The following is a 41,926-nucleotide window of genomic DNA, read 5'->3' as shown; positions in this document are numbered from 1 at the left end:
CCTCGCGCACCGCAAAGAATAGCTTTCGGGACTTCTGAAGGTACTTTGCAGAGCTATGCGCGCTCACCCTTGAAGGGGGGAAATGAGGGTCGTAAACCTCACCCTGCACGAGGTGAAGATTGTTGACGGCGGTAACAACGTCGTTGCGGTCTTCCCTAGTGACGGGGTGGCTCGGGTTTCCCAGCACGATGTGCTGGTGGACGAGATCAACTCGATCCCGGTCGTTAAGACCGAGTTCGGGGAGGTTCTTGGCCTGCCTGAGCCTGCCGAGGACACCGTCTTCATCGTGAGTCGCATCACGGTGGAGGTGGCGCGCGCCCGGGGTCTCAACACGGACGACCTGCTCATTACGAGTGGGGCTGTCCGCGACGACCAGGGGCGAATCGTCGGTTGCCGCGCGCTTGCGCGGCTCTGATGCCTCGGTATCACACTGAACGGGCAGTAAACCCGGACATGATGAATTTTGGTGGATACCAAAATTCATCCGCCTGTATCTAGGCTAAAGTCGTTGAACGTGTGTGAAGTAGCTCGCTACTTATAAGCATTACGTCACTGACATGATTCACCCAGTTTCCCCGCACTGGTTTCTCAAAGCGGGGAATATTCCTTGGATACTTGTGTTTGCTAATAAAGTATTTTTGATAAACATAAGTAGTTAAGGTGCTAAAGATAACAAAGAGCATCTGGGCGTTTAAGTAGAGATGCTCTTATGGTTCAATCTCAAACTTATACTGACCTTACTAGCTCCTCTTCTTCCTCCCTATTTCTGAGGCATATCAAATCGCACGAAGGTTTATGTCGGGTCGCTCTCAACAAGAAAACACTTGAGCATGCTAACCTGGGAATTAATCTTGATGATATTCCTGTTTCTGGCGGCTTCCGAGGGGGCGGGACGCAACGTACTGCTTGCAGCGTTGTATGATGGACTCAGGGCACACCGTCCGCGCGATGTTGACTTTATCAAGTTTTACAAGCGGCTGACAGCGACTCTTCGTATGATGCGTACGATACTCTTGAATCATTAGCAGAAGTATTATCTCCAGATGATTACTCGCATGGTTATGGTGTTAGCGTCATAGAGACGTCGGAGCAATACATGAGTCAGCAAGATTTTACAATGAATCAATTGCTCGCTTGCAAAGAGAACACCGATCAGTGGAGTCTTTATACTACTAGACAAGCGGTGTTTGATACAGCAAATAATATCATTCGCCCGACACTATACGAATTTAACGAGGATAGAGGATATCAATTAAGTTCTAAATTAGTACTTAAGGCACTGCGATTATTATCGCAGATGGAGGTTGACGGTCTATCGGATGCGAGGATTTGCGGTATTGGCTTGAAAGACTTAAGTAATTTTTATCGCGACCCAGCGTATGATTACTTCATGCAGCTGCTTCAACTTGATAAGGCGCTCGAAAATGGGTGCGATGTAGCGGAACAATATATGCGAAACCTGCGTGAATTTGACTTATGCCCGTACGACAGCAGCTTGGATGTCACCGTTGAGGAATTGTACGAAGGGCTGCTGCAAACAGTTTATGATTTCGACATGTCGGACGGCGCACGCTGCGCACTTGATAGAGGACATCGTATGGCGCGACTAACTCATAAGGTTGGCGACTATGCACCCTGAGCGTGTAGATAAAATGATATAATACAATCATGAAACACGCGTTTAAACCGCAACGAATTTTGTGGGTTGATTTGGAAATGACAGGACTTGACCCAGTACGCGACGAAATTCTGGAAGCAGCAGCAATCGTAACTGATTGGGATTTTCATGAGGTTGCGACGTTTGAAGGTATTGTGCGGCATGAGCCGACAAAATTAAAGCGATTGCTTGATCGCAATGCAGCGTTCTGGGACGCGAACCCTAAGGCGCGGTGCGGGCTTGAGGCGCAAAATGATAGCGGCAAAGCACTCGCAGCGGTTGAGCAGGATTTGCTGGTATTCTGTGATGAACATTTTGCGAATGAACCAAAGATTTTGCTTGGCGGTAATTCAATACACCAGGATCGGCGATTTATTGACCAATGGTGGCCGGCAGTGTCAAGGCGATTGCACTACCGGATGCTTGATGTAAGCGCATGGAAAGTGGTGTTTGAGGGAAAATTTGGGAAGAAGTTTGCGAAGCCAGAAGAGCATCGAGCGCTTGACGATATTCGCGGTAGCATTCAGGAATTGCAATATTACTTAAAGAAAGTGAAGATGTAGGCGATGGAAACAACGGCACTTAGTGATCTGTGGCGCGATATAGAGACGACCGAACCAAACGATCGGCGAAAGCTAGCAAAAGAGCTGGGATTGCCGGATTTGCAAGCGCGCGTGTTAGTACAGGATCGGCAGTTATCTCAGGCGATTGAGGGCGACGATTGGCTGCTGATTCAATTGGAACTGCCAGAAGTGAAACGGCGCGACGTCGTATTACGCAATCTGACGCTGCTGCTTGGCGCATCGCAGATTGTGACAATTCACGCGGGTGCACTTGATGCGGAGATTACTGAGCGGGTACAGACGCGCCATCGCGAGTCATTGACACCATCGTTGATTGCGTCAATCATTTTGCAGTACACGGTAGAGCAGTTTACGCCAATCTTGAATAAAATTGATGATGTAACCGATCAGCTAGAAGATACGATGATTCGTACGCCGCAGCATAAGCAGGTACAGCAACTATTTATGTATAAGCGGCAGTTGGCGGACTTGCGTAAAGTAGTATTGTCACTGATGAATACGCTTAACGGTTTGAGCAGCGGGCGTTATGAGCTGTTTGAGGAGCGCTATGAATTGTACGCGCGCGATAGCTACGACTACGCTTGGCGTACGCACGAGCTGATTGATACGATGCGCGATCTGCTAACGAGCGCACTTGATATGTATTTATCGGTGGTGTCAAATCGCATGAACGATGTCATGAAACGCCTGACACTAGTAACAACGATTTTTATGCCGATTTCGTTTTTGACTGGACTTGGCGGCATGAATTTTTCGCAGCTGCCATTTCATGACGATACAGCGTTTGTGATCATCATGGTATTGATTGTTGTTATGCCGCTTTTGATGGTGTGGTATTTCGTATGGAAAAAATGGCTATGACACATAAAGACTTAGAGGCGTTTTTGCTAAGTTTGCCAGATGCATGGCTTGATTACCCGTTTGGTGAATCGCCGGCGGTATATAAGGTTGGGCATAATGATGCACCAGGGCAGCGTGAAAAGATGTTTGCGCTCATTGCCGAGGGCTCTCAGCCGCTGCGCGTGAGTCTAAAATGTGACCCGCAGTTGTCGTTACGTTTACAGCAGAAATACGAAACAGTGCAGCCGGGGCATCATCTAAACAAAAAACACTGGATTACAATAATTTGCAGCGGGCAATTGAGCGACGACGAGATTAAAGATTTGGCGCGGTTGAGCTATCGGTTAGTCGCCGGGTAGCTATTGTTTTGATGCGCTAAATTTATCGTATGCGGCAAGGATAGTATTAATATTTTTTATAGACGCATCGCAGAATTCAGTGATGTCTTTATTTTTTGTAGCGCGCTTTAGTTTATTTATTTGCGTTTTAAGCAATGATAATTCATAAGTCATCTGTGTCGTGTATGTGCGGTCTAAAATTCCTTTTTGATGGGCGTCGTTGAGTTTTTTCTCAATCGATTCTAGATATTTTTTCTCTGAAGCACTATTCGCCGTTTTTATTTTTTTACTTTTCATAATAGTCTCAAGCTGAGCTTTCATGGATGTTAGCGTGGACGATAATGAAGCATTTGCTTCAGCAATCTCTATTTGCACAAGTTTTGTAGTTTCGGCTTTCGCGACAGTTCCAAGCGTATCAACGCGCTGCGATATAGGCAGAAGCATCTCATTGGAATTTGGGCCTTGACTACTTGTGATAACAATAAATATGACGACAACCGCTGTAAGTACAGCGCCAATCAGCCCAAAAACAGCAAACCGGTTGACGGTGCGCTCCTCAAGCGGGGCGATTCGGTTGAGATAGTCGACGGTTGTGTAATCATCGGGCGTTGCCGCTGGAGCTGGGGAATTGAGATTATTAAATGCTGGATTGGAAAATTGTGTTTGGCTTGAGCCCGGGCTTGGGATCGGATTTTGCGCCGACTGCGGTTGGTATGGTGCTTGCAATGGCTGTGGACGGTATGGAGTTTGTGCTGGCTGCGGTATTTGCTGTGCCGACTGTGGTCGTGGCTGAAGTGATTGCAACTGTGGATAGCCTGCCCGAGACCGAGGTGTCATTTCCGGTATTGGCTGTGGCGCTGAGTTGCTCGGTGCGGCGTGTAGATTCTGATTCGAATTTTGGCTTGGCGCCGGATTAACCGGCGGCAGCGACGAAGACCCCTGCGGCTGTTGAGGGTTTTGCAGTGAACGATAGGGGTCTTGCGGATTCATATAATCCCATTTAACCATAATCGATAACAGAGGTAAAGAGTGATATAATAAATTCTATGGATGCCAAAGAGGAGGTGCGCGCGCGGCTGAACATTGAAGATGTGATCGGCGAGTATGTACAGCTGAAACGGGCAGGGCGCAGCTTTAAGGGACTAAGTCCATTTACAAGCGAAAAGACGCCAAGTTTTTTCGTTAGTCCCGACAAAAATATTTGGCATGATTTTAGCAGCAACAAGGGCGGCGATGTGTTCGCGTTTGTGATGGAAGCTGAGGGTATGGACTTTCGTCAAGCTCTGGAGTTTTTAGCGAAAAAAGCGGGCGTTGAGCTGAGCGACTACGAACCAGCGCACGCTAAAGAACACGCAGCGCGTAAGAAACGCTTGCTTATAGCAAATCAATTAGCGGCACGGTTTTATCAACAGTGTTTACTGCATAATCAACACGCGATGGAATATGTATTTCGCGTGCGCAGCCTATCTAAACAGGTTGTGGCAGATTTCCAAATTGGTTACGCGCCCGATAGCGGCGAAGCGCTCGTACGCGCTCTGGATAAAAAAGGGTTTTCGCGGCGCGAGCTTAATGATGCCGGCCTGCTCAATCGCTTCGGCGGCGATATGTTCCGCGGACGTATGATGGTACCGCTAATGGACTCAAGCGGTCAGGTGATTGGATTTACCGGGCGAATTATCGGTGATGTACCGAACGCGCCAAAATATTTGAACACGCCGCAGACGTTGCTTTATGATAAGGGACGGCATATTTTTGCGCTCAGCCAGGCAAAGCAGGCGATTCGTCAGGCAGGATTTATTGTGATGGTTGAGGGGAATCTTGACGTCGTAAGTAGCCATCAAGCGGGTATCAAAAATGTCGTAGCAACTGCCGGTACAGCAATGACCGAGCAGCACATTCGCGCCGTGAAGCGCCTAACGGGAGATGTGCGACTAGCGTATGATGGCGACAAAGCGGGTGTAGCAGCGACGGAGCGTGCGATTACGCTGGCGTCGCAGGCGGGTGTCGAACTAACGATTATTAGTTTACCGGAGCAGTATAAAGACCCTGATGAGCTTATTCAGGCAGACGTAAGCTCGTGGCAGCGAGCAATTGACACGGCGGAACCGGCAGTTGACTGGATACTGCGGCAGTATGCATCGCGGTTAGATTTAGATACGGCGGCAGGTAAACGTAATTTTACTACGGCAGCACTTGGCGTAATCCGCCTTTTAGGCGACCCGGTGGAGCAAGAATACTATTTAACACGGACGGCAGAGTTGGCGCAAACGAGCGTTGAAACAGTGCGCGCAAAATTTGCAGGCGGTAAAACGCGCGAAAAACCGCTTAAACCAGTTGCGCAGTCGGCGCAAACGGCAAACAATGACGCATATGTCAAGGAGGATAACGCGCTTGCATTGGCGTGCTGCGATCTACGCTGTCGGGATATGCTGCGCCGTATTGATGCCACGCATTGGCATGAGGCGTCTCGGCGTGCGCTTGCTCTATATTTACAGTCGCATGATGAGCTCATTCAAGTAACGCCGAAGGAGTTGCAAGAATATGACATCTATGTAAAAATAGTACTATTACGCGCTGAAGAGCGGTATGGGGTCTGGAGCGGTGAGGATCGCCAGCTTGCGATGAGACAATTGCTACAGCAGATAGAACATGAACACGCGAAACAAACACAGGACAGATTACTCGCGCAGTTGCGAGACGCCGAAGCAGCCGGCGATGAATCGGCGGCGGAGCGTTTGCGAACTGCGCTCAACAATATAATCAAGGAGAAAGTACGTGGCAAACGATGACGATCAAGCGCAAGCAAAAAAAACAATGTCCGCAGCACCAGCGGATGATTTTACAAACCAGGATTTTGACGGGCCGGCCGCCGATGACTTGATGGACGAAGATACGCCGGAGGATATCCTGAACGCGCACCAGTATTTTGATGATATCTCGGATGATTCGGTGCGCTTGCACCTGCGGGAAATTGGTAAAATTCCATTGCTTAGCGCCGAAGAAGAACTGGCGCTTGCTCAGCGCGTGAAAGATGGCGACAAAAAGGCGAAGGATAAAATGGCGGAAGCAAATATGCGCCTTGTTGTATCAATTGCAAAGCGCTATAGCGGACGCGGGCTTGATTTTCTTGATTTGATCCAAGAAGGGCACACGGGATTATTGCGTGCTGTTGAAAAGTTTGATCCGGATAAGGGATTCAAGTTTAGCACCTATGCTACCTGGTGGATTCGCCAAGCGATTACGCGCGCCATTGCCGACCAGGCGCGTACGATTCGCATTCCTGTCCATATGGTTGAGACGATTAACAAGCTGTTGCGCACGCAGCGCCGCATGACGCAAGATTTGAACCGCGAACCAACAATTGAGGAGCTCGCTAAAGAGCTTGATATGGAGCCGGATAAGGTTGAATACGTCATGAAGATCAAGCAAGATATTTCTAGCCTTGATGCGGGCGTTGGGCGTGACGGCGAAGAAGATGGCGAGTCGGTGCTGGGCGATTTTATTGAAGACGAAGACACGATTAGTCCGGAAGAAGCGGCATCAAACGAGCTATTGAAAGAACAAGTGCAAGATTTGCTTAGCACGCTGAGCGACCGTGAACAAAAGATTATTCGTATGCGCTTTGGGTTAGACGGCGGCAAAAGCCACACGCTTGAGGAAGTTGGGCAAGAATTTGCGGTGACGCGCGAGCGCATTCGCCAAATTGAAGCAAAAGCTCTTGCTAAACTACGCAAGCACAAAGATGCGAAAAAATTATTTGAATATTTGCGCTAGGGGCATTGCGTCCGCTGCTATTTAACAATTCGGAGCGCCCCTCAACAAAAAGAGCGCTCCGTTTTTGTAATTTATTTTGTATCTGAAGCCTGTTAGTACAACGTAGACGACGTATTAGCAGGTGCAAGCGACGGATCGCTAAGTATGGCAATGATAAAAATAATCCCCGCAATAAAGCCAATTACAACCTCAATAATTCCCCAAACTAAACTCACCGTGCCGATTGTAGTAGACATACCGGCTTCGCGTGATTTATTACGCGACAGGATGCCGAGAATGAGTCCGCCAAGACCGATGCCGAGCACGTTAAGAATGATACCGATGATACCGAGGTTCTGCCCCGGATTTTCGTATGCGTACCCCGGCTGCGCATAGGGTTGTTGATATGGCTGACCAGTGCTTGGCGTTTGATACTGCTGGTAGGGCTGTCCTGCCGGTGGAACGTAGGCTGGCTGTGGCGGCACAGGTGAAGCTGGTTGCGGTGGGGTTTGCGGCGCGGTTTGTTGTGTTTCGTTACTCATAATGATTCTCCTTCATATCGTATTATACTTAATTATAGCGTACTAGCGGTTAAAAATGGATAATGGCGCAAATTTTGTCAAGCTGCTGGTGTAAACTATCAATTGTGCTGTCGTTATGAACATAGTAATCAGCGATAGCGATTGGGCCGCCCTTTTCAAGATTCTCAATCTCTGCCCAGTCGCGCGAACTTGCTTCTTCAACAGTAAGCGGACGGACGGGGCGCGTTGTCAGACGATGGTGGCGCAGGCGCTTTGGCGCAACGATTGCCACAACGGTGAGGGCGCTGGAAAATTCGCGTTTTAAGGTTTTATACTCCGTCCACGTATATAATCCATCAGCGACGATGTGCCGTTGCCCGGCGTTAATGAGATTGTGAATTTCGCGAATGATGTGTTTTACGACGAAATCTTTACCTTCGCGTGCGCGAATATCTTCACGGAAAGCGCGTTCGTTAGCTTCGCTCCAGTCAATGCCGGCTTCCTTCATGGCGCTTAAGATAACGCCGCCAAAGTACACGCGCGGGTAGCCTTTGTTGATAACGTAGCTTGCGGCTTCGGACTTGCCGCTACCCGTTAGTCCAACGAACGCGATAATTTTGATGTTTGCAGGAATTTCACTCATAGCTTTATCATATCAGATATAATAGATTTATGACGAAACGCTTAGTAATTATTGACGGCAAAAGCGTATTTTATCGCGGTTACTATGCGATGCCGAATCTGTCAACGGCGGACGGTACGCCGACGGGCGGCGTGTACGGATTTGCGGCGCTGAGCCTTGAGCTGATTCGACAGATCCAGCCCGATTACGTATGCGTGGCATGGGATAAGCCGAAAACAAATATTCGTAAGCGTCTCGAAATCTACCCCGAGTACAAAGCCGGGCGTAAGCCGGCGCCACCAGATTTTTACGCGCAAATTCCGATTTTGCATGAACTGCTTGATGCGTTTGGCTGGCCGCTCTACGAATTTGACGATTACGAAGCGGATGATATTATGGCAACGCTTGATCGCCAGGCAGAGGCGCGCGGCAATATTGAGACCTATTTAATTACAAGCGACTTAGATGCGCTGCAGATTTTGGACGATAATACGTTTTTGTATGCATTAAAAAAAGGCGTGTCAAACATTGATAAATTCGATGTGGCAGAATTTGAAGCGCGCTACAGTATTCGAATTGATCAATTTCTTGACTTAAAGAGCCTAAAAGGCGACGCCAGCGACAATATCCCTGGTGTCGCAGGCGTTGGCGAAAAGACGGCGACACAGCTATTGCAGCAATTTGATACACTCGACGGCATTTACGAGCATCTTGATGACGTGAAGGAAAGTGTGCGCAAGAAATTAATTGCAGGCAAAGATTCGGCGTATATGAGTAAGCGGCTTGCAGCGTTAATGTTTGATGCACCGGTGGCACTGGATCTGCCAGCGATGGATATCGCGCGACTTGATACAGCAAAGTTGAAAGCGATGTTAGTGAAATTGGAATTCCGCAGTTTGCTGCGAAAATTGCCAGATGCTATGAAAGATAAAGATAATGCGCCAACAATGCCTGCACTCGACACAAATGATATTGAAGAAATCGAACCAGGCACAGCGCAGGCGGTTTTGATAATGGCGCCGGAATTAGTAGTCTGGGCTGACGGCGATAACGTATGGCTTAGCCACGAGCGTACTAAAGCTGCGTGTCTCACTCGCGTTGATGCGGCGAAAATCCTTGTTCACGTACCGATGATTGGGCATGATGTAAAAATGTTTTTAAAGCAATTGCTTGCCGATGGAATCACAACGTTACCAAAAGTACAACATGATACAGCACAAGGTTCGTTTCTCCTGAATCCGTTGCGAAAATCACGTCGACTGGAAGATCTCGTTGGGCTAGAGTCAATTGATAGCCCTCAAAGCGCAGTTCGCGCGATCTGGGCGTTGTACGATGAACAGCGGCAAGCATTTGAAGCGTTGCCTGACTTGTCGCGCGTAGCGCATGAGATGGACTTTCCGCTCATTGCAATCCTGGCGCGCATGGAGCATCAAGGGATTCGTTTAGATGCGGGTGTGCTTGATGCGATGAATACAAAATTAACTCGCGAAATTGCAGACATACAAGCGCAGGTGCATGATATGGTCGGCTACGAATTTAATGTTTCCAGTCCAATGCAGTTGTCTGAGGCATTGTTTACAAAATTACAACTGCCAACTGTCGGGATTAAAAAAGGACGCACGGGATATAGTACTGGGCAAAAAGAATTAGATAAATTGCGCGGGCAGCATCCAATTGTTGAGCTGGTTGAACGCTACCGCGAGCTAGCAAAATTACAGAATACGTATGTTACGACGTTGCCGCAGCAGGCTGACGAGCGCGGCTATGTGCATACAACATTTAACCAAGATGTTGTGGCGACGGGGCGTCTGAGCAGTACCGACCCGAATCTGCAGAATATTCCAATCCGTACGGCGCTTGGACGACACATTCGCGATGCATTTGTGCCGGCAGACGGAAATATGTTCGTAAACGCCGATTATTCACAGTTTGAACTGCGTCTTGCGGCGGTGATGGCGGGCGAGCAGAGCATGATAGACGATTTCAATAGCGATACTGACATTCACGCCAAAACTGCTGCCGAAGTGTACGGTGTACCGCTTGATGACGTGACGCCCGCGCAGCGCCGGCGCGCTAAAGTAGTAAACTTCGGTGTGCTATACGGTATGGGGCAGCATGGGCTAGCGGCAGCGGCGCACATGAGTTACGCTGAGGCGCAGCATTTTATCGACGAGTACTACCGTATGCATCCGAATCTGAAAGCATATATGGAAAATACGATTCAAAAGGCGCACGACGACGGTTTTGTTGAGACGCTGTTTGGGCGCCGCCGCTGGACGCCCGATGTGAAGTCGAGTAATTTTGCTGTACGTAATGCGGCAGAGCGTGCTGCTGCAAATATGCCAATTCAGGGCACGGAAGCTGATCTAATGAAACTTGCGATGATAAAAGTACAACAGTTACTTGACCGCGATTACCCCAAGGCGCGGCAAATCCTGCAAATTCACGATAGTATCTTAGTCGAATGTCCGCGCACTGAGACGAAAGCAATTGCGGCACTTCTGGTTGATGCGATGGAGCAGGTCTATCCCAAACTTGGCGTTCGCTTGCGGGTTGATGTGAAAATTGGCGTGCATTGGGGTGATGTGTAGCACTTGCGCAGCGATAATTGCGGTACAATAACTTAGCAAAACATCTAGTAAAGTAGATTGACGTATGCATAAGCAATAACACCAACTAATTTATTACAAGAGAAGGCGTCTCTATACCTATCATGCAAAGTTTAGCAGTGAGCTAGCTAGTGGTTCATCTGATACTAAGTATAGTACGTAAGAGCATAAGAAGTGCTGAATACGTTATGGGCTAAGGTTGTTGGGGCAAATAGCTGAGCCTTGAACTATGGCGTAACGCAAAGTAGGTGCTCTAAGATATGATCTTCAGAATAAGAACTATTTCTGCAAGATTGGACGCTGCGTATCAGCGTATATCTGTCGGAGTTTCTTCTTTATATTAGACCTTAGGTACAGTCAACTAAAATGGAACAAGCGTAAACTTTAGATATGTTAATGGATCTTTAAATAACTCTGAATGGTTGGCTCTTATACCATCCATTCTTTACATAAGTCTTGTAGCTGGTTGAGGATTCGCTAAACTAAAACGGAACAGCCCTTTCGTAGAGTACTAGTTTATTATTTTCTAACCTATATCCTACTATTTATGGGCTGGTACGGTTTAGTTTAACAAATCCCTTTGAGAGTGGTTGTTATGGGTTAGTTGAATGAATCCTAAGCACTGCACTTATTGTGTCAAGCTTTATAACTTTGTTACAATTAAAAATATAAAGGTGGTAACAACATGACGACACGCTACATATCTCCGGGTACAATAGAAGACTTAGCAGAAAAAGTTAGGAAGGATGCGGGACTTAACGACAGCGAACCGGGGGCTGTCGATGCGGTCAAGCTAGCTCAGTTCTTTGGTTGTGAAGTCGAAGAAGTGACGTTTAACCCACAAACTATCTCTGCTCGTATAAAAAGAGATGTCGACTCTGCGCGATATATAATCCAAATTTCAAGAGATGATGAGCCAAAACGCCAGCGTTTTTCTATAGCCCATGAGGTTGCGCATCTTTTACTTCATGACGATGGAAAAGAATCATTTATTGAATGGCGCAAGAAACTTTCTGAGTATGGTGAAAACGATTTATACAAAGAGATACAAGCCAATATGCTTTCATCCGCTTTGTTGATGCCAAGAGCGCTCGTAGAGCGCGCATGGAAAGAAAGTCGCGACATTGAAGATCTGGCGAGCATATTTAATGTATCTAGATCGGCAGCATATTATAGGGTGGAGAATTTGGGATTGCTGAGCGGTGAGTAAGCGGACAGAGCAGTACGAAGACATCATCGAGCAAAGCCCAGATAAGCCATCTGTTAGCAATAGCGCGAAAGTTACTGCTACTGCAGAAGAACCTATATCTTCCGATCCTATCGCAGATAGTGCGAAAAAAGCGGATACGAACGGCGCAGATTTTCTTGGATCACTACTTCACGCAAAGACATTCTTTGATTACTTTGAATATGTCGCAAATAGAACGTACAAAGGTGAGAATCTAGAGCTAAAGATAGTAAAGCTAAAAACGGTGCATCCGTATTTTTATAATGCCTGCATTATTTTGGATATGGTAGTAGCTACTATATCTATTTCAATACTAATAGTAGTTGCGGCATGCGCATTATTTAAGATTGTTAGATAAATCACATCTGAAAAAAAGGGTACATTACCCTAACCCAAAACCCCCTAGTAAAATTAGTTCTAGCTATACAGTAAAACAACTAATCAAAGAAAAGGGTGTCTCTTGTATGTCGAACATATACCAAACTTTGCTAGCAATAAGAAGTGCTGAGTACATTAAACTAAAACTATGGATTTTTTGTTAGGAAAGGCGTATGATGTAAGTGTCATTTTAACATAAGACAAAAGAGGCGTCGGTATGTATAGCTCACTTGAGAACCCATTCAGCAACGATAGTATATCAGGGGAGGGCGATGATGCATATGCCGAAACAATGTCATCAACAGAACTATTGTCACGCAAGAAACAGGATAATTTAACGCTTGACTGTGCGTATGTATTACAGCAAAGAGGCACGCTTGATCGTCGTATTGAAGCTTTTAACGCGTATACCGCTGATCGTGAAACAACGGGTGAATCGCTTGGCTTCTCATTTGGTCGGTTCGTAGCAAAAGATAGCAGTATTGTTGAAGTACGAAACGATGGGAACAGAAAAGATGAGCCAGACGGCTCTGGCTGGTGTATTACCTATATCCGGGAAGGTGACGACGGATCGGTTCTTATTGGGGCGGATACTGTAATAAGCAAGCAGACAAATACTCTTCTGCCACCGCCATTAGGGGTGAGTGATGTTGCGTCAATCGAAACGCTAAACTGTAAAAGCGGTACGACGTATGAAGTTATATCGCTAAAAGATGAGCGTGGGTTTGTTGTTACTGATTCAAGTGGTAATTTGTATTTGCCGCTTGAATCAGTAATGTCGCGTATTAATGACTATAAGAATATTGATGCGGCGCTGAGTGATGTTTGTGCTGAACCGGAAGTAAGCCAGTGTATACCGATAAGCTGGCGGCACACAGTCTGATTGACTTTTTGCCTTAAGAATGTAAATATATTGATATGTATCGAGGATCGCGACCGAGAATTTTACCTGTGTTTGTCACGATTGTTGTAGTCGTAATCGTGATTGCTGTCGCTGTAACGCTTGTGCGCTCTATGCTACAGGGCGGCACGCCAAATGATAGTCAGCAATCTGATCAAGCACAAAAACAAACGCTACAGATGGCGGCGGTCAGTCAAGACGCAACACGCAGCGTGCGCTGGACGGTACGCGGGCCGATTGTTGCCGATGAGAAATTTAAAAGCTATCAAATTGTTATTACGCCAACTGCCCGAACCTATACGGTTTATAACGGTTATCTCGACAAGGTCGAAAGCCAAAAAACCTACGACAACAACGCGACGGCATACGAGCAATTTACGTACGCGCTTGATAAGGCGAATATTGGCGTCGTACGCGGCAAAGAGGACGACTCAGATATCCGTGGTGTATGCGCTACAAACGGTATCGTGTATAAATTTGAGACAGTTAACGGCGCGACCGCCGATCACACAGTGTGGGGCTCGACGTGTAAGGATTCGCCAGGTACGCTTGGCGCCGATCCATTGAAGGTTCATGCGCTTTTTGTGAACCAAATTCCTGAATTCAAGCCGAGTTTTAACAACATTTATTAAAGAAAGGCGGGCATGCGCGGCGTTATTTTCGACTGTTTCGGAGTGTTGTGCGGTAGCAGTTTTGAGGTACTGGCGGCAAAATGCCAGCCGGAGCGCGTGAAGGAACTGCGCGACCTTAATACGCAGGCAGACTACGGATATATTTCGAACGCGGAGTATGCACGAGGTGTTGCGGCAGTGCTTGGTTGGACGGTTGATGATGTTAGCGCAACGTTTAAGCAGGCACGCGTGCGTAACGAGCCGCTTATCGCATACGTGAAGCAGCTGCATACTGACGGCGTACCGCTTGCACTTTTGAGCAACGTTAGCAGCGGTACGCTGGACGAGCTATTTGCGCCAGGTGAGCTTGATGGTATGTTTGATGCAAAAATTTTATCGTTTGCCGAAGGTCTAACAAAGCCGAATCCGGCGGTATTCACGCTTGCCGTAGAGCGGCTAGGCATGCCGGCGGGCGATTGTGTAATGGTTGACGATAAGCCAGAGAACTGTGATGGTGCCGAGGCGGCGGGGCTTGCATCAATCTTGCATACATCAAACACTCAGACGATGGCAGCAGTTCAAGCATGGCTTGAGGTAACGCATGCCTGAACTGCCCGAGGTTGAGACAATTCGTCGGGGACTCAATCGATTAATTGTCGGTAAGACGATCGCGCGGGCGCGTCATTATGACTCGTCGAAAAGTTTCCCGAACGATTCAACAACGGTCGCGCACTTCCTGTACGGGGCTCATATCACAGCGGTACGGCGGCGTGCAAAAGTTTTGCTCATTGACCTAGATACACGGTATACGCTTGTCGTCCATCTAAAAATGACAGGGCAGTTAGTGTTTGTCGGCGCAGAACGCTGGGGCGGTGGTCATCCGACAGATAGTTTGATTCACGAGCTGCCCGATCGTCATACGCGCGTTAGCATTGATTTTACCGATAACTCGCGGTTGTTCTTTAATGATTTGCGCAAATTCGGCTGGATGAAGCTATACCCGACGGCAGAGGTGCCAGATATACCGTTTATGCGCCGCGTTGGTCCGGAGCCGCTTGATGATTCCTGTAGCTCTGCGGTATTTATTCCACGCATTCGACGTCGCAATAACACAACCGTTAAAGCTGCAATTCTTGACCAGTCGGTTATTGCTGGCGTCGGTAATATTTACGCTGACGAATCACTGTGGCTGACGCGTATTCATCCGGCAGCACGCGTGCACGTGCTGAGCGATAGACAGCTTGCAGCACTGCTTACGCACATTAAAAACGTTCTGACACTTGGTATTGAAATGGGCGGCAGTACCGATAAAAATTATGTTGATGCCGAAGGGAATAGGGGCAACTATTTGCAATTCGCGCATGTTTTTCGTCGCGAGAACCAACCTTGCCGGCGCCATCCTGACCTTACTATCCAAAAAATTCGCGTCGCAGGGCGCGGTACGCATATATGCCCAGCATGCCAAGTGCTTCCGTTGGAGTGAATAAGCAGTAAAGAAGGGTCAATACGTTTAGCAGCTTAGCTAGTACGCTGTACGAACGAGGTACAGCGGCGGTATAATAAACAAGTGATTTATCTGATAACGGGCACAAATGAATACCGCGTGCGGCAAGAGATCGCGGCGCTTGCGAAGCGGCTTGGTGTGCGAGCGGAGACGATTGATGTAGATCTGCTTAATCTAAACAGTTTGGCGGATATTGTGCGTGGAACGAGTTTATTCCACGAAACGCGGCTCGTTGTACTAAGGCAGCTATCTGAATATAAGGAGTTATGGGCGAAGCTTGGAGACTGGGCGCGTGATGTTAGTGCTGATACGACGCTTGTGCTAGTTGAGACAAAACCCGATAAACGCACAAAGGCATACAAAACACTTGCGCGCGCGGGTGAAGTCATCGCCGCCGAGCCATTAACGGAACGTACGCGCTCAGAGGCGGAAACGTGGCTGCGAGATGTGGCGCGTATGCAGGGCGTGGAGATCTCACGGGCGCAAGCAACCAATATGGTCTCACGAGCGCTCGTACCGAATGAAACGTCGCGGATAGCGGAAGTTGACCAATTACAGTTGGCGCACGCCGTAAGAGCGCTTGCAAACGTTGATGCGGTAACGGATGAGGTTATTGCAACAGTGTTACCGCCAGCGCGGGAATTCTCGGTGTTTGACATATTGGAATTAGCAGCGCGGCGTGATGTACGGGCGGTGCAAAAAGCGCTTGGTGAATTGCGCGCAGCTGACGATCCGTACAAGGTGATGGCGCTATTATGGGTGCAATGGGCGCAATTTGCGGCAGTAATGACAACAGAGGGCGTTTCGTCTACGCGCATTGCGAGCGACTTAGCGATTCATCCGTTTGTCGTCAAGAAATTACAGGCGCTCATGCCGTATTTCACTATGGCAAGCGTGCGTGAGCTAACACAGCTTGCAGCAGAACTAGACTATCAATCAAAGACGCTGGCAATAGCGCCGTGGGATATTATTGACCGGTTTGTGCTTGGCGTTTCCACACGAAACTCGCCCGGAGAGAAGTGAGTAGTCTCTCCGGGCGAGCTGTCGTTGATGCTGCGGTTGAATACTATGTTGTTATTTTTTCGCGTCAGCTTTTTTCGTCTTCTTTGCAGCTGGCTTGGTGGCTGCTGTCTTTGTAGCCGTTTTTGCTTTTGCTGCAGGTTTCTTTGCGGTTGGTTTAGCAACAGGTGCTTCCTTTGTCGTCTTTTTTGCAGTCGGCTTAACGCCGGCAGCTTTCGCAACCTTAACGAGTGCAGCTTTGCGGCGACTTACGGTACCTTTCTTCAACAAACCCTTTTTGACAGCGGTATCTAGCTCACTCTGTGCTTTACTCAAACTCTCAGCGCTTGGATTAGCGAGAAATGCTTTGGTTGCCAGCTTAACATCGCGCTTGATAGCGAGATTTCGTTCGCGGCGTTTAGCGGTCTGTTTCATGCGTTTAATGGCTGATTTGATGAGTGGCATAAGGCTCCTTTACCTCTGTTGTTGCTTGCTATTTACGATCAATGTTAGATTATATCGCAAGTACCTCTGTTTGTAAAGTGGTGGCAACCACTTGACTATTACAAACTACTTATGGTATAGTGGCACGTGAATAATCGTATAAAATAAAACAAAAATAGGAAACATATGGCAGATGCGCTCACACAGATCGTCGAAAAGCTGGAAGAAAACAGCAATATTCTCGTGACGGTCAATACAAATCCGACGGTCGACGAGCTCAGTGCAGCGCTCGGTATCACGCTGCTGTTGAATAAACTTGATAAACACGCAACGGCAGTATTCAGCGGCCATGTGCCACCGGCGTTAGAGTTCTTGCAGCCTGAAAAAACGTTTGAAGGTACTGTTGACAGTTTGCGGGACTTTATCATTGCTCTTGATAAAGAAAAAGCCGACCACTTGCGTTATAAAGTCGTCGACGATATGGTTAAGATTTTTATTACGCCGTACCGTACAACGATTAACGAAAAGGATCTGGATTTCAGCCAAGGTGATTATAACGTTGAGGCGGTGTTGGCGATTGGCGTACGCAGTACAGCGGATTTAGACCATGCGCTTGAGAGCCACGGGCGGATTTTGCACGACGCCGTCGTAACATCAGTTTCACTAGATGAGCCATCGCACCTGGGCGGGATTGAATGGAGTAATCCGCGAGCAAGTGGCTACAGTGAGCTGCTATATGCGCTCGCTGACGCGCTAGTTGGCGAGAACAAGAAAATGATTGACGAACAAATTGCGACGGCGTTTCTGACGGGCATTGTGGCAGCGACGGAACGATTTAGCAACAGTAGAACCAGTTCGGCAGTAATGCGAATTGCCGCATCGCTGATGGGGGCGGGCGCAAACCAGCAGCTGATTGCAACTAAATTAGAAGAAGGCGAGAAAAAAGCTCAGGCTGATGAGACTGCTCCGCGCAGCAAAGACGCACAAGAAGGCGAATCGGTGCGTGTTTCGGAGATGGCAACCGGTAGTAAAACAAAGACGCCGCAAAAAGCTGCGCAAGAATCCGGCGTCGGAACGCTTGCGATTTCGCATGAGCCGGCGGGCGACGTTGACGAAGTGAAGCGGGCGATCAATGAGAAAAATAGCCAAGCAGCTTTAAGCGCTGCCGAAGCAGTTCTTGCTAAACATACGCAGCAATCCGCCGAATTAAATAAAAAAGATACAATAGAAGCGGAAGAAAAGCTTGCTGAACAGCTAGCAGCTGCGATGCCGGCAGTTGCACCTGCTAATAAGTCCGCTGCGCCATCAGTTGAAGATATACAGCGCGACATTGCACGCGCGAACGAAACACTTGACGAGGCTGCGGCGCAACCGGTTATCCAAGAGAAAATTGAGGCACCAAAAACACAATTACCTGAGGTTGTTGAACCGACACTTGGCGGCACGCTCAATGCGACAACCGAGCAAGCCGCTGAAGATGCGCGCCGCGCAGCCGAAGATGACCGTAACAAAGTAATTTTGAGCCACGACGGCAAAAGTAAGTATGCGTCCGATGCGCCAAATACGCAGGCGCCGCTTAATGCCGTAATAGCGCACGCTGACGCTGAACCATCAGTACCTGATGTACTTGCGCAGGGCGCTATGACAGCGCCAACGGATCACGCGGCAGCAGTGCAGCCGCCTGTGCCTATTGCGCCAAGTGCGACTGAACCGCAATCTACGCAGGATGGTGCACGCGCTGCTGTTGATGCGGCACTTTCAGGCGCACTAAGCGCAGCGTCGGTAACAGACGGGACATTGCCTCCACCGCCGCCATTACCGCCGATGCCGGACTTTTCGACATTACCGCCGCTTCCGTCGACGAATGACAGCACGTCTGGTGCTGCCGTGCCGGACACGCTTGAGACTGCGTTACCGCCGCTTCCACAGCAAACAGCGCAGCCGGCAGTTGCGCCATCGGCGCCTGCCGATCCAGCACAGTTCCGGATTCCTGGGCAATAAAGTAACGTAAGTGTTCAAAGAGAAGACCCCGCCACTGGTTGTGGCGGGGATTCCTATCGCCATTCATTCCCTGTATAATTTGTGTAGCTGGTTGAGCGGTTTAGTTAAGTGCATTGATATGTATACCCTTTGGCATATCGGGAAGAGGTGCGCTAAAATTTCAATATTAATGCCGTTCAAGAGGTTTGCACAAGATATTTTGCCTACTAATTTTATACGAAATATGCAAATTAGATTTTATTGATCTTATATTTTTACGATTTTTGAACCTCAAAGTACTACAAGTAAATAGAAGGAGTTTTAAACATGAAGCCTGAAAGTATTCCGGAACAGTTGATGTACAGCACAGTTAGATTAAAAACTGAATCGGGGTGTGGAACGGGTTCCTATTTCAACTATAAAATAGGAAATTGTAACATTACAGTTATTATCACCAACAAACATGTAGTCAATGACAACGAGCATGAGAAAGTAACTTTTCTTGTTCATACAAAAGATAACAACGGTCATCTGTCTGGAAATGTTAAAATTCAATATGATGCTAATTGGATTTTTCATGAGGATAAAGATATATGTTTTTGTTATGTAAATCCGATTTTCGAAAAAGTTAAAAGTGAATACCATAAAGAAGTTTTTTGTATTACAAATGATGCTGAATTAATTCCAAGTCAGAAAGAGCTTGAAGAGTTAGACGCTTTAGAAGAGCTAGTTATGGTTGGCTACCCAATTGGACTATGGGATCAAGTAAACAATTTTCCTATATTTAGAAAGGGATTTACAGCTTGCCATCCACGGAACGATTTCAACCAAAAAGGAATAGGATTAGTTGATATGGCGTGTTTCCCAGGTTCATCAGGCTCACCCATTTATATATTTAATAATAGTGGATATAGTGATAAGAGAGGAACTGTACATATAGGTTCGCCAAGATTTTTTCTTATCGGTTATCTGTTTGCAGGACCACAGTATACTGCTAATGGTTCATTAATAACTGAGACAATACCTACACGGTATAATATTATGCCCAGTACGCCAATAATGGTTAATCTAGGGTATTATGTCAAATCAGCTGAAATTCTATCATTTATAGATCGTATAAAACAAGATTATTACACTAGTAACCTAAAGGTTAGTAGTGAACAAATCTCAATTTGTACAGGGGGCATTGATTAGCGATTCGCTAGAATGGTTAGAGAATTTCATTATAGGACTATTAAAACTGTCAAGACCCAGCGATCGACAACAGAGAAGTGTTTGCATGAAACAAAATTGATCTGCTAAACTAAACCAAAACAGCCCATAAAATAGTAGAATATAGGTTAATAAACTAGCATCTACGAAAGGACTGTTCCGCTATGTCTAGTTTAGCTAAACACTACGAGTCTACTTCACCATTGTCTGGCGAAGTAGAGCAATAGATGAAAGCTACTTTAGACCATACCGAGTACGTGATGTACGGTAATGCGCGTAGTATATGTAATGGTTCAAGCCTACTTTAACCCCATCATCTATACTAAATAACAGATGAGGAATAGGTATCTAAAACGTTCACATATTTCAGAGGCTAAAACCAGGCAGACTGTTAGGCTATTTTGTGAAGATATCACGGCTACTCAAATAGCCTCTTTAACCGGCGTGAACCGCAATACAATCAATCGCATTCTGACGCATATTCGAACCGTTATCGCCAAGCGCTGCGAGGCCACCTCGCCACTCTCTGGCGAAGTTGAGATTGATGAAAGTTATTTTGGACCATGTAGAGTACGTAGCGCACATGATATACATAGTCTCCGTAGAGCTAGTAACAAAGACTAAGATTATTGTCTTTGGTCTATTAAAGCGTCATGGTAAGGTATATACCCAAATAGTACTTAGTACCTATACCTCATGTTAGCCTAAGAGACTCTAAAACAGATTGTACAAATGAAAGTACAGCTAGAATAGTACTATCTACAGTGATGGTTGGCGTAGTTATGACGGGTTAGTTGACTGGGGATATAAGCGTCACTACCCGTGTAAATCATGGTAATAATGAATTCGTTAATAAAAACAATCCTAAAAAACCATATCAATGGTATAGAGAATTTCTGGGGCATTGCTAAAGTCCGCCTAGCTAAAAGCTACGCGGACTTAGAAAAGACCATTTTAATCTTCACCTCAAAGAATGTGAATTTAGATATAAAGTATAAAGGTATAAGGCATAGCATGAGATATGAAGATGTGTATCATGAGTTACTTAAATTGCTACGGGAGGAAGTAGGTAGGGTAAGGTGGGGTTGAACCATTAACTTATCTATCTATGGGTTAGGATTACTCTAGGTTAGCTGGCTGAACCCAGCTTAGGTATCAAGATAAATCGTATGTGTATGATGGACTCATACCACTACATCTATACGGCAAACAGTACAGGCAGTTGCGCCATCGGCGCCTGCCGATCCAGCACAGTTCCGGATTCCTGGGCAATAAAGTAACGTAAGTGTTCAAAGAGAAGACCCCGCCACTGGTTGTGGCGGGGATTCCTTAACGATAGCGATGAGCTCAGGACGAGCGCTCAAGCCGAGAGCGATCCTGCGCGCTCAGCGCGATGACCGGGTGAACGTCCGGTCCTGTGATGGCTAGGACGAGTCCGACGCACCCGCCGTAATCAGTCGCCTGGTCATAGAGCACGCCAGCGAAGTGCCGCGCTTTTACTCCGCTCGGGGCGTTCTTATAGATTAAGAACGTGACCGATGAAGCAGGTGGGTTGATGTCGGCGTCGCGGTCAATGCTCTGACGCTGCACTGGGATAGTGCAGGTAAGAATGCTATCTCCCTGACGCACATGGAGATGCATCCTCGCAGTGCGTCCATCGTAGGACGATGGGTCAAGGATAGCCCAGACGGGCTGGTGGCTGTCGTCGCGATTGGTTCCGACAGACAGAGCATAGCTCTGCCTGGGCTGAATGCCTGACGCTGCCAGCGACTGCGCCACAGTGGGTGCAGTCAGGCGTAGAGAGACAAGGTTGGCGCAGCCGTACAGGGCTGCGCTCAGAATTGCGCACCAAATAAAAAGCATGATGTGCGAGCTCCGCCGAAAAGTACGGAACATCGTTACCCAAAAGGCAATGATGATTGCGGCGGTGATGACGGTGATAGCGATAGCAATGACCATGGGAGTCATGATATCTTCCCTTCCGGATAGGCGTTGTTAAGGAACAGGCTTATAATATCATATTTTACAATATAGCAACTATAGTATACTAGTAGCATGCACGATGGTATTATCTTGATAGACAAACCGGCTGGCATGACAAGCTTCGGCGTGGTAGCGCGCTTGCGGCGGGTGCTGTCGGAACAGGCGGGTAAAAAGGTAAAGGTTGGGCACACAGGCACGCTCGATCCGTTTGCGACAGGTTTGATGATCATCGTGACAGGTAAAGCGTGCAAAGATGCTATGCGCTATACAAAACTTGATAAAGTGTACGAAGCGACAATAAGGCTTGGGCAAATAAGCACAACGGGCGATCCGGAAGGAGAGATTTCGGCGTATGATGCAGATGAGATTCCCTCTAAATCAACTGTACGCCGGACGGACGAGTTTGCTCGGGGTTCAGGCTGTTCTATCGAAAGATTTGCTGCGCCGTCTATTATGCGAGTTCAAGCAGTGCTCGCGCAATTTACCGGCGAAATCAAGCAGCGTCCGCCGATCTTTAGCGCAATAAAAATTAATGGTCAGCGGGCTTATAAACTCGCCCGCGATGGCAAGGAAGTTGAGATCCCTGAACGAACTGTACAGATTTATGCACTTGAGCTGCTGTCATACAACTACCCAGAGCTTAAAGTTCGCGCGCACGTATCAAGCGGCACGTATATTCGCAGTCTGGCGGTTGATATCGGTGTAGCACTAGGAACGGGTGCATATTGCCAGAAACTACGACGGACGAGAATCGCCGATTACGACGTCGCAGCGGCGCAGCAATTGCGCGACTTTGGTATTACGAATTGAAAAAAAGAAAAGGAACTATAGAAATCAAGTCGCCATTAAGCGGCGTTAAGGCAATTACATCGTTTTGTTGTGAATATGTTATGAATTTATCGGACGGGTAAACAGTGTACTGTTGATTGGTCAGATACATGCTACTTTATTGCGATGGACGTTCGACGACGTTGTAGAACTTGCTAAGTAGCAATGTAGTACTGGATAGGGATAAAGATATAGAGCCAGTAGGGCGGTACGCTCTTCGCCAAAGCGTTTACTCCTTTGTCTAATCTAAATAAATCGGCTAGATGATTGTCTCTATCTAGCCGACGGTATATCGTGAATAGGGTTGGTGCTAATGGCAGTGATGACTTCTTACGAGGTTGCCCACTGAGCCCATGCTGCTTGCTCGTCCGTAGAGAGCGAGCTCGCTTGAGCGACAGCATCTGCGATCGTTTTTGCGGTAATGGCAACGGTTTGTCCAATCTCAAGCGAGGGCGAACCAGCTGCGACAGTCACATACGATTCGGCAGCGACACGTTGTTCGGGCGATAACGTTCGTTTGTTTGCCTGCAGATATTTTGCGATAGCGGTACGAGCGTGAAATGTGTACGAGTCGCCAGGGTTCGCGGTCGCGTTATAATCAGCGGTCGTTGCTGTGGCTTGTGTTTGTTGCGTGGTTTTTGCTGGTGTATTCTCTTTAGACTTGTCAGACTCGCGCGATTGTGCCGCTGAATCTGTACTAGCATTTTGCGTGGTCGCTTTTACGCCAGTATGTTGCAGCGCTGCGATAACGTTTGCACGAGAAATTGTGACAGCCTGTCCGATGTCTAATAGAGGCGAGCCAGCATTATTGGTCAGCTCTACCTCAGCCTGCAGTGTTTGTGTGGTGCTAGCCTGAAGTTGCTGATTGGCAACAACGGACGAGATAGCCTTGCGTGCAAATAACGTGTACGAACTGCCCGCACTTGCTGTATACGTGAATGCGTCACTTGATTTTTTAGCTGCGCCCGTATCGGCTGTCTTTTCTGACGTTTTTTCTGCCGATTTTTTACCGTCTGCTTGCGCCGCTTGCTTCTGTTCAGCTGTTGGTGCGGTTGTGTCTGCAGTTGGCTGTTTTGTCTCTGTTGTTTGCTTAGGTTGTTCTAGCTGCGGTTCATTTGTTTTTTTCTCGTTTGCTGGCATAGCGGACGCTTCCGGCTTCGCTTGCGGTGCAGGCGAATTCTGTGTCTTGTCGGTAGCCGGCTCTACCTTTTGTTTTGGTTGCGGCGCAGCAGTATTGGTCTTCTTTGCCGGCTCGACATGTGTGTTAGCGCTGTCGTTTTGCTTAGTGTCAAACAAGACGCCTTTTTGACGCAACACTGTTACTGTTGATAATCCCACCAATATGACAGCGCATATTATAGCCACCCGACGCTGATTCAATCGAAACTTTCGCATCGTTTTTCCTTATACCCCACTTAACTTTTATATAAAGTAAGTAATTTTAATAGTAGCACTAATAGAGGGGTATTTTCAATAAGCTTTGACGATTTGGCATAATAATTAAGTAGGTATTTACAAAGGGTGTATATTGTGATATAGTCAAAGAGAATAACGTAAGAGGAAGTGACCGTGGAAGAGATAAACTTGTACGACCTGTTGAGGTTTTATATTAAAAAATGGCTAACGATAGCGATTTTCGTCATGATCGGCGGAATCGTCGGTATCGCATATACGTATTACATTCAGACGCCGCAATACGAAAGCAAAGCGACGCTGCTACTAGTAGGAACGAATCGGACGGCAGCGAATCAGGAATCAGTGGCACTCAATAACTACGTTGAGCTATTTAAATCGCGTCGCGTGCTTGAGCCGGTTATTACTGACCAAGGATACGATAAAGGGTATGATGCACTTGCTTCAGGTGTGACTGCGCAAGGTGTCAAAGGTACGGATGTTATTAATGTGTCAATCAAAACGCCTGACGCGAAACAGAGTAAATTATTGCTTGAAGGCGCAATTGAATCATTCCGTAATGAGGCTAAAGAGCTATACGGTAATAGCAGCATCAAAATCAATACAGTTGACGCTGCCAGTACGCCAAAATCGCCGTCAAACGTACGCCCAGTGACTCAAATTGGACTTGCTACCGCTGCTGGATTTATGCTCGCGATCATCGGATTGTTCTTTATCTACGATTATCGCCACTCACAACCAAAGGGGGCAAAGACAGACGACTCGCATGGCAGTGATCCAGCACAGGCAAAAGGTCAGACGGACGTAGAGCTAGAAGCGGATACGGCGAAAAAAGATGCTAATTGTACCACGATTTCACATTTTTATACCGGTGAAGCATACGAAAAAGAGTAGGACGGAAGGACAGTTTACGCTATGTATGTACGTTTTGGAAAACGAGTATTTGACATTATCATTGCGCTACCGGCACTTGTCATATTGTCTCCGCTGATGATCGGTGCAGCAATATGGATAAAACTTGACTCAAAAGGCTCAATATTGTTTCGTCAACCGCGCGTAGGTCAAGGAAATGTGCCATTCATCGTCTATAAGTTTCGCTCTATGGCACAAACTGCGCCAAGTGATATGCCGACTAATGATTTTAAGAATGCTGATGCATATATTACACGATCTGGTAAGGTTTTGCGCAAACTCTCTATTGACGAATTGCCACAACTACTCAATGTTATTAAAGGCGATATGAGCATTGTTGGCCCGCGACCAGTCGTTCTAACGGAAAAGAGACTCCTTAGTTTACGCACAAAGCATGGTGCAACAACAGTAAAACCAGGGATCACTGGTTGGGCGCAAATAAACGGTCGCGATGAACTGACACCCGACAAAAAGGCAAAGCTTGATGGATTTTATGCTGCGCATATTAGTTTTGCATTTGACGTAAAGTGTATATTGATGACAGTATGGACGGTTGTTTCGCTGGCGGGTCATTCCGAGGGGTACGAGAATAACGCAAACAAAGAAAGTCAGAAGCTAAGCGTGGAGAAGTAGGCATATGAGTAAAAAGATTCTTTTCACATCGCATACCGCAAACTTCCAAAAATTCAACCGCCCATTTATGCGCATGCTGCGGGAGAGCGGCTGGGAAGTGCATTATGCGTCAATGGGTGAAGAAAAGATTCTAGACGCCGACAAATCGTTCGTCGTTCCGTTTACACGTAGCCCGTTTACTATTAGTAATATTCGCGCATACAAACAGCTAAAGCAAATTATTGACCGCGAAAACTACGATATTATTCACACGCACACCCCTGTCGGGAGCGTAGTGACCCGCTTGGCGGCACGACGTGCCCGTAGCCGAGGAACGCGCGTTATCTATACAGCTCATGGCTTTCATTTTTTCACGGGTGCGCCGCTACTGAATTGGCTAATCTACTATCCGACTGAGCGTTTCATGGCGCGATATACCGACACACTCATCACGATTAACGACGAGGATTATAAACGGGCGAAACGTGCATTCAAGACAGATGTCCGCTATGTGCCTGGAGTGGGAGTTGATCCTGATCGGTTCAAGCCGCGTCTTACAAAAAAACAACGCAATGACTTACGCCGATCACTCGGACTTAAGCCAGACGATTTTGTAATGATCTATCCGGCTGAACTTAATAAAAATAAAAACCAAACCATGCTCATAATGGCGATGGAAAAACTTGTCGCTACAAATCCACATATTCATCTACTCCTGCCTGGTCAAGACAGTATGAACGGTTTTCACTCAAAGCTCATTAGAGAAAAGGATTTGCAAAATAATATCCATTTGCTAGGTTATAGAACTGATATACCGCAGTTACTGATGGTATCGGATTTATCAGTATCGGCGAGTTATCGCGAAGGCTTGCCGGTGCATATTATGGAAGCGATGACGGCAGGCTTGCCGATAACTTCTACGAAGTGCCGAGGTGCTACTGAACTTGTTGAAGAGGGCAAAAATGGCTACTTGGTGGATTTTGATGATGTAGAAGCGATGGCGACTGAGATTACGAAAATATCCCAGAATGGAATATATGAATTTGGAAGATGCAGTAAGAATAGAAGTAAAAAATATCAAATTGAGCATATTGTATTAGAAATGAGGAAGTTATACATAGCATGAAATACGCAAGAGTATCTTTTTTAATATTTTTGCTGCTGAAGCCTTTCTATATATTCGGCTCTGGTGGTCTTCAATTTGCAGATATATTTCTTATTCTGTCGGCTATTATAGCCCTATCGTTATTATTCCTTAATCGTCGTAGCAACTCATCGGCAAAGAGCGTTATTCGTGACAATAGATTTTTTGTGATATTTACATTCTTAGCCATTGCTATCAACGTATGTTATTTTGTAACGTTAGGTAAGGCTAGTTTTTTACTGTCTTCATCATACTTGATATTTAATCTTGTTGCTGTAACTCTTTTTTCGTATCTAAGTCGTGACAAATCTTTTTTGTCAAGAATATCAAGTATTTTTGAGATACATCTCGTGGTACAAACTATTATTTTTCTTTTGGGTATAGGCAGGATGTACGACGAAACGCGATACATGGGGACTATGAATGATCCAAATCAGTTTGGATTTTTCGTATTTATAACATTTCTTTATATTTACGTTATACGCCATTGGCTAAATGCTCGGTCTACGCGCACACTTTTAGCTCTTGTTTTAGCATTATTCTTAATTGCACTTAGTGGCTCAACAGGAATGATATTGGGAATTGGTTTTTTTGTTGTGGCTATATTGTGTTACGCTTTTTTGCAAATCGGGCGGACTCGGTACAGCACTATTCAACGAATTGCATATATATGTTCTATTGCTATCACTAGCTTTATTTTTATTATTATGCCAGCATGGTCTCTCGTAAGAGGTGAGTCATCAATTAGTGAAGTGCTGTCAGAACAAGTGATCATTGAGCGCATATCAAATAAGGCGTCCAGCGGAGGCACGACAAATGGTCTTACATTTTGGGAAGATCGGGGATATGATAAGCTTTATTTGTATCCACAGTATATACTATTTGGCGCTGGGCAAGGGGAATATAGCAGGTTCGTAAAGGCGGCTATGCCGCTTGAAGTGCATGCAACTCTACCTGCGATTCTTTTTGTATATGGCTTCATACCATGTGGTATCCTTATCATATGGATCTATCGTCGCCTAAAGGATGCTCCGGTGTACGCTAAAGTTGCTCTTATTGCTCTTATCGTTGAGAGTTTTACACTTCTCAACCAAAGGCAGTCTTTATTCTGGATGTTTGTTGTGTTAGTAGGGGGCGTATCTCGCGCTACCGCTACAGATTTGTCAGATAAGTGCTTGCTGGAGAAGAATTCATGACAAAAGTATCGGTAATTATGTCGGAGTACAATACTGCACCTCAGTATTTACGTGAATCAATTGAAAGTGTCCTTAACCAAACTTTTAGAGATTTCGAGTTTATTATAATAGATGACTGTGGCACTAATGATTTAGTGAAAATAGTTGAGTCTTATGCAGATCCAAGAATAAAAATTGTACGAAACAAACAAAATTCGGGGCTAGTCGCTTCGTTAAATACTGCAATCGAGAAGGCGGATGGTGAATACCTGGTTCGCATGGATACTGACGATATTGCTATGCCGAATAGAATTGAAACACTATACAAAGCCGTCCTTGCGAACCCTGAATATGCAGTGATAGGTAGCAGGGCAGTTGAGTTTTCTGATCGTGGTGAGAAAGGTATTTTATCAAGTAAAGGAGAGAAGGCAGGAAGAAATATTATGCGTGGTGATGTTCCTGTCCACCCTAGTGTCATTATGAAAAAAGAGGTAATTAAAAAAGTTGGGGGCTACCCTAGCTTTAATCGAGCTGAAGATTTGGCTTTGTGGTGCGAGCTTGTGCTAGCTGGTCAAAAAATATATGTATTGGATGATGTACTTTTAAGGTATAGAGTCAATGATGATGACTATACGAAGCGTAAGTTAAGAAACCGCAAAGGCGAAATCAAAGTGAGGATGTATTATTACCCCAAGCTTGGTGCTGGTCCAGTAGAGTATTTTCGTGTTGTAAAAAGTATCATTGCTGGTGTATTACCAGCACAATTAGTCAATGCTATTCGCAGAAAATACATATTGAAAGGCGATTGATAGGTGTAATTATGGAAAAATTTATAAATCTAAAGTGGGATATTGACAGCATTGTTACAGATCTGAATCTTGGTTTTGTTGCAAAAAAGAGAGCTATACTATCTAGGCTTAGCACCGTGGACAACGAGGTTGATTTAAAGAGTATTGCGTATGAGACTATGGCAGATAAGGTAAATGGATTTCTTTACAGAAAACATCTAGCTTCCCTTATTATTATGTTAAATTCGGATAGGGTAAAACGTTTAAAGCGAAATATTGATGACCTTTATCAACAAACAGTTGTGTATACGTTTGGAAAGTCGAATATACATAGGTTAATTAATCGAAATAAACCAAAGGTTATTTATACGCTAGTTCCTGACCATGGTAATATCGGAGATTTGGCTTTAGGCTACGCTCAACGTGAGTATATGGTTAGATTATTGCCTAATTATGACCATATAGAGATACCGGTTAGTCAAACGTATAGTGTTCTGCGAAAGGTGAGATCTCAAGTGACACCCCAAGATGTGATAGTTCTAACAGGGGGTGGTGACATGGGGACACACTATCTTGGAGTAGAACGGCAGCGTCGATTTATTATAAGGAAATTTAAAAAGAATACTATCATATCATTTCCGCAGAGTGCATTTTTTGATGATAATAGATTTGGCAAACGTCAACTTCGCGCGAGCGTCCTTGCATATGACAGCTGCAGTAACTTGCTTATCACTGCAAGAGATAACTCAAGCTATGAATTTATAAAAAGGCATTTTCACAATGAAATTGCATCTACTCCTGACATAGTGCTATCATTAGACAATTGTCAGGCTGATGTGACAAGAAAGAGAAATAGGGTAGTATTTTCAGTACGGCGCGACAAAGAAGCTAGATTTTCACCAGCACAACTTAGGCGATTAGAGAATCACCTTGTTGATAAAGGCAAACATGTCGTTTATCGTGATACTTCTCTTGGAAACGTTCATATAGATATTTCTGATAGAATAAGTGTTTTGAGATCAATCTGGAAAGATTACAGTATGTCAGAGTTGGTTATAACAGATAGGTTACATGGCATGATTTTCAGTGTAATCACCAATACCCCTTGTGTAGCTATCAACAATAAAGATGGTAAAGTATTGAACCTGTACAACTCGTGGCTTAGCAAGTATTCATATATAGCAGTTGCAAGTAGTATTGATCCTAAAGAGATTGATTTGGCGATTGAAAAACTTAAATCTAGCACTAAAGAAGTACGCTCTCACACGAGCATGAGAGCATACTTTGCGCCTATTGCTAAATTTATCAACGAAAGAACTGCGAGATGAGTGCTGAATCTACCAAGAGGAGCGTGTCTCTCGTCAAAAACACCCTCATCATTGCGTTTGGTAAGTTATCGACGCAGTTTCTGACGTTCCTTTTGCTGCCGCTATATACGACGTATTTGGCGACGAGCGAGTTTGGCACAGTCGACTTGGTAATGACGTACGTTACATTGCTCGCGCCGATTATTACTGTTTCGCTTGAGATGGGCGTATTTCGCTTTTTGATTGACGTACGAAGCGACGAGGAAAGACAAAAACGAATTATCTCGACGGTAGTGCGGTTCACGGCGTGTATGCTTGCACTTGCTACGGCAGTATATCTGCTTGTTTGGTCTTTCGTGAATATCCCATACGGATTGTATGCACTCGGTGCAACGGTAGCAGTGATTGTGTCAAACATGTTTTTGCAGATTGCGCGTGGTTTTGGCGATAACGTGAAGTTCGCGATTGGTGGCATGGTCGCTGGCGTGACGACGATTGCTGCGAACATATTGTTTATCGTCGTAATGGGTATTGGTGCTAGGGGTATGCTGACGTCAACGATTTTAGCGAATGTCGCATGTGCAATATATTTGTTCGTTGCGTTGAAACTCTATCGGTATATAGATTTTCGTATCCACGATAGAAAGTTACTGCAGCAGCTGCTTGGTTATTCGGCGCCGCTAGTGCCAAATGGTGCGTCATGGTGGGCAATTAATGCTGCCGATCGTACGATTGTAGCGATTTTTCTTGGGGTAGCTGCTAATGGTGTTTATGCGGCAGCGTATCGATTCCCGCTGGTGTTTAACGGGATATTTTCGTTTTTTAGTATGTCCTGGACAGAGTCAGCGTCAGTGCATATCAATAGTCCAGATTGCGATACATTTTTCTCAAGAACGATGAACGCGGGCGTAAAACTATTTGGGTCGCTAGGCTTAGTAATGCTTGCGGGGTTGCCAATCGTATTTAACTTATTTGTCGGTGCGGCATTTCGTGAAGCGTATTTGTATATACCGTTGCTTATCGTTGGCTCGTTTTTTAACTCTATTGTTGGGCTCTACAGCGCGCTCTATATTGCTAAGAAGATGACAAAGCAAGTGATGAATACTTCAATTATTGCAGCAGTAGTAAGTGTGGTGGTATCGCTAGTCGGCATTCGTTTTGTGGGGCTGTATGCGCCAGCGGCGGCGATGGCAGTAGCATTCTTTGCGATGGCAGTGTATCGCCACTATGATATGAAAAAATATATCGCGATTCGGTATGAGACAAAGACATTTGTAGTGCTAGCGCTGTTGTATGCGATAGCGATCTCGTTGTATTATCTGAACATGCTGGTTGGCAATATCGCAAATATCATCATTATTGGTGTATCAGTACTATTGCTTAACCGCTCCGTCGTAGTGGTGTTATGGAAGGGTGTGTTGAGTAAAGGGCGAGAGTTTACAAAGCGACGCAGAGGAGTAAACGTAAGCACCCCGTGATATTGTGGGAGTGTAAGAGATGTCTTTTAGCTTCTTTTTGAAGTTCTTTACTATATATCATTTAGTCGACCGAGAATCGTTATCTTTGCTCCTCGTAGGTTTTTCCTTGACCGATCGCCGATACCTCTAAACAACGCTAGAGACTTTGCAAAACCAGTGAAGAGCCCTAGAGCAGCACCCTCAAGAACTCCATGGAATCAACTCCTACAAGGTCGATTATTTAGCTTGTTTATCTCTTTTTTTCATTGTCATTCTCCTTTGAGACATGCTTTTTCCTGCCTATTTTAGCGATGGATATTGAATAATTTTTATAAACAGCAGAGTAGTCGCTTGATATAGCTTTGCTATCGCTGACGTTTAGTATGTCAATTGACCTTAGTCTATTGTAAGATTCACCTAGAATAGTACTACTGACGTAAGAAAGTGATTTAGAGACACTGCTTTGTTGTATGAAGCAGTACTCTTCCATTAGCTGTATTATAGTTTATTGTCTTGATTTTAGTCAATATTGATTTGTGTGAGTTGGTGATGATGGTGGTGGTGTGATGCTGTGGGAGGATAAGTGACAGTTGACACATTATGACGAGTTCGTTAGAATTTAATTGTCTCCCCGCGCTTGTACTTGTGTCTCGTGCGGGTATTTTAGAGGCAAGTAGTTTTGGAAAAGTATGACTAAAAAACGAATTATTCTTTTTGTACTCGTTATATCATGGATGATATTAATTTTTTGGTTTTCGAGTGCTGGACATGAAGTATCAAGCGGACAAAGTGAACGTGTAGTCCAGGGCGTACGACACATGACGAATATATCGGTTCCCGAGATGATAGTGCGCAAAGCAGCGCATGTGTTTTTGTACTTCGTGTTGGGAATATTGCTAACTCTGCTGGTGCGTACGTATCATATACGTTGGCGCAGCGTTGTGCTATGGGCGGTTGGTATTGCGTGTACATATGCAGCGACCGATGAAACTCATCAGTTACTTGTTGGTGGGCGAAGTGGGCAGGTGAGTGATGTACTGCTTGATACGGCGGCGGCATGCGCCGGCGCAGTAATTATTGCTGGCGGATATAAGTTTATCTGTAAGTTGCATAAAAATCAAAAATGTGATAGAATTTAACAGTGAAAGTGAGTAGAGAACAAAGGGCATCGCTGTTTGCATGGTTACAGCGGTTAGTTGGTGCGGGCATTGTCGTGACGGCGATTCCTGCTGGTATTAACTTGTTTGCGATGGGTATAATCCCTGATAAGTATTTATATATAGCCGTGCCATTGTATGTGGTTATAGCGGGCGTCGTATTGTGGTGGCTAGTATATCGCCAGCCGAAAGCAGCGTGGCGAGGAGCACTGCTCGTGATAGCTGGCGTGTTGATGATTGCTGCTAATGTTGCCGTATATAACAGTGGACACTCGGTGAATTCATTTTTGAGTGCCGTACAGCCGCCACAGGTCACCTATGTAGAATATACAATTATTGCAAAGAAAGACCGCAGCGTGGCGCTTGATTCTGCTCGGTCGGTCGGTATGGTTGGGACGGATACACTGCACGATAAAACGGCAAAAGCGCTTGCTGACGTGACACCGGCGGCGCAGAGCAGTTACGATAGCCTAATGGCGTTGACGGAGCAACTTAACACTGGTGCGGTTGAATTAGCATCAATCCGGACGGCGAATATGGGCGTATTGCAAGAAAATTACCGTGAATTTTATGACAGTGTGGCAACGCTTGCAACCTATAAAGTGCGGGATGATAATCGCCAAGCTGCACCGAAAACTGACGTGACAAAACCGTTCGTACTGTATATCAGTGGTATTGATACGTATGGTGATGTGGGTGAGGTGTCACGGAGCGATGTGAATATGCTGGCGGTAATAAATCCGGCGAAGCGGACGATGTTGCTCGTAAATACACCAAGGGATTATTATGTACAGCTGCATGGTGTGACAGGCACGCCGGATAAGCTAACGCATGCGGGCATTTACGGTATTGATATGTCACGGCAAACGCTTGGTGATTTGTATGGTGTTGATATTCCGTACTATGTACGATTGAACTTCACGTCGCTTGTAAAGATGGTTGATGTCGTAGGCGACATTACGGTTGATTCTGATTATGCGTTTCATTCATTCCAAGCGGGCAAGAATACGCTTGATAGCAAGCGAACGCTTGAGTTTGCGCGCGAGCGTTATAGCTTTAGCGACGGCGATCGGCAGCGGGGACGTAACCAGCAGAAGGTAATCGAGGCGATCGTCGCGAAGATGAGCGAGCCGCGCAACCTGACACGATATAACGCGATTTTGTCGACATTACAAAGCTCGCTACAAACGAACATGAGTCAGGAGACGATCGCATCGTTGATAAAAATGCAGCTCAATGATTTTAAGGGCTGGAAAGTCGAGTCAATGAGCGTTGATGGAGTAGGCGCGACCCGCCAAACGTATAGCATGGGTGCGATGCCGCTGTATGTGATGATTCCTGATAGTACGTCAGTAGAGCGGGCGAAGGGACAGATTAAAGAGTATTTGCAGCCGTAGGTTTTTCATCGTAGTGTACCTCCGTTCAAACGTGAAAGATGGATTGTCCAACCGAGAGATTGCCGCATAGATTGGTGTAGATCGGCGGGCAGTTAGTCGGTATCGGCATGCGATGGTAATCTAACGTCTAGTGGTGAGATTATCTTTACTAAAACAGCCTCATCACATAGCGATAAGACTATTCCACAATAGAAATGTTTGCTTGTTTGCTGCAAGGTATCTGCGTAGAGCAGGAGTCGCAAACTTAGGCTATTGTTGCCGTCTTCTGTGCTAAGTCATGGAACTTAGTTTCAAGCAGGCGAAGACGCTTATCAAGTGATTCGTAGTTTTGTTTCTGTTCTTCGAAGATTGTGTCATCTACTTGTTCACGTGAACCTTCTTCAATAAAGATGTCATGACGGAGATCTGCTATATTGGTGCGGAGGGTGGCTTGTCCGGCTTTCAATTCAGCGAATTGTTCATTGACGTTAGCAAACTGTTCATCAACCTCAGCAAAACGTTTGTCAATACGTAGTTCCATGTCTCTTACTATGTTTGTAAGGTTCTTGTGGTCACTGCGGATGTCGGAGAGTTGGGTATTGATCTGATCAAACTTAACGTTCATCGTCTCGGTTAGCGTTTGTATCTGTTTAGCTAAGTCTTCGTTCGTCATGGTTAGTTATATTTAATCACAGACTGGAAAGCGGGACAAGAACTAAGCTTGATTTATTTACGAAAGCATTCCTAGTTTTCATGCCCGTAAGCCAGAGCTAGTTTCCACTGTGCTGTGAACAGCTCCCTATCCTCCAGAGAACAAGAGAGGCATGCCACTTTCCCAAGGTTCTTACGTTCGCTGCTTGATATCATGTCAATCTACGGGTAGTATGATCCTCATCAAGACTATTGCGAGACGAAAGGTTGAGTAGGGATGGATAGCCCGCACATCCATGCACTTGCACCCGAGCACATCCCATTCATTGTGGAGGCCTGTGCAAACTGGCGTGAGCTGGCTCAGTGGGGGGCCGCCGTACTGGCGGCCACGTTCGGCTGCGGAGCTCCAGCGCAAGATCACTGACACTTCGGGTCCTGTGCCTGCTGGTGCGTACACTTTCGTCATTAAGGATGGTGGGACTCTGATCGGCGAGTGCTCGCTTCACGCTATAGACTGGCGCAACCGCGCTCTACTGTCTATATCCAATACGGAATGAATCCTATTCTTCTAAAGTACCAAGACTAACCAGTCTGGCATGCGCCTTTCTTCTTTCCTCCATGAGTTTTAGCTCTAATTCTATCGCAGGCTGTATCCACGGTCGGTGTTTTTCCTCTATTAGGCGTGATTCCAATGGCTCGGGATACTCGCCCAAGTCCACTACGCTAGCAACTGTACGGCAATTAGGCAATCCTGCAACATGCATATCCTCTCTATGAGGTCTAGGTCCGAGGACTGTCTACTCAGCTTGAGGTTGGTCTTCTTTGTGACGATCGCAGATTAGCAACAGTAATCGTGCACCCAATTTTTTTACAAAGCTACTTGAAGCGCGTCTACTTTTTTCATTGTCATCCGACACGACTTGTTCGTTTATCCCTCTCGTAACTGTGTGAACCATTATAAATAGTGGCGTTAGTTATGGTAATTCCTGGGGGTCTCCAAACGATGGTGTCGACTCCAAGCAGACCTATTCTCTTCAAGCTTGAGCAGCATTTGGTATGCACGACTATATTTCCTGACTGAGTCCATCAGCAAAGAGCTAAAGTGTCCCATTAGAGCCTCTCAAAGCTAGTGAATGTCTTCAACTTAATTTCGGGTTTTACGCGACAAAAACTAAATCCATACTTTAAAACTTAGAATATGTATGTTCCTCCGTCGGAGTCTTTGCATGCATCCCGAGATTGTACTTAAAATGCTTCGCGTATTTCTTCTTGAGAATATGTTGGGTGCGGGTCAAACTGTGTCCATACTGTCATCATGTCGCCTGGTTTCCAATACTTAGACTTATATTCTTCTCCCAGTTTTTCAGGGTCGGTGCCGATCGAGGTTATGACCATCCACACTATTGCAGCACGTTTTCCAATTTCTTTACATACGCGACCAAGGCGCGACGCCGGAACCTCGTTGAATTTATCTAAATCCTGGTACCATTTATCTTGCTCGCTCAGCTCGCTCATTTCATTTTCTATACTCTCACATGATTATCTGGATGGCAATACACTGGCAAATAGTAGAGCCTCACTCCCACTCCCATCCCATTCCGCTGAAGAGTTCTCCGTAGAGGTCGTGGTACTGTGTGGTCACGGTGCTACCTCCTTTTAGGTCGAGCTGGTTGTTGGTGGTGGGTGCGCCTGGTCGTTCAAGGAAGCTGAGGCGGTTGAAGAACCAGACCGTCCGGGGTCTGGTGCCGAGGAACACGGTCTCGTCACCGTAGAACGCGGCCGCGCAGGCCTATACGTTCTCTTCAGCTGTCATGGCAGTCCAGTCAAGCCACCAGCCATAACGATTGGCTAACAAAGACAAGAACAGACGGATTGTACGTCCGTTACCATCACGAAAAGGGTGAATGGCGTTGAGCTCTGAATAGTAGTGGGCAAGGCGGTCAAGTACTGCTGTAGCACGAGGATTCCAATGTTGGCATTCTTGCTCCAATGCGTCCAGAATCGTCTCAACTTGCGCCGTGACGTGTTCGGCCGCAGCGAAGTGCGATGTCCCTTTGCCGATCTCTGCTGTCCTGTACTCTCCAGCCCAGGAGTAGATCTGTCCGAACAGCTTGTAGTGAAGGTCTCTTAGTAGAGAAGGTTTCCAACTATTCGGCTCCACATTCTCTAATATCGCTGTGGTCATGGCAGCGGCAGTAGCTTTCTCAGCACGAACCAGTTCGTTAGCAGTTGTGATTCCAAGTCGGTTATGCATGACTCCGGTGTCTGGGTCAGTGCAGGGATCATTTGTGAGATCGTAGGCTATAGAGTCCGTCAATCGGCGCGGCTAGCACTCCACTCTCAGCGATCTGGCGTGCTAACGCTAGCAAATCGTCAATAGAAAGTTTCCCTTGAGCGAATGCCTTAAGGGCTTGCTTCATATGAACGTCCATGAGTGTACCTTCAACGATCACAGTGCGGACAGTCTGCTGTCTTTTAGATAACTCTGCTGTCGTCATATTATAAAAATAGCGTAGCAGATAAGGAGAAATTTGATAAATATTGTATATGCGCGTCCGGTTCAGCCACCTAACCCAAAACAACCCTAAATCGCAGATAGGTAATTGAGTCTTCAAATAGCTCGAGAATGGTTGGCTCTTGTCGGCATTGTTGCACAACCCAACCCTCAAACCCTCAGCTCACCCTAGTTGCTGCGGGTTTTGCTTTGTCCTGCTTTGTCTTGTCCTGCTTTGTCTTGTCCTGCTTTGTCTTGTCCTGCTTTGTCTTGTCCTGCTTTGTCTTGTCCTGCTTTGTCTTGTCCTGCTTTGTCTCGTTAGCTGGTTCCGCTATACCTCGGCAGTCCTAGGCTATTGAATTGGTTAATGATTAGGGCTTTTAGTTTTTGTTCGGTTAGTTGGTTCGCTTCTGTGCGCGATTTCAGCCGTTCGCCGAATATGGTCTTTAGTCTAAAGAAAGTATTTTCAACTAGGCTGCGGCGATGGTAGTCGACATCAGCTTTCCAGCCATCTAGACCATACTCAATAACATGCCGAACAACTTGGTTGCGTTCCTCCCAGCCTGGTGTGTCATACCAACTAAAGTGCCGCCCGGTATTGAGGTGTAGTGTAGCATTTTTAGGCGGCGGGGCGATGAATTCTATGCCACGCTTTCTAGTGATGTCGAGATAATTACGCTGCGCGTCGTAAGCTCCGTCGCCGATGATGGTTTGCACAAGCGGTAGGGCTGTAGCGAGACTGAACCTGATCTAGCATCGGCAGAAGCTGGGTATTGTCATGAGTATGAGCGGAAGTATTAATAAGACCAACAATATCTCGGCTAGAGTGATCTATAGCGATGTGTAGTTCCCGCCAAGTCCGCTGGCGGCTATAGCCATGCTTTCTAGCTTTCCATTCACCTTCGCCGAATAACTTAAAGCCAGAGCTATCGATTAGCATAACAATATTCTCCCTGGAGCGACATTTCGGCAGGAAGTCAACGGTTAGTTTGGCAGCTCGCCTAGAGAGAGTAGAATAATCTGGAACCTTTCGGCTAATCTTCATTGCATTAAACAATAACTCGGCAAAGCCGCTGGTCTGGCGCAGTAGCAGATGAAACAGTTCGCGGATGATGAGGATTAATTTAATAAACTCATCGGAATAACAAAACGGGTGTCCATTTTTACCATTATTTTTCTGCTTCAGCGCATCTTGCTTAAAAACATCTTCGGCAAGGAAGATGCTTAGATTTCCTCGACTCTTGAGGGCGTTATTATACGCGCTCCAATTAGTAATCTTCCTGGCAGCCTTCCTAGCAACCTTCTTCGTCTTGAGTTTCCGCAAATCTTCACGGCACTCCTGATATCACCTATACCTAATCTCAAAAACGCCAAAATATAAGGAATCCTTTCCCTTTTTGATATAAAATAAAGTTAATTTAAAAAACTATATAAAACAAAAAGAGGAGGATTCCTTATGACCAATTTTACATCAAATACTTATATTCTGAAAAGAAAGATTTTAAGTTTTACAAATAAAATTTCCAATCATTTGCCAAGACCCGATCGTAAGTTTACCGCTGACATCATTTATGGCATGCTGGCTAGTGGAAGTTGTCTTCTAACAGATGTAGTTGACCAACTGCATGAAAATTCTAAAAAGATAAATATTGTTGATCGCCTTTCCGGACATCTGAAAAAAGGAATTCCCGCGCAGGCTCTAAATCCCTACCTTCAGATCGTAAAACAATGGGTTCCTAAAGAACCGGTTGTTCATATAGATGACAGTGATATTGTAAAGCCAGATGGTTATAAATTTGAAGCCCTCGGCGTTGTCAGGGACGGTTCCGCTAGCACTTCAACCAAAAGCGTTTACAAGAAAGGCTATCATGTTACTGAAGCCTGTGTTCTTACTTCCGGCAACCACCCTGTCAGTATTTTTTCCAGGATACATTCTTCTTACGAGAAGAATTATAAGTCTGCCAATGTTATTACTTTTCAAGCGATAGAACAGGCTGCCGCTCTCTTCGAAAATGCTGTTTTTGCTATGGATCGCGGCTACGATGATAATAAAATGTTTATTAAGCTCGACAAATTAAAACAAGATTATGTCATCCGACTTACTTCTAAAAGGAAACTCCTTTATCATAACAAATGGATTCCAGCTACGCAGCTTCGCGACCGTCGTAAGGGTAAAATAAAAACAGGAGTATTCTATAAAGGGAAAGATCATGATGCCTATCTGTCGCATGCCAGAGTACGGATTACAGCCTCCAGAAAGAATATAAATCTCGTTCTTATTTATGGCATCACAGAACATCCGATGATGCTTGCCACTAACAAAGAGATCAAGTCAAAGGACGATGTTGTCCATGTTGCGCGCATCTATTTTTCACGATGGAAAATTGAGGAGTATTTCCGTTGCAAAAAACAGATGTTTCAATTTGAAAACTTTCGTGTCAGAAAGCTTCGCGCCATAAACGCGCTTAACTTTTATATTAGTTTGTGTATGGCGTTTCTTGCCATGATATCCATGGCGCCAGAGACAAATACAATACAATACGGGTTTTAGTTATAAAGACAGCAAACCCTGTGAAAGAAAACGTATTTTTTTGTTACTACCGGCTAGCAAAAGGCATTGTACGAATACTCTCATACGCAAAAGAGGGAGTTAGGCTTTGGTTTAGAACCAGGCGTCCCACATACCGGCAGCTTTGTTTTAAGTTTATCATTTAAATTTAAATTTAAAAGATTAGGATTAAAAGGATACGTCCCATAAAGCTCAATTTCTATGGAACCTATTAAAGTACGCCGGTTATTAGAGCTATTGTTCAAATTTATTTAAAAATCATCGAATTGATTCTTATGTTGATATTGCAATTCAACGTATCAAAAAAGGGAAATGATTCCTTATATATTTTGGCGTTTTTTGAGAACTTACTTGTTTAGGTATAGGCGATATTAGGAGTGCTGTGAAAATTTGCGGAAACTCAAGTCTTCGTGGTTATCCTAGCAGACTTTTTAGTGTTATTATTGGTATGAGCAGTGTTTTTATCTTTAGTCTTCACACCAAAAGAATAACACCGCTCATTTTTTGTTGTCTAGAGGGTTGTGCAACAATGCCGCTCTTGTCATCAATTCATTGTATAGCCCTTCAAGTTGGTGAGTTAAGTATCCGCTGGTCATATAGTTTGCGCATATTAGCTAACAATAGATAGGCTCTTTAGGTACGGTCTCACGGCTTCTCGTCCATCATAGAAATCATACGTTGTTCATAAATTAGGCGCCCGGTGTCTGTTTCAATGGCTCTAGATGCGATAGTATGTGTCTTGTTTGCTTTTAGAGTCTAGCAAAATAGCTGTTTAATCTGTCTAGAGATAAGCTCTATAGAAGCGAAGCGTCTGCCAGGTAGATCATCCCTGAAATGAGAAAACCATCCGGATACCGTTGGATAGCTATTCCGGCAAGCAGCATAGTGGACTCAAGCCTCTATATTCTGCACCGCAAGTACCTTAAAGAGACAGTTTTCTTGCAGGCTACGTTCGCTATTATGAGTAATAGCAATTCGTCTCTGAAGGCTGGATTATTTAACTAACATTTCTTATTATTAGCAAGGCTCGGTATGTAATAGACATACGAAGCATCTCTTTATAGGATTAGTTTTACATATCACTCTAATTTTATGGGAGGTTGGGTTAGGTTAAAGTATTAATAGAGCAGCACTCCAATGACAGCTCCGTGAACCTATAGTACTACCCCAGACGGCAGAGCCAGTCTCATCAAGACATTAAAAACTCCCATCCATGACGGATGGGAGTCCAGTGTCATCCTGCAAACTACAGTAAACAAATCTTTGGATCCAGGGTTTGCGTGACGGCACCGTGGTACACCCGATACGATTCGAACGTACGACCTCTTGCTCCGCAAGCAAACGCTCTATCCAGCTGAGCTACGGGTGCATACCACCTTAAATCATAGCACGATATCGGTGGGTACACAAGAGGGGCTTACTCTCGGTACATTAAACTAAAACGGAACACCCTAGTAAAATTAGATATAGTAGCAACTAATTCTATAAGGAGATGTCTCTGTATGTCTCGTTTAGTAGATATACCGAGCGAAGCTCGGTATAAATAGCTAATGAATAACCATTAAAGCTTCAGAGCGGTTAGTATTGTATTACTATTTACCCATAAATATCCAATAATTTTAGCCATTCTCTTAGTATAAAAATACCGGATATCGATATCCGGTATTTTTTGTTTATTTTACCTCTGTTATCTTTTATTCTTTTTTCTCTTCTTTTATATATAAATATATAGAGGAGAATTATGGTAAGAATTATATGGGATTATGGAACTATGAAACTATGGAAGTTATAGAGTTATAGAGTTATAGAACTATAGAACTATAGAACTATAGAACTATAGAACTATAGAACTATAGAGAATATCATTAAAGAGCTATAG

40 protein-coding genes, 1 tRNA gene and 2 pseudogenes are annotated in these 41,926 nt (G+C 45.5%); 30 read left to right on the top strand and 13 right to left on the bottom strand.

Annotation, left to right across the window (positions count from 1 at the left end; translation table 11 throughout):
* The first annotated feature begins 82 nt into the window (after window positions 1-82).
* From J5A52_05210 to J5A52_05185, 6 genes are all read left to right on the top strand, one after another.
* A complete protein-coding gene (locus J5A52_05210; protein ID QUB37497.1) occupies window positions 83-415 on the top strand; it encodes a hypothetical protein in 333 nt (110 codons plus the stop codon).
* A gap of 439 nt (window positions 416-854) precedes the next feature.
* The gene (locus J5A52_05205) at window positions 855-1,025 is read left to right on the top strand and encodes a hypothetical protein (GenBank protein ID QUB37496.1); all 171 of its coding nucleotides are present in this window, start codon (window positions 855-857) and stop codon (window positions 1,023-1,025) included.
* A gap of 71 nt (window positions 1,026-1,096) precedes the next feature.
* On the top strand, window positions 1,097-1,639 hold the full coding sequence (locus J5A52_05200) for a hypothetical protein (GenBank protein ID QUB37495.1): 543 nt from the start codon (window positions 1,097-1,099) through the stop codon (window positions 1,637-1,639).
* A gap of 29 nt (window positions 1,640-1,668) precedes the next feature.
* Window positions 1,669-2,220 (top strand): oligoribonuclease, encoded by a 552-nt coding sequence (gene orn / locus J5A52_05195; GenBank protein QUB37494.1) that lies wholly within the window; start codon window positions 1,669-1,671, stop codon window positions 2,218-2,220.
* A 3-nt stretch (window positions 2,221-2,223) separates the two neighbouring features.
* Window positions 2,224-3,102, top strand: coding sequence for a magnesium transporter CorA family protein (locus J5A52_05190; protein ID QUB37493.1), 879 nt, complete (start codon window positions 2,224-2,226; stop codon window positions 3,100-3,102).
* On the top strand, window positions 3,099-3,440 hold the full coding sequence (locus J5A52_05185) for an MmcQ/YjbR family DNA-binding protein (protein QUB37492.1): 342 nt from the start codon (window positions 3,099-3,101) through the stop codon (window positions 3,438-3,440). Before J5A52_05190 ends, J5A52_05185 begins: the two co-directional genes overlap by 4 nt.
* Here the strand turns inward: J5A52_05185 and J5A52_05180 are convergent, their stop codons facing one another.
* The gene (locus tag J5A52_05180; GenBank protein QUB37491.1) at window positions 3,441-4,409 is read right to left on the bottom strand and encodes a hypothetical protein; all 969 of its coding nucleotides are present in this window, start codon (window positions 4,407-4,409) and stop codon (window positions 3,441-3,443) included. It lies immediately after the preceding gene.
* 56 nt (window positions 4,410-4,465) lie between these two features.
* Between J5A52_05180 and J5A52_05175 the strand changes: the two genes are divergently transcribed.
* Together J5A52_05175 and rpoD are read left to right on the top strand one after the other, a co-directional pair.
* Window positions 4,466-6,208 carry a DNA primase gene (locus tag J5A52_05175; GenBank protein ID QUB37490.1) on the top strand — a complete coding sequence of 581 codons (1,743 nt, stop codon included), beginning with the start codon at window positions 4,466-4,468 and terminating at the stop codon, window positions 6,206-6,208.
* A gap of 25 nt (window positions 6,209-6,233) precedes the next feature.
* Window positions 6,234-7,193: an RNA polymerase sigma factor RpoD gene (gene rpoD / locus J5A52_05170; GenBank protein QUB38018.1), complete on the top strand. Its 960-nt coding sequence runs from the start codon at window positions 6,234-6,236 to the stop codon at window positions 7,191-7,193.
* A gap of 92 nt (window positions 7,194-7,285) precedes the next feature.
* Here rpoD and J5A52_05165 read toward each other — a convergent pair whose 3' ends face one another.
* Complete coding sequence (locus J5A52_05165; GenBank protein ID QUB37489.1) at window positions 7,286-7,714, bottom strand: hypothetical protein; 429 nt, start codon at window positions 7,712-7,714, stop codon at window positions 7,286-7,288.
* Window positions 7,715-7,763: 49 nt separating this feature from the next.
* Complete coding sequence (locus tag J5A52_05160; GenBank protein ID QUB37488.1) at window positions 7,764-8,336, bottom strand: dephospho-CoA kinase; 573 nt, start codon at window positions 8,334-8,336, stop codon at window positions 7,764-7,766.
* A 29-nt stretch (window positions 8,337-8,365) separates the two neighbouring features.
* Here J5A52_05160 and polA point away from each other — a divergent pair, with 29 nt between their 5' ends.
* The 8 genes from polA to J5A52_05120 all read left to right on the top strand — a co-directional run bounded on the left by polA (window position 8,366) and on the right by J5A52_05120 (window position 16,569).
* Window positions 8,366-10,906 carry a DNA polymerase I gene (gene polA / locus J5A52_05155; protein QUB37487.1) on the top strand — a complete coding sequence of 847 codons (2,541 nt, stop codon included), beginning with the start codon at window positions 8,366-8,368 and terminating at the stop codon, window positions 10,904-10,906.
* Window positions 10,907-11,609: 703 nt separating this feature from the next.
* On the top strand, window positions 11,610-12,134 hold the full coding sequence (locus J5A52_05150; protein QUB37486.1) for an ImmA/IrrE family metallo-endopeptidase: 525 nt from the start codon (window positions 11,610-11,612) through the stop codon (window positions 12,132-12,134).
* Window positions 12,127-12,510, top strand: a complete 384-nt coding sequence (locus tag J5A52_05145) for a hypothetical protein (GenBank protein QUB37485.1) — start codon at window positions 12,127-12,129, stop codon at window positions 12,508-12,510. The genes J5A52_05150 and J5A52_05145 overlap by 8 nt, the downstream gene beginning before the upstream one ends.
* Window positions 12,511-12,747: 237 nt before the next feature.
* A complete protein-coding gene (locus J5A52_05140) occupies window positions 12,748-13,413 on the top strand; it encodes a hypothetical protein (protein ID QUB37484.1) in 666 nt (221 codons plus the stop codon).
* 35 nt (window positions 13,414-13,448) lie between these two features.
* Window positions 13,449-14,063: a hypothetical protein gene (locus tag J5A52_05135; protein ID QUB37483.1), complete on the top strand. Its 615-nt coding sequence runs from the start codon at window positions 13,449-13,451 to the stop codon at window positions 14,061-14,063.
* A gap of 12 nt (window positions 14,064-14,075) precedes the next feature.
* Entirely contained in the window at window positions 14,076-14,651 is a 576-nt protein-coding gene (locus J5A52_05130; protein QUB37482.1) for an HAD-IA family hydrolase, read from the top strand.
* Window positions 14,644-15,525 carry a bifunctional DNA-formamidopyrimidine glycosylase/DNA-(apurinic or apyrimidinic site) lyase gene (gene mutM, locus J5A52_05125; protein QUB37481.1) on the top strand — a complete coding sequence of 294 codons (882 nt, stop codon included), beginning with the start codon at window positions 14,644-14,646 and terminating at the stop codon, window positions 15,523-15,525. The genes J5A52_05130 and mutM overlap by 8 nt, the downstream gene beginning before the upstream one ends.
* An 84-nt stretch (window positions 15,526-15,609) precedes the next feature.
* Window positions 15,610-16,569 carry a hypothetical protein gene (locus J5A52_05120; protein QUB37480.1) on the top strand — a complete coding sequence of 320 codons (960 nt, stop codon included), beginning with the start codon at window positions 15,610-15,612 and terminating at the stop codon, window positions 16,567-16,569.
* Between the two features lie 51 nt (window positions 16,570-16,620).
* Here J5A52_05120 and J5A52_05115 read toward each other — a convergent pair whose 3' ends face one another.
* Window positions 16,621-17,010 carry a 30S ribosomal protein S20 gene (locus J5A52_05115; protein QUB37479.1) on the bottom strand — a complete coding sequence of 130 codons (390 nt, stop codon included), beginning with the start codon at window positions 17,008-17,010 and terminating at the stop codon, window positions 16,621-16,623.
* Window positions 17,011-17,175: 165 nt separating this feature from the next.
* Between J5A52_05115 and J5A52_05110 the strand changes: the two genes are divergently transcribed.
* From J5A52_05110 to J5A52_05100, 3 genes and pseudogenes are all read left to right on the top strand, one after another.
* Entirely contained in the window at window positions 17,176-18,990 is a 1,815-nt protein-coding gene (locus J5A52_05110) for a hypothetical protein (GenBank protein QUB37478.1), read from the top strand.
* Between the two features lie 306 nt (window positions 18,991-19,296).
* Window positions 19,297-20,163, top strand: coding sequence for a serine protease (locus tag J5A52_05105; protein ID QUB37477.1), 867 nt, complete (start codon window positions 19,297-19,299; stop codon window positions 20,161-20,163).
* A gap of 351 nt (window positions 20,164-20,514) precedes the next feature.
* Window positions 20,515-21,179, top strand: a pseudogene (locus J5A52_05100) (IS1595 family transposase).
* A gap of 349 nt (window positions 21,180-21,528) precedes the next feature.
* Here J5A52_05100 and J5A52_05095 read toward each other — a convergent pair.
* A complete protein-coding gene (locus J5A52_05095) occupies window positions 21,529-21,810 on the bottom strand; it encodes a hypothetical protein (GenBank protein QUB37476.1) in 282 nt (93 codons plus the stop codon).
* Between the two features lie 426 nt (window positions 21,811-22,236).
* Here J5A52_05095 and J5A52_05090 point away from each other — a divergent pair, with 426 nt between their 5' ends.
* Window positions 22,237-22,974, top strand: coding sequence for a tRNA pseudouridine(55) synthase TruB (locus tag J5A52_05090; GenBank protein ID QUB37475.1), 738 nt, complete (start codon window positions 22,237-22,239; stop codon window positions 22,972-22,974).
* A 348-nt stretch (window positions 22,975-23,322) separates the two neighbouring features.
* On the opposite strand, the gene J5A52_05085 is transcribed toward J5A52_05090, so the two are convergent.
* A complete protein-coding gene (locus tag J5A52_05085) occupies window positions 23,323-24,387 on the bottom strand; it encodes a hypothetical protein (protein ID QUB37474.1) in 1,065 nt (354 codons plus the stop codon).
* Window positions 24,388-24,561: 174 nt separating this feature from the next.
* On the opposite strand from J5A52_05085, the gene J5A52_05080 reads away from it, so the two are divergent.
* The 9 genes from J5A52_05080 to J5A52_05040 all read left to right on the top strand — a co-directional run bounded on the left by J5A52_05080 (window position 24,562) and on the right by J5A52_05040 (window position 34,354).
* On the top strand, window positions 24,562-25,299 hold the full coding sequence (locus tag J5A52_05080; protein ID QUB37473.1) for a hypothetical protein: 738 nt from the start codon (window positions 24,562-24,564) through the stop codon (window positions 25,297-25,299).
* Between the two features lie 21 nt (window positions 25,300-25,320).
* Complete coding sequence (locus J5A52_05075) at window positions 25,321-25,950, top strand: sugar transferase (protein ID QUB37472.1); 630 nt, start codon at window positions 25,321-25,323, stop codon at window positions 25,948-25,950.
* A gap of 4 nt (window positions 25,951-25,954) precedes the next feature.
* A complete protein-coding gene (locus tag J5A52_05070) occupies window positions 25,955-27,055 on the top strand; it encodes a glycosyltransferase family 4 protein (protein ID QUB37471.1) in 1,101 nt (366 codons plus the stop codon).
* Window positions 27,052-28,269 (top strand): hypothetical protein, encoded by a 1,218-nt coding sequence (locus J5A52_05065; GenBank protein QUB37470.1) that lies wholly within the window; start codon window positions 27,052-27,054, stop codon window positions 28,267-28,269. Before J5A52_05070 ends, J5A52_05065 begins: the two co-directional genes overlap by 4 nt.
* Window positions 28,266-29,057, top strand: coding sequence for a glycosyltransferase (locus J5A52_05060; GenBank protein QUB37469.1), 792 nt, complete (start codon window positions 28,266-28,268; stop codon window positions 29,055-29,057). The genes J5A52_05065 and J5A52_05060 overlap by 4 nt, the downstream gene beginning before the upstream one ends.
* Window positions 29,058-29,068: 11 nt before the next feature.
* Complete coding sequence (locus tag J5A52_05055) at window positions 29,069-30,364, top strand: polysaccharide pyruvyl transferase family protein (GenBank protein QUB37468.1); 1,296 nt, start codon at window positions 29,069-29,071, stop codon at window positions 30,362-30,364.
* A gap of 23 nt (window positions 30,365-30,387) precedes the next feature.
* A complete protein-coding gene (locus tag J5A52_05050; GenBank protein QUB37467.1) occupies window positions 30,388-31,821 on the top strand; it encodes a polysaccharide biosynthesis C-terminal domain-containing protein in 1,434 nt (477 codons plus the stop codon).
* Window positions 31,822-32,489: 668 nt separating this feature from the next.
* Complete coding sequence (locus J5A52_05045; protein ID QUB37466.1) at window positions 32,490-32,939, top strand: VanZ family protein; 450 nt, start codon at window positions 32,490-32,492, stop codon at window positions 32,937-32,939.
* A gap of 2 nt (window positions 32,940-32,941) precedes the next feature.
* Entirely contained in the window at window positions 32,942-34,354 is a 1,413-nt protein-coding gene (locus tag J5A52_05040) for an LCP family protein (GenBank protein QUB37465.1), read from the top strand.
* Between the two features lie 244 nt (window positions 34,355-34,598).
* Here J5A52_05040 and J5A52_05035 read toward each other — a convergent pair whose 3' ends face one another.
* The 6 genes from J5A52_05035 to J5A52_05010 form a co-directional block, all read right to left on the bottom strand.
* Window positions 34,599-35,006: a hypothetical protein gene (locus tag J5A52_05035; GenBank protein ID QUB37464.1), complete on the bottom strand. Its 408-nt coding sequence runs from the start codon at window positions 35,004-35,006 to the stop codon at window positions 34,599-34,601.
* Between the two features lie 1,223 nt (window positions 35,007-36,229).
* Window positions 36,230-36,499, bottom strand: coding sequence for a hypothetical protein (locus tag J5A52_05030; protein QUB37463.1), 270 nt, complete (start codon window positions 36,497-36,499; stop codon window positions 36,230-36,232).
* 274 nt (window positions 36,500-36,773) lie between these two features.
* On the bottom strand, window positions 36,774-37,238 hold the full coding sequence (locus J5A52_05025; GenBank protein QUB37462.1) for a Fic family protein: 465 nt from the start codon (window positions 37,236-37,238) through the stop codon (window positions 36,774-36,776).
* Between the two features lie 28 nt (window positions 37,239-37,266).
* Window positions 37,267-37,482, bottom strand: a complete 216-nt coding sequence (locus tag J5A52_05020) for a hypothetical protein (GenBank protein ID QUB37461.1) — start codon at window positions 37,480-37,482, stop codon at window positions 37,267-37,269.
* A gap of 314 nt (window positions 37,483-37,796) precedes the next feature.
* Window positions 37,797-38,195: a transposase gene (locus J5A52_05015; protein QUB37460.1), complete on the bottom strand. Its 399-nt coding sequence runs from the start codon at window positions 38,193-38,195 to the stop codon at window positions 37,797-37,799.
* Entirely contained in the window at window positions 38,152-38,802 is a 651-nt protein-coding gene (locus J5A52_05010; GenBank protein QUB37459.1) for an IS5 family transposase, read from the bottom strand. The genes J5A52_05015 and J5A52_05010 overlap by 44 nt, the downstream gene beginning before the upstream one ends.
* A 132-nt stretch (window positions 38,803-38,934) precedes the next feature.
* Here J5A52_05010 and J5A52_05005 point away from each other — a divergent pair.
* Window positions 38,935-40,193, top strand: a pseudogene (locus tag J5A52_05005) (transposase).
* 1,146 nt (window positions 40,194-41,339) lie between these two features.
* Here J5A52_05005 and J5A52_05000 read toward each other — a convergent pair.
* Window positions 41,340-41,416: transfer RNA gene (locus J5A52_05000), tRNA-Arg, on the bottom strand.
* Window positions 41,417-41,926: the final 510 nt, after the last annotated feature.

The sequence above is a fragment of the TM7 phylum sp. oral taxon 349 genome, assembly GCA_018127705.1.
Lineage (GTDB): Bacteria > Patescibacteriota > Saccharimonadia > Saccharimonadales > Saccharimonadaceae > Saccharimonas.
The sequence above is the reverse complement of the archived record's forward strand: the minus strand, read 5'-3'. Positions and strand labels throughout refer to the sequence as shown.

Excerpts from the sequence above, each read along its gene's own strand:
- J5A52_05130 (QUB37482.1), top strand. The coding sequence starts at position 14,076 with ATGCGCGGCGTTATTTTCGACTGTTTCGGAGTGTTGTGCGGTAGCAGT.
- polA (QUB37487.1), top strand. The coding sequence starts at position 8,366 with ATGACGAAACGCTTAGTAATTATTGACGGCAAAAGCGTATTTTATCGC.
- J5A52_05060 (QUB37469.1), top strand. The coding sequence starts at position 28,266 with ATGACAAAAGTATCGGTAATTATGTCGGAGTACAATACTGCACCTCAG.
- J5A52_05020 (QUB37461.1), bottom strand. The coding sequence starts at position 37,482 with ATGACGACAGCAGAGTTATCTAAAAGACAGCAGACTGTCCGCACTGTG.
- J5A52_05105 (QUB37477.1), top strand. The coding sequence starts at position 19,297 with ATGAAGCCTGAAAGTATTCCGGAACAGTTGATGTACAGCACAGTTAGA.
- J5A52_05140 (QUB37484.1), top strand. The coding sequence starts at position 12,748 with ATGTATAGCTCACTTGAGAACCCATTCAGCAACGATAGTATATCAGGG.
- J5A52_05065 (QUB37470.1), top strand. The coding sequence starts at position 27,052 with ATGAAATACGCAAGAGTATCTTTTTTAATATTTTTGCTGCTGAAGCCT.
- J5A52_05030 (QUB37463.1), bottom strand. The coding sequence starts at position 36,499 with ATGAGCGAGCTGAGCGAGCAAGATAAATGGTACCAGGATTTAGATAAA.
- mutM (QUB37481.1), top strand. The coding sequence starts at position 14,644 with ATGCCTGAACTGCCCGAGGTTGAGACAATTCGTCGGGGACTCAATCGA.
- J5A52_05075 (QUB37472.1), top strand. The coding sequence starts at position 25,321 with ATGTATGTACGTTTTGGAAAACGAGTATTTGACATTATCATTGCGCTA.
- J5A52_05035 (QUB37464.1), bottom strand. The coding sequence starts at position 35,006 with ATGACGAACGAAGACTTAGCTAAACAGATACAAACGCTAACCGAGACG.
- J5A52_05210 (QUB37497.1), top strand. The coding sequence starts at position 83 with ATGAGGGTCGTAAACCTCACCCTGCACGAGGTGAAGATTGTTGACGGC.
- J5A52_05160 (QUB37488.1), bottom strand. The coding sequence starts at position 8,336 with ATGAGTGAAATTCCTGCAAACATCAAAATTATCGCGTTCGTTGGACTA.
- J5A52_05055 (QUB37468.1), top strand. The coding sequence starts at position 29,069 with ATGGAAAAATTTATAAATCTAAAGTGGGATATTGACAGCATTGTTACA.
- J5A52_05205 (QUB37496.1), top strand. The coding sequence starts at position 855 with ATGATATTCCTGTTTCTGGCGGCTTCCGAGGGGGCGGGACGCAACGTA.
- rpoD (QUB38018.1), top strand. The coding sequence starts at position 6,234 with ATGTCCGCAGCACCAGCGGATGATTTTACAAACCAGGATTTTGACGGG.
- J5A52_05045 (QUB37466.1), top strand. The coding sequence starts at position 32,490 with ATGACTAAAAAACGAATTATTCTTTTTGTACTCGTTATATCATGGATG.
- J5A52_05090 (QUB37475.1), top strand. The coding sequence starts at position 22,237 with ATGCACGATGGTATTATCTTGATAGACAAACCGGCTGGCATGACAAGC.
- J5A52_05175 (QUB37490.1), top strand. The coding sequence starts at position 4,466 with ATGGATGCCAAAGAGGAGGTGCGCGCGCGGCTGAACATTGAAGATGTG.
- J5A52_05085 (QUB37474.1), bottom strand. The coding sequence starts at position 24,387 with ATGCGAAAGTTTCGATTGAATCAGCGTCGGGTGGCTATAATATGCGCT.
- J5A52_05110 (QUB37478.1), top strand. The coding sequence starts at position 17,176 with ATGGCAGATGCGCTCACACAGATCGTCGAAAAGCTGGAAGAAAACAGC.
- J5A52_05165 (QUB37489.1), bottom strand. The coding sequence starts at position 7,714 with ATGAGTAACGAAACACAACAAACCGCGCCGCAAACCCCACCGCAACCA.
- J5A52_05025 (QUB37462.1), bottom strand. The coding sequence starts at position 37,238 with ATGCATAACCGACTTGGAATCACAACTGCTAACGAACTGGTTCGTGCT.
- J5A52_05115 (QUB37479.1), bottom strand. The coding sequence starts at position 17,010 with ATGCCACTCATCAAATCAGCCATTAAACGCATGAAACAGACCGCTAAA.
- J5A52_05180 (QUB37491.1), bottom strand. The coding sequence starts at position 4,409 with ATGAATCCGCAAGACCCCTATCGTTCACTGCAAAACCCTCAACAGCCG.
- J5A52_05190 (QUB37493.1), top strand. The coding sequence starts at position 2,224 with ATGGAAACAACGGCACTTAGTGATCTGTGGCGCGATATAGAGACGACC.
- J5A52_05200 (QUB37495.1), top strand. The coding sequence starts at position 1,097 with ATGAGTCAGCAAGATTTTACAATGAATCAATTGCTCGCTTGCAAAGAG.
- J5A52_05070 (QUB37471.1), top strand. The coding sequence starts at position 25,955 with ATGAGTAAAAAGATTCTTTTCACATCGCATACCGCAAACTTCCAAAAA.
- J5A52_05135 (QUB37483.1), top strand. The coding sequence starts at position 13,449 with ATGTATCGAGGATCGCGACCGAGAATTTTACCTGTGTTTGTCACGATT.
- J5A52_05185 (QUB37492.1), top strand. The coding sequence starts at position 3,099 with ATGACACATAAAGACTTAGAGGCGTTTTTGCTAAGTTTGCCAGATGCA.
- orn (QUB37494.1), top strand. The coding sequence starts at position 1,669 with ATGAAACACGCGTTTAAACCGCAACGAATTTTGTGGGTTGATTTGGAA.
- J5A52_05150 (QUB37486.1), top strand. The coding sequence starts at position 11,610 with ATGACGACACGCTACATATCTCCGGGTACAATAGAAGACTTAGCAGAA.